General features: G+C 46.8%; 40 protein-coding genes, 1 tRNA gene, 1 other RNA gene and 2 pseudogenes (1 of these 44 only partly in view). 39 read left to right on the top strand and 5 right to left on the bottom strand.

Features of this window, described 5'->3' with window-relative positions; genetic code table 11:
* The 10 genes from gpmI to uvrA all read left to right on the top strand — a co-directional run.
* A protein-coding gene (gene gpmI / locus PPRES148_RS00480) for a 2,3-bisphosphoglycerate-independent phosphoglycerate mutase (protein WP_149454162.1) crosses the window boundary here: on the top strand, positions 1-1,133 show its 3' portion. It extends 445 nt beyond the left edge of the window; only the last 1,133 of its 1,578 coding nucleotides appear in the window; its start codon lies beyond the left edge, outside the window; it ends in the stop codon at positions 1,131-1,133.
* 13 nt (positions 1,134-1,146) lie between these two features.
* A complete protein-coding gene (gene eno / locus PPRES148_RS00475; RefSeq protein ID WP_246142866.1) occupies positions 1,147-2,472 on the top strand; it encodes a phosphopyruvate hydratase in 1,326 nt (441 codons plus the stop codon).
* A 935-nt stretch (positions 2,473-3,407) separates the two neighbouring features.
* Entirely contained in the window at positions 3,408-4,094 is a 687-nt protein-coding gene (gene ftsE, locus PPRES148_RS00470; protein WP_149454161.1) for a cell division ATP-binding protein FtsE, read from the top strand.
* On the top strand, positions 4,084-4,989 hold the full coding sequence (ftsX, locus tag PPRES148_RS00465; RefSeq protein ID WP_149452731.1) for a permease-like cell division protein FtsX: 906 nt from the start codon (positions 4,084-4,086) through the stop codon (positions 4,987-4,989). The genes ftsE and ftsX overlap by 11 nt, the downstream gene beginning before the upstream one ends.
* A 434-nt stretch (positions 4,990-5,423) precedes the next feature.
* Positions 5,424-6,431, top strand: a complete 1,008-nt coding sequence (locus PPRES148_RS00460; RefSeq protein ID WP_149452730.1) for a M23 family metallopeptidase — start codon at positions 5,424-5,426, stop codon at positions 6,429-6,431.
* Positions 6,432-6,533: 102 nt separating this feature from the next.
* Positions 6,534-7,652 carry a peptidoglycan DD-metalloendopeptidase family protein gene (locus tag PPRES148_RS00455; RefSeq protein ID WP_149452729.1) on the top strand — a complete coding sequence of 373 codons (1,119 nt, stop codon included), beginning with the start codon at positions 6,534-6,536 and terminating at the stop codon, positions 7,650-7,652.
* Positions 7,653-7,905: 253 nt separating this feature from the next.
* On the top strand, positions 7,906-9,363 hold the full coding sequence (locus PPRES148_RS00450) for a S41 family peptidase (protein WP_187820275.1): 1,458 nt from the start codon (positions 7,906-7,908) through the stop codon (positions 9,361-9,363).
* A gap of 238 nt (positions 9,364-9,601) precedes the next feature.
* Positions 9,602-9,832 carry a hypothetical protein gene (locus PPRES148_RS00445; protein WP_223127886.1) on the top strand — a complete coding sequence of 77 codons (231 nt, stop codon included), beginning with the start codon at positions 9,602-9,604 and terminating at the stop codon, positions 9,830-9,832.
* Positions 9,825-11,804 carry an excinuclease ABC subunit UvrB gene (uvrB, locus tag PPRES148_RS00440; RefSeq protein WP_149452726.1) on the top strand — a complete coding sequence of 660 codons (1,980 nt, stop codon included), beginning with the start codon at positions 9,825-9,827 and terminating at the stop codon, positions 11,802-11,804. Before PPRES148_RS00445 ends, uvrB begins: the two co-directional genes overlap by 8 nt.
* A complete protein-coding gene (gene uvrA, locus PPRES148_RS00435; protein WP_149452725.1) occupies positions 11,804-14,773 on the top strand; it encodes an excinuclease ABC subunit UvrA in 2,970 nt (989 codons plus the stop codon). Before uvrB ends, uvrA begins: the two co-directional genes overlap by 1 nt.
* A 1,408-nt stretch (positions 14,774-16,181) precedes the next feature.
* Here the strand turns inward: uvrA and PPRES148_RS00430 are convergent.
* Positions 16,182-16,421, bottom strand: a complete 240-nt coding sequence (locus tag PPRES148_RS00430) for a hypothetical protein (RefSeq protein WP_187820273.1) — start codon at positions 16,419-16,421, stop codon at positions 16,182-16,184.
* A 115-nt stretch (positions 16,422-16,536) separates the two neighbouring features.
* On the opposite strand from PPRES148_RS00430, the gene PPRES148_RS10230 reads away from it, so the two are divergent.
* From PPRES148_RS10230 to PPRES148_RS00405, 7 genes are all read left to right on the top strand, one after another.
* The gene (locus PPRES148_RS10230) at positions 16,537-16,674 is read left to right on the top strand and encodes a hypothetical protein (protein ID WP_187820272.1); all 138 of its coding nucleotides are present in this window, start codon (positions 16,537-16,539) and stop codon (positions 16,672-16,674) included.
* A gap of 2,472 nt (positions 16,675-19,146) precedes the next feature.
* Complete coding sequence (locus PPRES148_RS00425; protein ID WP_149452723.1) at positions 19,147-19,527, top strand: hypothetical protein; 381 nt, start codon at positions 19,147-19,149, stop codon at positions 19,525-19,527.
* A 281-nt stretch (positions 19,528-19,808) separates the two neighbouring features.
* On the top strand, positions 19,809-21,887 hold the full coding sequence (locus tag PPRES148_RS00420; protein ID WP_149452722.1) for an FtsX-like permease family protein: 2,079 nt from the start codon (positions 19,809-19,811) through the stop codon (positions 21,885-21,887).
* Positions 21,888-22,284: 397 nt separating this feature from the next.
* The gene (locus PPRES148_RS00415; protein WP_149452721.1) at positions 22,285-22,671 is read left to right on the top strand and encodes a hypothetical protein; all 387 of its coding nucleotides are present in this window, start codon (positions 22,285-22,287) and stop codon (positions 22,669-22,671) included.
* A 57-nt stretch (positions 22,672-22,728) separates the two neighbouring features.
* Complete coding sequence (locus PPRES148_RS10220; RefSeq protein WP_187820269.1) at positions 22,729-22,914, top strand: hypothetical protein; 186 nt, start codon at positions 22,729-22,731, stop codon at positions 22,912-22,914.
* A 1,104-nt stretch (positions 22,915-24,018) separates the two neighbouring features.
* Positions 24,019-26,424, top strand: a complete 2,406-nt coding sequence (locus tag PPRES148_RS00410) for a hypothetical protein (protein ID WP_149452720.1) — start codon at positions 24,019-24,021, stop codon at positions 26,422-26,424.
* A 746-nt stretch (positions 26,425-27,170) separates the two neighbouring features.
* Complete coding sequence (locus tag PPRES148_RS00405) at positions 27,171-27,515, top strand: hypothetical protein (RefSeq protein WP_149452719.1); 345 nt, start codon at positions 27,171-27,173, stop codon at positions 27,513-27,515.
* Between the two features lie 515 nt (positions 27,516-28,030).
* Here PPRES148_RS00405 and PPRES148_RS00400 read toward each other — a convergent pair.
* Together PPRES148_RS00400 and PPRES148_RS00395 are read right to left on the bottom strand one after the other, a co-directional pair.
* Positions 28,031-28,270 carry a hypothetical protein gene (locus PPRES148_RS00400; RefSeq protein WP_149452718.1) on the bottom strand — a complete coding sequence of 80 codons (240 nt, stop codon included), beginning with the start codon at positions 28,268-28,270 and terminating at the stop codon, positions 28,031-28,033.
* A gap of 111 nt (positions 28,271-28,381) precedes the next feature.
* A complete protein-coding gene (locus PPRES148_RS00395) occupies positions 28,382-28,561 on the bottom strand; it encodes a transposase (protein ID WP_187820267.1) in 180 nt (59 codons plus the stop codon).
* Between the two features lie 193 nt (positions 28,562-28,754).
* Here PPRES148_RS00395 and PPRES148_RS00390 point away from each other — a divergent pair, with 193 nt between their 5' ends.
* The 17 genes from PPRES148_RS00390 to PPRES148_RS00305 all read left to right on the top strand — a co-directional run bounded on the left by PPRES148_RS00390 (position 28,755) and on the right by PPRES148_RS00305 (position 46,732).
* Complete coding sequence (locus PPRES148_RS00390) at positions 28,755-30,692, top strand: hypothetical protein (RefSeq protein WP_149452716.1); 1,938 nt, start codon at positions 28,755-28,757, stop codon at positions 30,690-30,692.
* A gap of 120 nt (positions 30,693-30,812) precedes the next feature.
* Positions 30,813-31,331: a hypothetical protein gene (locus PPRES148_RS00385; RefSeq protein ID WP_149452715.1), complete on the top strand. Its 519-nt coding sequence runs from the start codon at positions 30,813-30,815 to the stop codon at positions 31,329-31,331.
* Between the two features lie 119 nt (positions 31,332-31,450).
* A complete protein-coding gene (locus PPRES148_RS00380) occupies positions 31,451-31,909 on the top strand; it encodes a transposase (protein ID WP_149452714.1) in 459 nt (152 codons plus the stop codon).
* Between the two features lie 636 nt (positions 31,910-32,545).
* Positions 32,546-32,812: a hypothetical protein gene (locus PPRES148_RS00375; RefSeq protein ID WP_149452713.1), complete on the top strand. Its 267-nt coding sequence runs from the start codon at positions 32,546-32,548 to the stop codon at positions 32,810-32,812.
* A gap of 150 nt (positions 32,813-32,962) precedes the next feature.
* A complete protein-coding gene (gene secG, locus PPRES148_RS00370) occupies positions 32,963-33,190 on the top strand; it encodes a preprotein translocase subunit SecG (RefSeq protein ID WP_149452712.1) in 228 nt (75 codons plus the stop codon).
* 93 nt (positions 33,191-33,283) lie between these two features.
* Positions 33,284-35,689 (top strand): ribonuclease R, encoded by a 2,406-nt coding sequence (rnr, locus tag PPRES148_RS00365; RefSeq protein WP_246142865.1) that lies wholly within the window; start codon positions 33,284-33,286, stop codon positions 35,687-35,689.
* 12 nt (positions 35,690-35,701) lie between these two features.
* Positions 35,702-36,178, top strand: coding sequence for an SsrA-binding protein SmpB (gene smpB / locus PPRES148_RS00360; RefSeq protein ID WP_149452711.1), 477 nt, complete (start codon positions 35,702-35,704; stop codon positions 36,176-36,178).
* 72 nt (positions 36,179-36,250) lie between these two features.
* Positions 36,251-36,643, top strand: a transfer-messenger RNA (tmRNA) gene (gene ssrA, locus PPRES148_RS00350).
* Between the two features lie 8 nt (positions 36,644-36,651).
* Positions 36,652-36,727, top strand: a tRNA-Thr gene (locus PPRES148_RS00345).
* 155 nt (positions 36,728-36,882) lie between these two features.
* Positions 36,883-38,259 (top strand): bifunctional UDP-N-acetylglucosamine diphosphorylase/glucosamine-1-phosphate N-acetyltransferase GlmU, encoded by a 1,377-nt coding sequence (gene glmU / locus PPRES148_RS00340; protein ID WP_246142938.1) that lies wholly within the window; start codon positions 36,883-36,885, stop codon positions 38,257-38,259.
* Positions 38,260-38,278: 19 nt separating this feature from the next.
* Complete coding sequence (locus PPRES148_RS00335) at positions 38,279-39,220, top strand: ribose-phosphate pyrophosphokinase (protein WP_149452710.1); 942 nt, start codon at positions 38,279-38,281, stop codon at positions 39,218-39,220.
* 74 nt (positions 39,221-39,294) lie between these two features.
* Complete coding sequence (locus PPRES148_RS00330) at positions 39,295-39,894, top strand: 50S ribosomal protein L25 (RefSeq protein WP_187820265.1); 600 nt, start codon at positions 39,295-39,297, stop codon at positions 39,892-39,894.
* Positions 39,891-40,478, top strand: a complete 588-nt coding sequence (pth, locus tag PPRES148_RS00325) for an aminoacyl-tRNA hydrolase (protein ID WP_149452708.1) — start codon at positions 39,891-39,893, stop codon at positions 40,476-40,478. Before PPRES148_RS00330 ends, pth begins: the two co-directional genes overlap by 4 nt.
* An 83-nt stretch (positions 40,479-40,561) precedes the next feature.
* Positions 40,562-40,795: an anti-sigma-F factor Fin gene (locus PPRES148_RS00320; RefSeq protein WP_149452707.1), complete on the top strand. Its 234-nt coding sequence runs from the start codon at positions 40,562-40,564 to the stop codon at positions 40,793-40,795.
* A gap of 90 nt (positions 40,796-40,885) precedes the next feature.
* A complete protein-coding gene (gene mfd, locus PPRES148_RS00315; RefSeq protein WP_246142864.1) occupies positions 40,886-44,644 on the top strand; it encodes a transcription-repair coupling factor in 3,759 nt (1,252 codons plus the stop codon).
* Positions 44,645-45,057: 413 nt separating this feature from the next.
* Positions 45,058-45,402, top strand: coding sequence for a hypothetical protein (locus tag PPRES148_RS00310; protein WP_149452706.1), 345 nt, complete (start codon positions 45,058-45,060; stop codon positions 45,400-45,402).
* Between the two features lie 673 nt (positions 45,403-46,075).
* A complete protein-coding gene (locus PPRES148_RS00305) occupies positions 46,076-46,732 on the top strand; it encodes a CPBP family intramembrane glutamic endopeptidase (RefSeq protein WP_187820263.1) in 657 nt (218 codons plus the stop codon).
* A gap of 220 nt (positions 46,733-46,952) precedes the next feature.
* Here PPRES148_RS00305 and PPRES148_RS00300 read toward each other — a convergent pair whose 3' ends face one another.
* A complete protein-coding gene (locus PPRES148_RS00300; RefSeq protein WP_149452704.1) occupies positions 46,953-47,903 on the bottom strand; it encodes a hypothetical protein in 951 nt (316 codons plus the stop codon).
* Positions 47,904-49,127: 1,224 nt separating this feature from the next.
* Between PPRES148_RS00300 and PPRES148_RS00295 the strand changes: the two genes are divergently transcribed.
* From PPRES148_RS00295 to PPRES148_RS00270, 5 genes and pseudogenes are all read left to right on the top strand, one after another.
* Positions 49,128-49,445 carry a hypothetical protein gene (locus PPRES148_RS00295; protein WP_149452703.1) on the top strand — a complete coding sequence of 106 codons (318 nt, stop codon included), beginning with the start codon at positions 49,128-49,130 and terminating at the stop codon, positions 49,443-49,445.
* Between the two features lie 334 nt (positions 49,446-49,779).
* Positions 49,780-50,702, top strand: a pseudogene (locus PPRES148_RS13155) (transposase); the annotation flags it as partial.
* Positions 50,703-51,044: 342 nt separating this feature from the next.
* Positions 51,045-51,863: pseudogene (locus PPRES148_RS12470) on the top strand (reverse transcriptase domain-containing protein).
* A gap of 191 nt (positions 51,864-52,054) precedes the next feature.
* Positions 52,055-54,157, top strand: coding sequence for an FtsX-like permease family protein (locus PPRES148_RS00275; protein ID WP_223127885.1), 2,103 nt, complete (start codon positions 52,055-52,057; stop codon positions 54,155-54,157).
* Positions 54,158-54,651: 494 nt separating this feature from the next.
* Positions 54,652-56,727: an IS256 family transposase gene (locus PPRES148_RS00270; protein WP_149452699.1), complete on the top strand. Its 2,076-nt coding sequence runs from the start codon at positions 54,652-54,654 to the stop codon at positions 56,725-56,727.
* Here PPRES148_RS00270 and PPRES148_RS00265 read toward each other — a convergent pair.
* On the bottom strand, positions 56,724-56,921 hold the full coding sequence (locus PPRES148_RS00265) for a hypothetical protein (RefSeq protein WP_149452698.1): 198 nt from the start codon (positions 56,919-56,921) through the stop codon (positions 56,724-56,726). The two genes, PPRES148_RS00270 and PPRES148_RS00265, sit on opposite strands and share 4 nt — an antisense overlap.
* Between the last annotated feature and the right edge of the window lie 750 nt (positions 56,922-57,671).

Here is a 57,671-nt window from a genome sequence, read left to right as displayed (position 1 = left end):
TTCTAGACGGGCGTGATGTTCCACCACAAAGTGCGGGGAAGTACTTGGAGCAATTAGGGAGAAAGTGCCAAAGCTGCGGAATGGGTACCTTGTCGACGATAATGGGCCGCATGTATGCAATGGATCGCGATCAGCGATGGGGGAGAACGGAGAAGGCCTATCGGGCTATGGTATACGGAGAGGGTCCTCCTTTCGCTCACCCGTCCCCGGATCCTTCGATGTGGAAGGATTTAGTGTTTGATAGGACGGATGAGTTTCTGATGCCGTTCATTTTGGACGGCCGTGAGGAGGCCCGTATTCGGACGGGAGATACGGTAATTTTCTGTAATTTTAGGAATGATCGAATACGCCAATTATCGAGGGCCTTGCTTTCTGGGGATTTTTCACATTTTGATCGGGGTTCTGGACATCCTCATTCCCTATATGGCGTAAGTTTGACGGAGTATGATGATCATTTTCCTGATCATGTTGCCTTTCCCCCTTTGCCCTTGGAGCGGACCTTGGGGGAGATCATCTCTCGGGCCGGTCTGCGTCAATTGCGTGTTGCAGAGACAGAGAAATATCCCCATGTAACCTGGTTTTTCAATGGGAGGAGGGAACAGGCCTTTACGGGGGAGGAGCGAATTTTGGTTCCTTCTCCGAAGGTGGCCACCTATGATTTGTGTCCTGAGATGTCGGCGGGGGAAATCACGGCGAGATTCATCGACCGATGGTCGCAGGGTGGGATTGGTTGGGCGGTGGTGAACTACGCAAATCCTGACATGGTAGGTCATTCAGGGAAGTTAGAGCCGACGGTGAGAGCGGTGGAGACGGTGGATACGTGTCTGGGTGAGTTGGTAGAGTCTGTCTTGGTACGTGATGGGGTTGTGTTGGTGACTGCAGATCATGGTAATGCGGAACGGATGTTGGATGATTTTGGCAAACCGCATACGGCTCATACGACATCGCTTGTTCCTTGTATTTTTGTGGGTCGTGGCTTCACCCATGGGGCTTGGCAGGTTCGTGAGGGTGGTTCCTTATGTGACATAGCCCCCACGATTCTTTCCTTGTTAGGATTGTCTGTTCCGAAGGAGATGACAGGGCGTTCCCTCTTGGATGAACCCGCCCATGGGGAAAAGGAAGATAGATCTTAAGGGAGGAAATCCATTGCGTATTCAATCAGTGAGTGCACGGGAGATATTGGATTCACGTGGGCAACCTACGGTAGAGGCAACGGTTCGGCTGGAGGGCGGGATTGTTGGTGCGGCCATGGTACCCTCGGGGGCTTCTACAGGGGCCCATGAGGCGGTTGAGTTGCGTGATGGGGACGAAAATCGTTATGGTGGTCGCGGTGTGTTACAAGCAGTGAGGCATGTCGAGGAGGTGCTAGGGCCCGCTGTGGCAGGTCTCTATGCTGTGGATCAGAGTAGGGTAGATGCGGCTCTATTGGCGGCAGACGGAACTCCCAACAAGGGTCGTTTGGGGGCTAATGCCTTGTTGGCCGTTTCCTTAGCTACCGCGAGGGCGGCTGCTTGTGCTCATCAATTGCCCTTGTGGCGGTATATGGGTGGTTTGGTTCCTGTTTCCCTGCCCGTTCCCATGTTGAATATTTTGAATGGGGGTGCTCATGCTGATAACAATGTAGATGTTCAAGAGTTTATGGTTGTTCCCTTGAAGGCTGATTCTTTCCGTGAGGCCTTGCGTATGGGTGTAGGGGTTCGGGATTCTCTGCGGGTATTGTTGCGCGAAAAGGGTTTGTCTACAGGGGTGGGGGACGAGGGGGGATTTGCCCCCAATCTGTCCAGCAATGAGATGGCCTTACAGTTGATTGTACAGGCTATTGAGAGGGCAGGATATCGGCCAGGTTTGGATGTGGTACTCGCCTTGGATGTAGCTGCTACGGAATGGTATCGTGAGGGTTTCTATCATGTAGCGAGTCAGGGGACGAAGTGCTCATCGTCTGATTTGATGGGTCTTTATACGGAATGGATAAAGAATTATCCTATTGTTTCTATTGAAGATGGTTTAGCGGAGGATGACTGGGAAGGTTGGGGGGTATTTACAAAGCATTTGGGTCGTGTGGTTCAGTTGGTGGGTGATGATCTTTTTGTTACGCAACGGGGGCGTTTGGAACGTGGGATTGCTATGGGAGTGGGGAATGCTTTGCTAGTGAAACCCAATCAGGTAGGAACCTTGACGGAAACGTGGCATTCGGTTCTGACGGCCCAGAGGGCCCGTTATGCAACGGTTTTTTCCCATCGTTCCGGGGAGACAGAGGATACCTTTTTGGCTGATTTGGTGATAGCCTGTGGTTCTCAACAAATCAAGACGGGTGCTCCTTGTCGGAGTGAGAGGGTAGCGAAGTATAACCGGCTGCTTCAGATTGAGGAGGAAGCCGGAACTCCTTGTTATGCGGGGGCAAAGGCTTTCCTCTTTAGGAAGGATAAAGCAAAGGATAAAGCAAAGGGTCAAAAGAAAAAGGGCCATCGTTGAGGATGGCCCTTTTTTGTGTTTCTTCTGGGGGTTCCCCTCAATGAATGGGGATTGTTCATGATGTAGATAAGTATTCCTATTATTTTTATACAACTTATAGGTGTGAACGTTTGAACAAGATTTTCAGGGGAAATTCCCCCATGGTTGCAATGAAGCACCACAATATGGGCCCTACTAGGCAACAGCCAAGCGTAATCAAAGCAAGGATAACTGAGACTTCGTACACGGAAAGTTGGGTCAGCCCATAGTGGCGATGGAACCCTTGAATGGGGGCGGGGTGAAGGGGCTTTCTCTTGACGAGGACAGTAAAACGACAACTTCAGTGGGAAAATCCATCTGTGGGGATCACTGGAACCTCAGAGTACGATCCTCATAATCGAGACCTAAAACAGTCTAAAGATTAGGATGGGATGAGGAGATGATCCGTATCATGGGGGACCATTAGGAACGTTTTTGTGAGCGGGGTGGTTGAGATGCCAGTCCCCTACCATTTTGTATCATGGGGATGTTCCGGAGAGGGTCCAGATTACGATTCACCCTCACCATGAAGGAATAGGGTTCGCTGTCCTCCGACTAACGGTGGGGCTTTGCGACCAAAACGCAACCGAAAGCAACGGGAAAAAGCCATACGAAGGGCGGATGGGGATTGATCCTGCTCCGTACCCCCGCAGGGTAGATGTTGAAATGGAGGACGGGGACTATGGTATGGCGGACTTCCAACCCAGGGTTGAACCCACACACGTCAGCTTCCCTCATGACTACGAAACAAATGACAAAAATTACATGAAAAAATAATGGAGGTTAGGTTCTTCCTATCCTCTACCTCTCGAAATTTGGAGATCCCTAGGCAGAACCAAGGGAGGTATGTTACGATGGGGGCGCTGTAGGTAGAATCGGTTATGACGGCATTGGAGGGGTAGGTGGGGGATGATCCAATGATCGAAATGCACGGGGTATGGAAGATTTACGGTAATGGGGTCGAGGCCCTACGTGATGTCGACGTTTGTATTCAGCAAGGGGAGTTTGTTTATGTGGTGGGTCCCAGTGGTGCGGGGAAGAGCTCCTTCGTTAAACTGATGTACCGGGAGGAGAAACCAACACACGGCGTGGTTCTCATCAATGGCGTCAACATCAAGCGTGTGCGGAACTGGAAGATTCCCCATATCCGTCGCCAAATAGGAATTGTATTTCAGGATTTCAAATTGTTGCCCGCGATGACAGTACGCGAGAATGTAGCTTTTGCCATGGAGGTAATTGAGGCGCCCCGTAGCCAAATCAAAGACAGGGTTGAGGAGGTATTATCTCTGGTAGGTTTGCAGGATCGGATGGATGAAAGACCTCCCCAGCTCTCCGGGGGGGAACAACAAAGGGTTGCCGTAGCGCGTGCGATTGTAAATCAGCCTAGTTTCATCATTGCTGATGAACCAACAGGCAACCTGGATGCTGAGAATACGTGGGATATCATGTATTTGTTCGAAGAGATCAATAAACGTGGGACAACCATCGTCATGGTGACGCACAACAGAGAGATTGTCAACCTGTTGCGTCAACGGGTCTTAGCGATGGAGGGCGGCGTAATCGTTCGCGACGAGCCAGGGGGAGAGTACGGTTATGACGATTGAGGGCTTTCGGCGTCATATGCGCGAGGCTGTGAGGGGAATCAAGAGTAACGCGTGGATGAGTTTTGCGGCTGTTAGTGCGGTTTCCATTACCCTCTTTACATTTGGAATCTTTTTTCTTATTGCCCGTAATTTGACTCATATTCTTGAACAGGTTCGGGAACAATTCACGGTTAAAGTCGAGCTCCGACCAGGAGTTTCTCCCGAGGATCGGGAAACTCTACAGGGGATGTTGAGCCAGCGTCCTGATGTGGGTAGGGTTACCTTCGAGTCACGGGAGATGGCGCTTAAAAAGACGATTTCAGCCCTTTCTTCTCAGGGGGAGAGGATTTCTTACTTAGACGATTTTAATCCTATGTATGATACCTTTCTCGTTCAGCCGTCTGATCCTCACAATATTTCTGGGTTGACACAATCCTTGCGGGACAATGCCCAGATAGAGCCATGGGTCAATGATGTGGCGGGTGTGAACGGAGGAGGGGTTATTGAAAATATTGATGAAACATCGAGGTATGTTTCCGTTGGTATTCTAGTTTTCTTTTTTGTCCTTGCCTTGTTGACGTGTGTTCTCATTTCCAATACCATTCGTTTAACTATTATGGCCCGCCGGAGAGAGATTGAAATCCAACGTCTCGTAGGGGCTAGCAATGGGTTCATTCGTTGGCCCTTTCTTCTGGAGGGTGCCATCTTGGGGTGCACAGGGGCCATTTTCCCCTCCACGATCGTGTTGGGGCTTTATTCCGCGTTGCTATGGTTGTCACAATCGTTGGCTCTTTTTTTTCAATGGGTTCCGGTAATGGAAATTGCTCCCTACCTTGTTGGCGTCCTCTTTGGGATAGGGGTTTTTGTTGGTATTCTGGGGAGTATGCTTTCTGTCCATCGTTTTTTGAGGATCTGATCCTTGGGTTCGTGATTATGGTTGGTGATCTGGTTCCGTTCAGATGATGGATGATGGTATGGTGGCAGTTATTATCCCTTGTGGGATGGATCGTATAGGAGGCTATGGTGTGTTTCTTGTGTAGGATGGTCCAATCTTTCCCCCCAGATAGATTTCCCCCAATCTGTTGACATGGTCTTGGAGGCTGAGATAGGTAGGGGATGAGTACAATAGGGTGGTAACAAGTGGAGGTGCGCCCTTTGTGGTCCCCCGGTTGTTGTTTGTCCCCCGTACGTTTTTTTCTTTCTCAGCTAGTTTCTGTGTTTCGTAACGAATTTTATTTTTTATTGTTGATTTTTTTTATGAACGTAAACGAATATATTTTTGGGTTTCCTGTTCTACATGATGGTCTGCACAGGGTCAGGGATTGATTTCGGGGAGGACGATGATCGGTTATGAGGTGGCTGAAAGGTTGGATCATGGCGGTCTCGTTTGTTAGTGCTAGTTGGGTAGTTGTGGGAGAATGTCGTGGTTTTTTCGGAGGAACGGAGCTGGACCCCGAGAGCGCTAAGCTTTTATTGGACATTGAGCAGGCCCGGAAGAGGGTAGTAGATACTAGTTTGTTGGTAGATGATCAAGGGCAACGTTTGGTTGAGATCGAAGAGGGGATTCTTAGAGTAACTCGTAGAATGGAGTTAGCCCATGGGGGTTTGGTGAAGATCATTGAATTCTGGCATAGGGGAAAGCCTGATGTGTTGCGTTCCTTGTTTTCTTCTTTGAGGGGGTTTTTATCACGGTGGATTGCGGTATCAGATTTAGTGGGGGACTATGAACGTCGCCTCGTTTCCTATGAGGGATTTAGGCATCAGTTGGAAGACTATCGGTCCCAGCAGGCCGAGGAATTGCGTGTCCAGGAACAGAGAAAACAAGAGGCTGACGAGGCCTATAATGAATTGACGCAATTGTTGGGGCCTAATGAGAGGAAATTGGAGATGATTCGCAGGGATCACATGGATATACCAGAAAATCATCCGGATAGGGATCAAAAAATAGAAGAGTACAAAGGGGAGAATTGGGATGGGAGGTTTTGTGCACCTGTAGTGGGAGCTCGTCTTTCCTCTGGTTTCGGTACGCGTGGTGGTGAGTTTCATCGTGGTGTGGACTTAGCTGCCCCCATGGGGACACCGATTTATGCGGCGGCGGCTGGGAAGGTTGTTGAATCGAGACCGAGTCAGGGGTATGGGCACCTCATCGTAATCGATCACGGCGGAGGTTGGACCACTCGCTATGCCCATATGTATCCCCAATACAATTTGGTGAGGGTGGGGGATCGTGTGGGTAGGAATGCAATGATTGCGAAGGTAGGTAGTAGCGGCGGATCTACGGGTCCGCATTTGCATTGGGAAGTGTATCGGCACGGTCAACCTGTCAATCCTGGAAATTTGAATCCTCTTCCTTGCTAGTAAAGTAATTCACTTGGGTTTCCGGAATGGAGGATATTGTGGGGGAGATAGGGATGGTTTGGGGGGGGTAATAGGGAAGTTAAAGTAGGTAGGGGTGTGTTTGTGATCGATGATAGAGGGGAACACAGTGGATTGAGTACCGGGTTACGGAGGATGGGGTTCGTGGGGATTACTCTGCTTCTTTGTGCGTGGACGGGGAGTATTATGCCCCCCTTCAGCGGCGATCGGTTTGTGAATGCGATTTCCCCACATGCATCTGCAGATGAGGATTTATCGACTTGCCGTGCAGCAGCGGAAAAGGGGCAAAGGGAACTGAACGAATTGCAAAATAGTCCGGAGTATCGGGCCTTGCTCAATGGGTTGGATGTGATGAGCGCACGGTTCGAGGATTCGAAGTACCGGATGGGTAATTTGCTGCGTGCTATGCATATGAAGGGATATTCAGAATTGTTGGCAAGTTTGTTTTCATCGGACAGTATCCCACAGTTTCTCCGCAGGGTACAGGCAGTACAGGGTTTTTTGGATGCACAAAAGAAAATATTACTTGTTGATGAGAAAAATTTCAGAAATCTTTTGAAACAAGTAAAGGCCTGGAGGGATATGCTGGATTCCAATCAGGAAAAGGTGGAAATTGTGAATCAAGCATGTGCCGTTCTGAAAAGGGGGGTCCTCTCCCAGCAACAGAGGGAAAGGATGGAGGATGAGGGTTTACTTGATCAGTTGTTGGATGATGTTCCTGAACCTGAAACAGGGATTACTCTGAAGGGATGGAAGGAGGGCAAGGCACGGTTTGGTTTTAAGTCCTTCACGATCAGACCTTCCCAGGGGCGCATTTCTTCTGCCTTTGGTTATCGGATGCATCCTATCAAAAAGAAGATGGCTCTTCATAGGGGGATTGATTTCTCTGGTCGTCTCCCCATCTATGCACCGGGCCCCGGTTTGGTGGTCGGTGCTCGGTCGGCGGTGGGATATGGTGTCCTTATAACGATTTATCATGGAAGATGGAAAGGGAGGAACATTTTTTCCCGTTATGGGCATTGTTTTCCCAAGGATGTACGCGTGCGTATTGGGCAGAGGGTTCAAACGGGTGATTTGATTGCCTATAGTGGTAACAATGGGGATAGTGCGGGTACGCACCTTCATTTCGAGGTATGTAAGAGTAAGGATGTTTGTTCCCGCTCGGATTTAGTTGATCCAGCTCTTTACTTACCCCCGGATTGATGGATGGTGTTTTGGCTCAAAGATTCGGTTGCTTTTTGCGTGTAGGATCCCAGTGTCTTTCATAGTTTCGTTCATCCTCAATTCATTTTTGCTGGGGATGAACCTGTATTTATTTTATTCGGTGCTGTGGTGGGTGGCAGAATACCCAAGAGGGTTTTTTGTTCCTATGATACGGATAGAAGGGTAGAGAATTTACCATGACTTTGCTACCATCGGCAAGAGGGTATAGGGATGGAAAATGGAGGGTGGCACCATGATGAGTGGGTCTGGATGGGGGGGAAGCATTCTCAGCGTACGTCGTTGGGTTCTTGTGGTTGTGTTGCTCCTATCGGTTATGGTAGGAGGGATTGGGACCCTACTGGGACAGGGTGTTTTTTTATACTATTTTGGCTGGAATTATTCTTTTATAAAATCTTTTAAGAGAACTTATGATTATTTATTGAATCATTCCCTATATAAAGTCGATGAAGGGGAACTTTGGAAGGGTGCATTGTCGGGAATGGTTGCAGCCACGAAGGATCCCTACGCGGTCTATTTGGATGCCAGGAAGTCAAAGAATCTCATGGATACATTTGAGGGTCGGATTGTGGGGATTGGTGTGGAAATGGTTTGCGGAGCGCCAAGTCAGAAAATGATCATTCGTAGGGTTCTACCGAATTCGCCCGCGCAACGGGCGGGGTTGCGTTTGGGGGACGAGGTTGTGTACGTGAATGATCAACCTATGGGGAGTGGGGATTGTGCGAGTGTTTTTTCTTCCATTTTGGGGGAGGAGGGTACAAAAATACGCCTAGGGGTTAGACGTTTGGGTGTTCCGGATATCGTCTCTTTGGATTTGGTACGGCAGCGGATATCTAGGGGAGGTTTTCGGTGGAAAAGGGAATCGGACGGTGTGGCGATTCTAACCCTACGCGATTTTTCCAATGATTCTGTACGGAGGTTCGTACAGGTGTTGCAGGCCTTGCGCTTACAGGGTGTCTGGGGTATCGTTATGGATGTGCGTGGTAACACCGGTGGATCCCTGTCAGAAGCAATAAAATTATCGGATGCTTTTGTGAGTGAGGGTCGTATAATTACAAAGATTGAGCACCCATCAGGGCAACGGGAGGTTATTACATCAAGGAATTCGGAGTCATTCGGCGGTTCTTGTGTTGTTTTGACAGATGAATATACGGCCAGTTCGGCAGAGATTGTGGCATCTGCATTGCATGACTCGGTAGGTTGTCGCTTAGTCGGAAAACCTAGCTATGGAAAAAATCAAATTTTACGCATTCTTCCCTTGCCTATACCGGGTAGTCATCTCTTGGTTAGTGTAGCTCGCTGGTTGACGCCGGAGGGAAAGCGCTTACAGCCTGGTGATTCGCTTGTCATGGATGAAGTTGTGGAGTCTCATCCCTTGCGTAGGTTGGGTTTCCCCTATTGTAGTCAGCAGTCTCGGCCGGGTGGGGAGGGTGTTGAGGTTAAGCAGTTGCAACAGATATTGGCGAGTCTTGGTTTCCCACCGGGTCGGGTGGATGGTTTTTGGGATAGGGCTACTACAGAGGCACTGCGTTCCTTCCAAAAACGGCAGGGGGATCTAAGGCCCACCGGTGCTTGTGATGATCCCACCATAGGCCGGTTACAACATGTGGTTGTCGCTGCGGATGATGATTCGGACCAAGATCCCCAATTGCAGGCAGCGTTGCGTTTCCTACGTTCTCGAGATCGATCGTAAGGTTTTTATTCATAATTCGTTATTGTTTTTGTGTGTTTTTTATAAGAAACAAAGGGGTTAGTGTACGTGTTTGTTGTTTTCTCATTCTCCATTTTGGAACCCCATCTGTTTTCCGTTCACAGAACTAAATTTATATTCCCCCCAAGGTGATCCTGGTTCCATTGGGATTGTGTCGCAAATTTTGAATTTACGTAACGTTGTATTCCCGGGGATTGTCCACTGGATCGGAGGAGGGTGTTTGGTTTCGGTTTACCTGTGCTTGGCTCTGGGCCGATTTCCCGCGTTTCGTTTTCGTCCTTTTAGTCGTTGGACAGCAACAGATGTTTGCTTCAGGAATGGACAAGTGGGATTGGTAGGATCCTACGATGTTGTGATGAGGAATACCACCGGTTTTCTTTCTGTGAGATCCGGTGTTGCAGTGTTGGACCCTCTCCAAACAGGGATTAGAGGTGAGCGAAGGTATGGATAAGGATCTTTTTCAGTTGGTGGCACCCTTCGGCCCCTGTGGGGATCAACCCAGGGCCATAGAGGAGCTTGTTGCGGGGGTGAAGGGAGGAAACCGTTATCAAACCCTGCTTGGTGCAACAGGTACAGGGAAAACTTTTACTATGGCTGCAACGGTTGCAAAGCTGAATAGGCCTACGTTGATCATTGCTCATAACAAGACACTGGCGGCGCAGCTGTGCGGTGAATTGAGGGCCTTTTTTCCTCATAATGCCGTAGAATATTTCGTTAGTTATTATGATTATTATCAGCCAGAGGCATATGTGCCTGCTACAGATACTTATATAGAAAAAGATTCTGCTATAAATGATGAAATCGATAAAATGAGACACTCAGCAACGAGTTCCCTTTTGGAGAGGAGAGATGTAATTGTAGTTTCTAGTGTTTCATGTATATATAATCTAGGTTCCCCCGATGCTTACAAGGATCACCTATTGAGTTTACGCGTGGGTATGGAGCGGGATCGAAGTTGTGTTTTGCGTCGTTTGATCAGTATGCAATACAGTCGTAATGAGATTGAATTCATGAGGGGATCCTTCCGTGTGAGGGGGGATGTGTTGGAGATTTTCCCTGTGGGTCGGAGTGAACACGCTGTTCGTGTAGAGTTTTTTGGTGATGTGATCGAGAGAATAAGGGAAATTGATATCACAACGGGGGAGGTTACGGCCGAACGCGATCATGTAGCTGTCTTTCCCGCTTCCCACTACGTAACCGGGGAGGATAGCCTGCGTGCTGCTACGATAACGATTCGTGAGGAGCTGCGAGAGCGTTTACGTATTTTGAGGGATCAGGAGCTTTTGGTGGAGGCACAGCGTTTGCAGGAGAGAACTTCCTATGATCTTGAAATGCTTATGCAGATGGGTTTTTGTAAGGGAATAGAGAACTACTCACGACACCTCGTGGGGTTTACGCCGGGCACGCCCCCGTACACTTTGTTGGATTATTTCCCGAACGATTATCTTGTTTTTATTGATGAATCCCATGTGACTGTGCCGCAAATCCGTGGGATGTTCCACGGTGATCAGATGCGCAAGGAAGTATTGGTGAAATATGGATTTCGTCTTCCCTCTGCCAAGGACAATAGGCCACTCAATTTTGATGAGTTTGAGGAGAGGTTCTCGCAGGTCATTTTTGTTTCGGCGACTCCAGGGTCCTATGAATTGGAAAAGTCACCGACGGTAGTGGAGCAGATCATTCGACCCACGGGTTTGTTGGATCCCTTGGTACATATCCAGCCCTCTGAGGGGCAAATGGATCATCTCCTGGCTGAAATTCGACGACGGGTGGGGAAGAAGGAGCGGGTCCTTGTGGCTACGCTGACCAAGCGTATGGCAGAGGATTTGACAGATTATTTTAAGGCGGCGGGTGTTATGGTCCGGTATATGCATGCTGATGTTAAAACCATTGATCGTATGCATATTCTAAGGGATTTACGCCTAGGCGTGTTCGATGTCCTTGTGGGTATCAACTTGCTTCGGGAGGGGTTGGATCTACCGGAGGTTTCCTTGGTGGCTATTCTTGATGCAGATCGGGAGGGTTTTTTGCGTACGGATAGAACCCTGATTCAGATGATCGGGCGGGCGGCTCGGAATGAGAATGGTGAAGTCATTCTGTATGCTGATAAGATTACATCTGCCATGAGAATTGCCATGGAGGAAACGCAACGGCGACGGGTCATACAAAATGAATACAACGTAAAACACAAAATTACACCCAAAACGGTTGAGAAGGCAGTGCCCCCCGTAGTGGAAGCAGCTAAGGCCCTGAGTGGCGCGAATCGTTTTACTAAGCGAACTCTGTTGAGTGCGGGGGAGAAGAAGGAGCAAATCGCTTCCCTGGAGAGGGAGATGCAAGAGGCTTCCAGGAAGCATGCCTTTGAGCGAGCTGCGGAACTTCGGGACTGTATTTTGGAGCTCAAGGCAGAGGGGAGTCAGTGATGCATAAATGGATTACTGTGCGCGGGGCTCGTGTTCATAATCTCAAAAATGTAACGGTAGCGTTTCCGCGTGGTCAATTGATTGTGGTAACGGGTCTCAGTGGCTCGGGAAAGTCCTCGTTGGCATTTGATACCTTGTATGCTGAGGGGCAGCGTCGCTATGTGGAATCCCTCTCCGCCTATGCGAGGCAGTTTCTGGGGCAGATGGATAAGCCTGATGTGGATAGTATTGAGGGCCTGTCCCCTTCTATTTCGATTGATCAGAAAACGACAACCCGTAACCCCCGTTCGACGGTGGGCACGGTGACTGAAATTTACGATCATTTACGGTTGTTGTTTGCCAGGGTGGGGGACCCCCATTGTCCGGAACATGCCCTTTTGATCACCGCGCAAACGGTTCAACAAATTGTGGATCGTGTGATGGCTCTACCCGTGGGATCACGGTCGTTGATTATGGCGCCTGTGGTAAGGAGTAAACGAGGAGGCCATAGGAAGCTTTTAGAGAGGGTTTTCAAGGAGGGTTTTGTGAGAGCCCGGGTTGACGGTGAAATTTATGAATTGGACAAGGTACCCGTCCTAGATAAGCAGCAACAACATACCATTGAGGTGATTGTGGATCGGGTTATTGTGAAGCCAGGGCTTCGTGATCGGATTACGGATTCCCTGGAAACGGCCCTTCGCCTGGCGGATGGGGAGGCTTTGGTGAGCGTATTGGATGGGGATACGCTCCACTTTAGTCAAAATTTTTCCTGCCCTATCTGTGGTTTTAGCTTAGGGGAGTTGAGTCCGCGGATTTTCTCCTTCAATAGTCCCATAGGTGCTTGTGAGCGCTGTGATGGTTTGGGTACCGAGGAGAACATCGACCCTGCCTTGGTTTTTGTGGAAAATCAACCCTTGACATCGGGGGGGATAAGGGGTTGGCCGGAAAAAGGGGTTGATGCGGAACGTTTGGCCCATTTTCTCTATGGGGTACTGAATATTGATTTCGATTATGCTGAGGATTTGGGGGAGAAACAGAGGGACTGGCTTTTGTATGGTTATCCTTTGCCTATGGATATAGAGAAACTCAATTTGCCGTCTTATAAGGATGTTGTTGTTCCGAAATCATACAAGGAAGGGGATCGTTTTGAGGGCGTTATTCACTACCTGGAGCAACGATATCGCGGTACGAAGTCACAACGGGTCCGCGAACAGATCAAGGCTTGTTTTGTGGAACGTGCCTGCCATGCATGTGAGGGTGCTCGATTGCGCAAGTCCTCTCTGGCGGTTAAGGTGGGTGGAAAGTCCATTCATGAGCTGGTACGTATGCCCTTATCTGATATCTATGCCTTCCTATCCGAATTGAAGTTACCTGCTCAGCATGAGGTGGTGGCTGGGGTAATTTGTAGGGAGTTAGAAACCCGCCTACGTTTCCTCCTTCGTGTGGGTTTGGATTATCTGACGCTTCACCGTTCTGCGGCTACTCTTTCGGGGGGGGAGGCACAGAGAATTCGTCTGGCTACCCAGGTGGGTTCCGGCCTAACAGGTGTTCTCTATGTTCTCGATGAACCTAGCATTGGTTTGCATCCGCGGGATAATGATCGTTTGTTAGGCACGTTACAAACGATGAAGGATCGTGGTAATACCCTGGTGGTTGTGGAACACGATGAGGATACTATGCGTAGGGCGGATTATTTGATTGATATAGGCCCTGGTGCAGGTCAATCAGGTGGGGAAGTTGTGGCCTTTGGATCCCCCAAAGAGGTTATGGCGAATAAGGATTCCTTGACAGGTGCTTATCTCTCCGGTCGTCGTTTTATTATGTTGCCGCAACATAGGCGTGTACCGAAGGACTGGTTGACCATTATGGGGGCTTGTGTACACAATCTCAAGGATATCGATGTTAGTTTTCCTTTGCGTGTTTTGACCTGTGTTACGGGGGTCTCAGGTTCAGGAAAGAGTACGTTGGTCAATCGGGTGCTTAGTCCCATCATGAATTATCACCTAAAAAAGGATCCTTATGGGGTTGGGTTCCCGAATTCGGAGAGGGTTACAAAGGGCACTTGTAAGGGAATCAGCGGATGGGAAGGTTTGAAGCGCTTGGTACGAATCGACCAAAATCCGATCGGTCGCACGCCGCGCAGTAACTTGGCTACCTATACAGGTATTTTTGATGACATTCGTACCTTGTTTGCGGAAACGCCTGATGCAAAGGTGCGCGGTTATCGAGCCTCGCGTTTTAGTTTCAATTTGGAGGGGGGACGGTGCGAGGTTTGTAAAGGGGATGGGATTCGCAAGATTGAGATGCACTTTTTGCCTGATGTGTATGTTACTTGTACGGAATGTGGGGGTAGTCGATACAATAAGGATACTCTTTCCGTTTGTTATCGTGGGAAGAGGATCTCGGACGTATTGGAAATGACAGTGGGTGAGGCCCTGACCTTTTTTGAAAACCATACCAAAATACGCGGTAGGATAGAGGCCTTGGCGGATGTGGGGTTGTCGTACATTAAGATAGGACAATCTGCTACTACTTTGTCAGGGGGCGAGGCGCAACGTTTGAAATTAGCGAGTGAATTGTTTCGTCGCACACAACAGGATGCCACTCTGTATGTGTTGGATGAACCGACGACGGGTTTGCATGATGAAGACGTGGCTCGTTTGATCTCTGTTTTGCATGAATTGGTTAAGTTAGGTGGGACAGTAGTTGTCATTGAGCATAATATGGATGTGATCAAGACGTCGGACTATATCATTGACCTAGGCCCGGAGGGTGGGGCACGAGGTGGGCAGTTGATTGCCAAAGGGACGCCTGAAGAGGTTATTACAGTGAGAAATTCCCATACAGGTAGATTTCTGAAACCCATTGTAGAGCAGACGCGGAAGCAGATGGAGGGGGGGCATAGGTTGGTTCCTAATGCCTCACGTTTTGTGGGAAGGGTTTCCTCCCCCGATGCTGTGGTGGCGGGACCTCTTCCCACAGGAAGATAGGATGGATCCGGGGAGCACCGTCGTTTGTTCTTTTATTTCCCTCTGGGGGGACCTACAGAGGAGAGGTATTCCTGGGAATCCTTGTTCGTTCTGGGGTGGAGTATTCTATTTCCGTTGGGAGGGGAGGGGATTCCCTCTCCTCCCCGGTTTTCTATATCCCATGCTTATTTCATCGAACGGGGTCTTTTCTATAGGGAGCTAGGGGGAGTCGTAGGGTAGACCATTGTGCAATCCGAAGTAAAGAGATGATCGTTGTTGGGTTGGATCCGATGGGTCTCTAACAAAGCGCACAATCTAGGGTAAGGGGAGGATCGTACGTTGGATCGGATGGGCTCAAATCCTATGGGACCCTGGGGGCCGTATAATGCGGGATGTGTGGTTTTTGTGAGAGGGTTGGATGAAGTGATCCCTACCCGATGATTGGAAGTGGCGAGTGGGAGGTAGGGTGGTTGTGTGTTTTCATTGGATAGGGGGAGGGAAGGGTTTTTCTGAGGGGTATTTTGTTTCCCCGTGATGGGAAGACATCGTTTCCATGGTCCTATTTCGCTTCCATACGTAATGGGGGCTTTGTCTCGAGGTTTTCCATAGAGGATCCTACCCCTTCCTGTTTTTCTGTGATTTAAACCGATAGGTTTAAAAATACGTTATGTATTTCGCCTATATCGGAACACTTTTTTATTTATTTTTTATGAGGGGCTGATCCTTAAAATTATGGAATTCTGTGTGGGGGGATTCATTTGTGTGTTTCTTCACCTTATTGATTCTGAATAGTGGGTAAATAGGGGGGAGGAGGGTTATTCGTGGCTAGGAATCCAGGCGTTAGGGTATCCTTGTTTCCATCTCATTCTGATGTTCAAGTGGCGGCGGAGCCACAGTTGGCTAGAATCTCTTTTATAATTAATTTTATAAGAATTACTCTTTGTAGTATAGAATTTAATTTGAGAATTTGAATGCGGGATGGATGGGGAAGGCAGATTTTGTTCGTGTGGGTAAACACTGTAATGTTTCCTGCTTCCTCAACGATTTCATAATCTGGCAGAGAAGGGATCCTTATTTTTGGAATGATAATGGAATTAGAGGAGCACCTCTGCGATTCATAGGTTTACCGATTGTTTATTTTATTTTTATATTTATTTTTTATGTATTATAATTAATCAAAAATAAAGTTATAGGAATAAAAATATTCTTTTATTTTATATCGGGTTTGGGTACTCCCTATGTTCCATGATCCACGGATGTGAAGGTCCTATATTTTTTTACAATGGGTAGGAGTGGTCCCCGTTCCGCTTCCTGTGATATGGAGGAAATTCCCCCCTTACGGGTACATAATGTGTGATAGGGTAGGGGATATTCCTAGGTGCGATGTTCTCAGGGATAGCTGACCGCATAGGCGGGGACTTATTTTTTTTCATTTTCCTCCTGTCTTTTCCCCTAATCGACTGATTTCCAACTCTTTACTGCCTAGAAGCCTTTTTATATCATCAATTCCTCCCTGTAGGGACCGAAGGGATGGCAAATCCACCGGTCCTTGGACGGAGAAAATGAAACAGCCGGCACGCCCTCTCTGTCCTCCCTTACTGTACGGACAGCACCGGTCACACTGTTTAGATATCTGGGGCTCTATGTTGTCCATTTTTGACTTGTTCAACCGCCTCTTGTTTGAATTCCAATGAGAATTTTTTTCGAGTCGTTTATCATGGTTACCTTTCATGGGAAAGTACCTTTACTGTACCGATCGGGGTTCACTAGGGGGTCAATAGCTGTTGTACTGTCTTCGTCAGGATGAGTCAGTTTCCCTTGCTTCGCCCTTAGTACAATTCATCAATTACTATAGGCGTTGCTCCGATCTTGTGCACGGGGCCAAGGTTCTCCTTGGCCTCTTTATCCATGTCTGGCGGTGAGCCGGGAAGGTTTTTTTCGTACGGATGTTTTCCGGGTTCCGTACCAGAGCCTACATGGGGTCCATCATCCTGCCTATATACCATATGCCATCGCGATTGTCCATAGGTTGTCGTCCTCCTCTCTGTTTATCCCGATGTGGTAGTGTACCGACATGGTTTTTTTGGCGTGGACTATGACTCCTGATGCGTTATCAATGGTTCGCTCCCGCTCTGATTTCCCCGATTCCCACCAGACGGGGTAAAGCCCCGTTTTTTCCTGTCTACTCACTACCAAGGTTTTTTACTCCAGCAGTACTAGACAGTTCAAAACCTGCTACTCATCATCTGGTTTTGGAGAGCCAAACAACCCTCATCCCTTATAGGATTTTTCAACACACATGCACGCGATCGGACGCAGTTCGAAATGGGAACCGGCCCCCATATTACCCCTTGATTTTGGATGTTCAAAGAACAACTGATGGTAGTAAAATTTTACTTACTATATTTTAAGAAAAAGGTAATAATCTACTATAACTCGTTGTGCTGACAGCATTTATATGGATTGTTTGTACTATTTTACAATCATTGAAAAATTTAAATAATAAGTTTTTTAATTTATTAAAATATGGAAAATTTTATATTAAGTTTGATATTATTCTGTACAGTAATACCGATTCTATTAAACTTGTTGTGGACCCCACCCTGTTATTGCACATTCTCTTTATCGAAAATTTATAAAAAATATTATTTATAAACTTTATAAAAACATTGTTGACAAACTTCTAGAACTTATGTAAATATGGGGATGCATCGCTGCTGTGGATGGAGTTGTTGCATCGTTATTGCATAGGGTCAACGATCTGGCCATATCACTTATGATATAAAAAAGGAGGCTTACTTCTAGAAAATATCAAAAAAGAGGATGTCCCTAAAACTGTTTTGGGGATTGGTACCCCTTGTTTTGGTAACAACCACCTTTTGCATCTGATGTTGAGGTTGCACCTATTCCTGGCATTGCAGAATCATCGACAGGGACGGTGAAGAAGGACGAGGGAGCTTTCCCGGAGGTTGGGCCACACGGGGAGGTAGAGCCATCGGAAACCGTAGTTTCGACATCCCCAGATGAAGGTGAATGAGCAGTGAAACCACGGGATCAACGATTTGTAAAGCCACTACCCGACGATTGCAGTATTGATATCGGAGTATCGAGTACCAATGGCAGTATGGCTGTCGAGTAGACCCGGCATTTCAGCCGAGTCTCTCACAGAACCGGACATGATACTCTCGCATCATCCGGCTCTTCTCATCTCATCCCAATCTTCAGACCCTTTAGGTCCTACTTCGATTATGAGGATGTTGCTCCGAGGTTCCAGTGACCTCCTCTAGTGGATCTCCCACTAAAGTTGTCGTTTGATCTCCTTCCGCGGATCCCCCACTAAAGTTCTCATCTAACTGTCCTTCGCAGGATGAGTCAGCCTCTTCGCTTCACTTCCATTACAGAAGCTTCCTCACTACTATGAGCTGATCCGACTTCGTGTACGGAACCTCGATTAGCCCTCAGTCTTTCCATCTGGCGACAGCCAGACGCCGTACGACGATCTCTCAAGTTCCGATCAAGAGCCTAAATCGGGTGTTCATCCCGCCCCTATACACCGCATGCCACCGGGGCAGAAGATAGGTCATCCTCCACGGTTCATTCCGACGTTAGCACTCCACCTCGGTTTTGACATGGACTACGCTTTTCGATGCGTCTTCGAACGGTTCGCTTTCGCTGATCTCCCCGATTCCCACCTGACAGGGTCATTGCCCTGCCTTTTCCTAGATCGCTCACAACCAGGGCATTTGACCCCAGCAGCACTAGGCGGCGGTTTGTAACCTGCTACCTACCAGCCGGTTACGAAGGGCCGAGCAACCTTCATCTCTTGAACGACTTCTTGACACACGGTGCCGTAGCTGGTGGTTCTCCGGGGGCACACTCACAGGATTGTATGGGGGTTTCACTGCGTCTGGTGTACGGTACGATGCATAATGAAACACACTTGAAGGTTAAGAATTTGTCTAATGGCAGCTATACGGATGGGTGCGCTCCCTCGGGGGAACCTCCTAATTTCTCTGGGCTTAGGGTTGAAAGTTTTCAGCAGGTTCGGCTGAAATGCTGGGTCTCCCCCGTCTCCTTGATTGTACTTTTTTCATAATAACAATGAATGTATGTATATTATACTCCTACATATTATTTCAAAATCGAAGAATAAATATAAAAAAATATATTTTTATAGTAATTTATAGCAATATTTATGGAGACGTATGATAGGAGAGGTTTGCATTTTTCCTAGTTTCCAAAAACTTATCCACAATGTTTTTGGAAATTAGGAAGCATCATTCATGCGGGATTGTGGTAGATGGGATGGAACAATGCATTCTGCTATGGTTGGTAACTCAGCAGCAGTAGTAAACATAACATTTCAATACAAGAAGAGGGGTTGACTATTTTTTATGAAGATGAAGATATCCAAAAAATTGTTCTGTGGACTAGCACCACTTTTTCTAGCAACCATTGTTTTTACATCGGGTCTGGGGGTTGAGGCTGCGCCTGTGTCTCATGCCATGGGGTCAACTACAGGGACGGCATCCGTGTCCCCCAACGGTGTGGACTTGGAAGGGGCAGTACCCACATTGTCGGATGAGGGTGGGTCAGGAATGGAGCTGCAGAGGAGCAAACGTGCTTGGAATGAAGATTGTGGTAGAAATATAATAGTCGGGGCGGCTGTGGGAGGTCTTTTTGGGTTACTTACTGGTCCCGTCACACCTCTTGTCGTACCGATTGGAATGCTCGGTGGCGCAACATCATCAGTAATTTCAACGTGTATGGACTAACAAATAAATCCTTCCGTAAAACAAAACAGGTATCCGGCTAGTGGAGAGGGAGTACGGTATTTGTGTTAGCTTTTCAATGCTATCTATTTTAGGAAACGTGTTTCCTGAATTATAGGGGGATTTATCGTTTCTTTCTCCCCTGGGGGTCAGAAACCCTCTTCAGGGGGAGTTTTTCGTTCCCACCTTGAAACCCCCAGGGTTATTTTTCATAGTCATCCATGGGTAGCTAGGAGTCTGGAACTATCATTTCCCACAATTTATGTTCTTGAGGGGGGCGAAAAATGGCATTTTTTTGGTGTGCTTGTCGTGCGATCAGGCGTCAACCTAGGGCCTATATGGGTCTACTGTGGAGTGAGGCTGCCGCACTGTCCATAGTTTTTTCTTATGCTACCTTGTTTTTTCACCCTCAGTTGCGGGTCGTCAAGGAGGGAGCAGAATCTATATTCAACTTCATATTTCTTGTTCCTGTAGCTTCTGTTTTTGTGCCTATCTATTATTCCCTGGTTACACTCTATAGAACCCGACAGAAGCAACTCGGTGTTTTTCTCCTTCTAGGTATGAATCCCCGTTATTTGTGGATTATGCTACTATTAGAAACTGTGATCGTAGGTTGTGGCGCTGTGGTTTTAGGTACACTAGTCGGTGGAATGCTAAGTCCAGGTTTGCTATTTTTCGCAGAGCAGGCTCTGGGGTTAGTAGAGCTCCCCTTTTACTTTTCATGGAAAGCCCTGGTATCCTCTGTAGCTGTTTCCTTTCTGCTCCTGGTATTGGCTTCCGTGCTCACACCCCTCCTTATACAACGTAAGAGGGTGATCCAGTTGCTTCAAAGTGAGAGGAGATTAGATAGTCTACCTAAGCCCCCGATCATAAATCTTTTGTATTCTGTGGCGGCTGTTTTTTCCCTTGGATCCCTAGTTTTCATCGGTTTTTTCCTACCCGCAGCCGTAATTTTTGATTGGGGTGTGTATGCTTACTATGCTATTGTTGCGCTCAGTGCATTGGGTGTTTACTCCTCTTATCGCCAAGGCAGCTTGGTTCTGTTCCGTCTTTGTCGGTGGAACAAAAATTTCTCCTGGAAAGGCACACGTTTACTATGGCTAGGGAATATGGCTCATCGTTTTCATGATAATGCACGATTTTTCTATAATTTGTCTATTCTTATAACGGGTGTTTTATTTTTTTCAATTATTTCCATTGCTCTCATACAATCACCCATAGGGGAAATAGTAAAAAACATAAAGGGAAGCAGTCAAAAAATTGGACCCGCACTGGTTTATCGTTTGGGGAAAGAGGGGGAAACCAATCCAGACGAGGAGGGAAGTTTGGAATCCATCAACCAGCAACTTTTAAACAATGGATTGGTTCGCGTGGATTCTCACCCTCTAATGATAGGAGATCTTGTAGAGAGTAAGAGTGAATACCTTTCCATACGGGATGAACAACGGTGGGCTTTGCAGGAAAATATCCAAGCTGAACTGACAAGGTATACGAGGGGATGGTTTCTCTCCCTCAAAGACTACAATGAGATGTTGAAAGCATTGGGAAAAACCGCCCTAACCCTTGATCCTAATGAAGCTGCGGTATTGTGTGAAAAGGAAAACTGTTCCGATGAGGAAATCCCCCTCAATCCTATCCCTGAGCAATTTGGCGTTAGGAAGGTACACTATTTGAGCCCGAGGGGGTTACTGGTTCCTCTCCAGAAGACACAGTATGCCCCCCAATGGATTTTAGGAAATCAAGTGTATGCGAGGGCTTTGCAATACCCCAATATGCAAAAGTTTTGGGATGTCAATTACTTGCTACCCCGCAATGAAATGAACCCTCGTATCTTCAAGGCACTGGTTGAGGCGGGATCGGTAGATCCAAAAAATCAGATCTGGGATCGAATCATGGCGGGTCGTGAGGTCCCCCCCTCCTTCATCTACAGTGAGATGGCCGATACTCATCAGATCACAGTATTTTTGATCTTCTATTTCTTTTCGCTTTTTCTCACTTGTCCTATTTCGCTCATCGGTATCATGAACATGTTGTTCCTTCGCATTTGTGATGATGTAGAGAACCAGCGGCGGCAATTTCAAAATCTACTACGAATTGGTGTTCCGATGCATCACCTGCAGAGATCCACTGGGATACAGGTGGCCCTACTTTTCTTCATCCCTGTGTTTGTATCTGGCGTGTTGGCCATTTATTGGGTCCATTGCGTGGCTAGAGTTTTAAGGAACCAGCTACCTGCCCAAATGGGGTTGGGGGATGCGTTGTTCTCTTCCACAGGATGGACTTTTCTCTTATTCCTAGTCCTTCAAGTTGCAGTGTTTGGGCCTACATGCTCATGGGTATTGCGCGCAATGAAAAAAGGATAGAGGTGGCTTCTAGCCAAAACCTTCGTTCGGAACATCGGATGGCTCTTGCTTGATTCTGGATTTCAAGGACTGGGTAGGGGCCTATCTTTTCTCTCATAACTAGTTTGTTTCTTCCGTTCATTGTTATACAGGTCCATGCCAGCAAGGATGCAGGGTCACAGAAGTGTCCTCAGCGAGGTTCTCCAATTCCTAGAGACTCATTCGGATTTTAAGTTGAGTATATGGGTTGGGTGTTTCCGCGGAAAATGATATCAAACTCATTATAATATTTAGGAAAAATTAAACAATATTTTATTAAAATTTTCACATTATTAATGAGTATAAAAAACAGTTTATGTAAACATGTATGGCATGAATAATTTGTAGTTGGCACTGCCTGGGAGAGTACATAGAGAAAATGGATTACCATCGATTGTTTTTTGTTGGACCCTCACAAAAATCAAGGGGGGTAGGGATCGTTGGTTTCTATTTTGCCTTTCTTGTGCATACCAAATCAATCGACATAGAGTTTAATTTTATTTCTTATGTAATTATTGAGACTTTTCCTTCCCCTCCCTGGTCCTTTTTTAGAGACGATGGACAACCTGGGGTCCATGATCGGCCGATTTCTTTGCCCATCCCTGCTTGTGCCACACTTATCCTACCGCGTCCCTCCCTCTTCCTTGGCGACCTGAAAACGATTCTTTATAAGGGGAGCAAACCCCTTCCACGCCCGCATCATGATTACCCTCTTCTTTGTAACCTTTGGTGCCTCTTTTGGTCCCGGTGTTTTACCGTTGAGTAGGACTCATCCGTGGGTACGCAGGATTTCTCTCCTTTCTCCAGGGGTGTTTCCTCTTCCTTGGCAAATTTACCTCCCTTGCAGGTCTTCTCATGGAAGTGGGCTATCCTTTTGCCTTTTGTTTGCCCTTGTTCCCAGGTTGGTATATGGGTGGGTCAGAGGTTCTTGTCACCCAGGGTGCCGATTGATTCCTCCATCCTCCTTCCTATCCGAATGAAGTGCCCCTTGGGTATTTACCGCGGGTGATCCTACTCAATTCCTTTTCCTCATCACGGGTTTCGACAAGGTTACCCCATATACCCTTGTCTTTCCAGGGTCTCCCACAATACACCGTTTGTTCGGAAGGAAACGAGCTCCTTCCTTAGGGAGGGTTGGTTCATAACGGAAATAGGGATATCGGCCAAAACAATGGGAAATTGGCGTTCCATAACTGTGGAATCAGGAAGAGAATAAGGGTTTTTATGGGTATCCAAGGTGCTCTTTCTATAGCCATTTCTGATGATTTTGCAGCGTTCCTCGTTGTTTCTCTGATAGCTTTTTCATCCCCGATATTCCTTTCCTTCCTAGCTAGCCAACCACGTCCAAGGCCTTTTCCATACCGGAATTTTCCCTATTTTTTATCGTCGTACAGGACTAGATACCCGGCAACGGGCTGCCGGGTTGATGCCCCTAATTTTTGTAACTGTCGGTAAACGCTTCAGGGGATCGTTCTCCATTTTTTTCCTGCCCATAGGAGCTGGTGGAATGGTACAGGGATCGTGGAGTATGAGTCTGTATCCTTCCCTATTTCATAAAATTTTTTATTTTTACGGAATAGTATAACAGAAGGATGAGCGAAATAAAGACAGGAATTTGTTGCCATTTTTGACAAATCGAGATAGGGTCGCTATAGTTAGTGAACATATAAAGGGGGGGAACGTAGGATCAGGGCCCAAGTGTACGTTTTCTATTTTAATAGAATAAAAATATTACATTATGAGTCCATAAAGGAACCTTCAAAGATAGGAAGGGAATTCTACTGAAAAACTTTGTTCAGGAACTCATACCCCCAATGAGATGCTGCCCCTGCAACGCAAAGTAAGATAGGATCGTTTGGTTCTGCACAAGATGAACGGTAGGGTTACTTTGCCATGGTGGGATTTAAGATAGGGATCCGTTGACTCAACCTCTTTAGAAAATCTCCGATAGGGATGGCGCCCATCCTCTCAGCGGGTGTCGAGTCCAAAGTGTGGGGAATGCGGACCAACTATCTTGGCACACTCTCTTTTTATCTAAGATTTTATTTAAACATGCATGTCCATATTAACAATCGGGATCATTTTCTCTTTAAGGGGGAGGATTTGGAATATCATGGATCATATTGACAAAGAAAGATCAGTTCGATCCTTTCTTTTTAAGAATTATACCTTTTTTTCTTGCTCCCTATGTGTGGTATTGTCGTTTTCATTCCCTTGTGTTTCATTAGGAGAGACGTCCAATTCTGGAGGACAGGGAGGCTCATCCCCGTCGGTGGATCCCTCAGTGGGAGGAAAGAGGGGTGGTGGGGTGAATGGAAGGGTTGTGCACCCTGTTGAGGGGGGACAACCTACGCCGCCCACATCAGAGGGGGAAAATCGGAACCAGGATGGTTTTTTTCCGGGGATGAGGGATGGAGGATCACCGCTCGTTCCCTTGGGGGGACCGTTGGACTCTGGTGGGGAACAGGGTTTATCTTCATTGGGTCTCCCAGAGGGGGGAAGGGAGGATGGGGCCAATGATGCGTACTCTAGAAGAGAACCATCCGCGTCAGAAAAGGAAAATCAGAACCAGGGTGGTCTTTCCCCGGGGATAGGGGATGAGGGCTTATTGTCCCAGGAACCAGAGAATCGGGGTAGTTTTCCATCGGGGGTCGAGGGTGAAAGAGTACCGCCTGTCTCCTTGAGGGGACCGTTGAACCTTGGTGAGGGACAGGTCCTATCCCCGTTGGGTTCCCCAGGGATAGGAAAGGATGTTGGGACAGGTGGGGGGACTGTGCTTTCTGAAGGGGAACTATCTGCTTTAGAAAGGAAAAATAGGAACCAGGGTGGTTTTCCACCAGGGATAGGGGGGGGTAAGGATTCATCATCCCAGGAACCAGAGAAAGAAAAAGGGGGGTTTGTCGGGGGGGTATTTGCCAAAGTGGTTTCGCCCGGATCGGGGTATGAAAACCCAATACGAACCGGCCCATCGGTAGTGGGAAATGATATGGACCGATGGTTGTCCGATGGGAATAGTGGGTCAAGTACAGAATTTTTGGGGGGAATACGGGGGTATAATCCTAGTGGGAAGGGGGAAGCCGTGGATCGAACGTTTCCGGATCGGAATCGGGTGAAGAGAGCTGCCCCCGTCTTGGTGGGGTTAGCTTCCAAAGCATGGACAGCTTCTGTAGCTACTTATATAGGGGTTACATCGGCCGCAGATCTTATGGACATGAGGGACCAGCTGATTGGGTCGTTGGATAAGACTGAGGATACTGATAAGAGATTTTCAAATATTGACAGGGAGATCAGGTATGCGAGGACTTTGGTGGAGATCCAGAAGGAAATAATTGGGAGGAGAATACATGATTTTGGGGAGTTTCATTGGAAGGTGTCCGCTGACAGGCATCAATTGTGGAAATATGAGGCTGTTTTAGATGATAGTATAAAATTTAAAATAGAGTATCCCAATTCTTCCTTTATAAGGGAGCTTACGGGGGATAAAAGTTCCGCTTTTTGGAGTAAGATCAATGGGACGATGGGGATCCTTATGAGGAAAAATAAGGAGCTTATGAGGGAGGGCAGTGCACGATATGATGAGGCGTTTGAGCATCTCTTTCAATGGGAATGGCGATCGGACGATCTGGTGCGCAGGACGAAGGGACTGATAAGGGAGGCCGAAGAGGAGGTAGAGAGAGCGGAGGAAGGTGCGTATCCATGGAGTCCAAGATATGTGGGAATAGGGCAGTTGGATGGTGCCAGAAAAAAGTTGGAGAGAGTGTGGGGGTTGTCGAAGCTTGCATCCAAATTCCAGTGGGAGATACAGAGGTCTCTGCAAAACCTCAACCATCCCCTTATGAGGTGGCACTTGGAGAAAGAGGATCTTATGGGTCTAAAGAAAATGTTGGTTACCAGGGGTAGGCGTTTGTGGTCTGAGATCATTCATCCGCATCGAGAAAGTGATGGGGATCGTGGTACGGAGGATTTTGATTCTTTTGAGAGGGAAGTGAGGGAGGATGAGGAACGGGTATGGAGACGGGGAGGGGGTGCTTTTGATGATCATGGGAGCGGGGAATGGAAGCGGTGGTTGGTAACTCAACCCCCATGGATGGCGAGGCGAGCACCACTGTTTGGAAATGGTGATTTTGAGTTTGATTGGGATAGAATGCGGACTTTCCAACTGCGGGATTGGTATGTATCCAGCGAGCGTCAGCTTATTGAGTGGCGATCGGAATGGATACGTATATATCAGAATAGTAGCTGGGTTGATATTCCTAAGGATCTTAGAGACAGTTTGGGAAACATGATGTGGAAAATACATGAGGGGTATGCGGGTGTAAAGGGTTTGGGGGGTCTGATGGCTGAGGATGAGAGAAGGAGGGTAGATGATCTCATCATGGAGTCCGAGAAGTTAAAGGCAAGGTTGATTGCTGCTGAGCCTAGATTGGTGCAGGCTGATGTACATGGGTATGACAATGATAGTAACAATGATACTTTGGGGGTACTATCATTACAACCTCCTCGTGGGGTATGGATGTAGGGGACGATTCAGTTGTTCTGTACGGAGTTTTAAAAAAAAGATCGCTATTTCGGAGGCATTCTTTTTTCAAATGAATTGTTGGTTGTTTGAATTCAGATGCTTCTGCACTTTTTTGGGTCTTCAGATCCTAATGGTTACGAGACCAGGGGAGATTTAGGGGTGGGGGTATATTGTTTTTTTCGATTGTAATCCCACCCCCGGTTCATTTTTGGGGGACTTTCTCTCCTAAAAAATTGTATTGTCGCAGTAAATTGTAAATATTAATATACATAATTGGATATAAAATTACAAAGTAATTCAAATATTATAACATTACTCCCCAATCATTATTCCCCAATCCCGTTTCTGACGCATCAGTAATTTTTCCGTGAATTCAATTTTTGGGGATTCTGATCTTCCTTAGCAGACCGGGGAAATCCTAAAAAAACTGGTTCTGTATCCAAGCCCGTACCACCCGGAAAAACTAGTGGGTCATTTACAACACGGTGGACTAAAAAAAGGGGGGGGTTGCTCCGACTACTCTGGGTATAGTATCCTTAGGATAGGTAATGTTACTATTGGAGATGGTATACTGGAAGTATGGGTTTAATTTTCAAGTGGAATCGAAACTAGATGATAGTTTGGATTACTAAGAACCATCGCAAAGTGGCCAACGTGACTACTCCATCTGTAGCATTACACGGGTTATGAGTCTTTATAACGTTATTTGGATGAAAAGTTTAGATTCGGGAGGGAGTATTCTACGTATGAAATTGTTTGGACGGAGTGGGAGAGCAGCAAAAGTTGTCACGTATTTGATGTTATCAGGTGCTGTTGTTACTTCATCTTTCGGGCAAGTGTCTGCGGATGTGGCCGAACCTGTGCGTGTTTTTAATCGAGAGGGGAAGGAACTGAAATATCACACATGCAATTGGATCTATGGTAAAGTACTCTGCGAGAGGCATCAGAATCCCGATTGGGCCTCAGGTGAAACAGATTGGGGGTTCCCAGATGAGGAGGACGGAGGCTGGGCTTTTAAGAAGAAGTACAGGGACCCGAACAAAAGAGTCTCCAAGAAGTACAGGAACCGACACGACTGGATTTTCGAGTAACGTATGGTTGTGGGTGCTACCGCAGAAAGAACCGTTTCGACAATTTCCTTCCAGAACTTCGTTCCCATAGATTGCTTCTCTCCTCGACGTCAAGTAGGGATGGCATCTCAGCCAACCCTCTCACAGAACCACACGTAATACTCTCGCATTATGCGGCTCTTATTGTCCCATCTTATATGGAGCATTATAGCAGAAGAGGGGCTAATGACCTAATTTTTGGTCATATCCCACTTTCCGCTGTAAGATTCAAGAGCGGGTAGTTTGTGGTCCCTAAGAATCCTCTATTTGTGCCCTTTCGATGGACAATTATTTTTATATTGTTAATAAATGTATAGAAATTTATGATTAAATCGGATTGTAAATAGCACAAAATGCTTTATAGGGGTGCTTTTTCACGGAATCGTGGTTAGATACTATTTTAATAATAATTTAATTTTAATCAGGGGATTCCCTTGGGAGGAATCCATAGGTCAGCAAAACATCCCTCCTACACGAAACGGGAATCTCAGTAGAACCTAAGCTCTCCTTTTCCCTGTTTTTGGTCCCTGTTTTTTGCCTTTAGTCCCTTGATCTTTTGTTTTGATTCCCTTGTGTTTTTGTTCTTTTCCCCCTGCCCCCTGGCCTAGGCCAGGGGGTTTTTGCGCCCCTACCCTTCTTCCTCCCCAACTCATCGCTGTTGTTTGTGTTGGCCCGGCCCATTGTGTAATGGCGCCTGGCTTCCCCATCGTGGGGGTTCCAGAATGGCGCCGCTGCATGGCTTTCCTTTATCTCTCCTTGTGTGGGGGAGGTTGTATGCTATTACTGTTGTTGCCCTTATTTAGCCCTATGCGACCCTATCCTTCTCACTTTTACATACGCAATTCCGATTACCCTTCGAGGAGGAGAATGAGCCGGCTAACACGCCCTCTCTGGTCCTCCTTTATCCAACGGTTAATCGTGCTAACAGCAAGGTTGTGCTGTCTAGATACCTGAACAACATGTTGCCTACCCCTGACCTGTTCAATTGCCCTCTGCTTGAATTCCAACGAAAATTTTCTCCGTGCCATTTCCATGTTCACCCTTTACGGGGAACCAGCTTCCATTATACCCATCTGGACCCAGTTATAACAGGGGGCCTAATAGTTTGCATATATACCATGGGCATGCTAGCATAGAATTGTTTGTTGTTGGTGGAAGTTTGGTATTTGGTATATATAAAAAAATTATTTTATTAATAACTTAGAGGAGGTTTTTTATAGCATGTTCGATGCAGGAATGAATAAAGAATCCTTGGGTGTTGGATCAAAAATATGGATAATAATGGCTGGTTATCTAGATTCGTTTACCCAACGATTGCGTCGCGTGTCCTATTCCATCATATATATTTTTTGTTTATATACAGTACTTTTTGTACTTCCCTCCCCTGTTTTTGCTTCGGATGAGATAACGTCAGGACAGCAACAACAGCAGCAGCCACAGCAGCAAGAGGATGAGTGGAAATTGAATAAAGTAGAGGGGTCACACGAAGCGAAGAAGCGACCACAAGAGCCGCTGCAGCTACAACAATCGACGAGGGAAATACCGCTCGAAGGTCAGGGTGATCAGCCGAGCTCGGATCCAAGGAAGTGGAAATTGAATAAAGTAGAGGGGTCACACGAAGCGAAGAAGCGACCACAAGAGCCGCTGCAGCTACAACAATCGACGAGGGAAATACCGCTCGAAGGTCAGGGTGATCAGTCGAGCTCGGATCCGAGGCCGGAAGGAAAATTACGTGAGCAGAAGAGGCAATATGAGGAGAATCAGGAGAAGCTGAAACCGATGTATGAGGCGCAGAAACGGTTTAAGCAGGAATTGGGACGGCAGAATGATAATGGCGTGGAACAGCCACAACGACAGCCCACTTCGTCAGGGGCACAAAAGAACCAGCAGCAACAACAACCGCTGCAACAGCAGTTGTTCCAACTGCAGCAACAGCACGATGAGGAGTTGCGACAACTGCAGCAACAGCCCACTTCGTCGGGGGCACAAAAGAACCAGCAGCAAAAACAACTGCTGCAACAGCAGTTGGAAAGACTGAAGGTGAAGGGACAAGAATGGTTCGGAAAGCGGGAAGAACTGCCGGAACAGCAAAAACAACTGCTGCAACAACAGAATTCAGCGGATCATGGTAATCAGGTGGAAGTGGATTCGAATCCATCCACTTCGTTGGGGGCACAACGACGGACTAAATATGCTAAGGAAACGAAGGAAAAGAAAGAAGAACTTGTAAATAAGTACCTCAATGCCCGAAAAAATGGCGACAAGATCAGTGTGTCTGAGTTTGCTATCGAAAATGGCATACCTGTTCGTACTTTCTACTATTGGTTGGAGAAACGACAACTACAATTGGATCCGAATTCATCCGCTTTGTCGGGGGCACAACAGCCACATCAGAACCAGCAGCTACAACAGCAGCAATCGGGACCAACACGGCAGGAACTGGGGCAAGAGTGGGATCAACTTTGTGGTTCCGGAAAAAGATCGCGTAGAGATCTAGGTTGCCAACTGACGAAGGAGCAATGGATGGACGGGAAGCTAAAAGAGAAACAGAATAGTAAGGTAGTGCCGAACAGTAGTACCGGTGATAGGGTCGATGCAAAAAGGGGGGGTGAAGAATCCGATCCGATCCATAAGGACAATGGAAGTAAAAAATCTAGCACGAGGTTTAAATCCAATATTGGATCCACAGCGAAGGGGGAAGTATTCAACACCGCTGAAGGTATGCAGGCAGAAGATGCTGCTGCCATGTCGGGTTCGGAACTGGGAGAGTATTTGGAAGAGAAATTTCCCCAATTGTCTTCCCTACCTGATTGGCTAAAGAGTTTTTCCGATCGGGTTGGGCCATTCATAGAAGATGCCCTTGGACTGAATACCTTTGGGACAGGTAGCGGACCTTACAGGGATATTTCGTCCAGGGAGCTTCGTGCCCGGATTAAGAGTGCTGAATCTAATCTGGAGTCAATAAAGAAGGAATCACTTATTTTTGGGTCCAAAAGGGAGGAAGACGAGAAGGAGGAGGAGATAAGTACGAGAGAGAAGACATTAAAGGAAATGAAGAGGGAAATGGATGATCGGAACTCGGGAAACATCTATAGGGAGGGTCTTCTTCAGCGTGGTCCACGTCCTAGGGATTCGCAGTCCTTTGACAAAGCTTCCTAGGGTATCGTGTTAAAAGTATGGACGGCACTGGTTTTGGGGGACCGTGCAGTTTCTTGTGGGGAGTGCCCCATCTACAAATCTAGTCTCACCTTTTGGTGAAGCAATTGATAACATTTTATTATGACACTGTTCCTGTTTTGTATCTTCGTGGGTATGGATCCCAGTATTTATCGGATGGATTCAACCCTTATCGACAGCTGTATCAGGAGACTGAGCCGCAATATGTTGATTTTCTTGGTGATTAGGATTTCGGTTCGTACGATGGCCAAACTTGCCCTACCTCTTCCTTCCGAATGGGAGATCTTCTTGCGACCAGATTGTGGTATGGCCGATGTGAACGAAGCCCAGGCCCATTCTTATAGGTCCCTCCTCCTTCTACCAGCGGATCACCTAACGGACAAGGTGAAATGGAGGGCAACACTGCTAGAGATTTGCCTAGTCCTCGAACACTTTGGGAACCAGTACAAGGAGTTCCAATCCACCCCAGTCCATATGCTGTTGCAAAGGGTGATAGGAGAGCAAACAGAGAGGGTTGAACAGGAAGGGCAAAAGAAACTCATGGTGCGTTCCACCTTACCATCAGGCAGTCTGCAAAGCCGCCCCTTCGATCCAGACGCCCAATGTCGTGTCCAAGGGTAAGCAATTGTGTAGAGGATATGTTTGTAACCTTGTCGAGGCCCGTGATGAGGAGAAGAAATTGAGTATAATCTCCCATGTAAATACCCAAGGAGCACTTCATTCCGATAAGGATTTCGGAGTTGACTATACATCCAACCGATATGTTGGGGAGAAAGGAAAATCCCAGTAAAAAAAGGGTAAGCGGGTTCAAGAGAGGAAAGGATGGAACGATCCATCGATGCCCTGGTGGCAAGACCCCCGACTCATCCACGTACCAACCCGGAGAGAATGGCAAGGGTAAGATGGTGGCCCGCTTCCATGAGGGGACCTGCGGGGGATGTAAATTTGCCGAGCACTGTGCCGCCAAACCTCTGAAGAGGGGGGGAGGGTCCTGCGCACCACGGATCAGTCCTATTCAACGGCGGGAACAACGGGACAAAATGGAGCACCCGGGATACAAAGAGAAGGGTAATCGTCGTGCGGCTGTGGAGAGGGTTTGTTCTTCTATGAAGAATCGTTTTCAGGCGGCCAAAATGAAGGTGCGTGGTAAGACGAGGGTGGCACGGGCCATGATGGCAAAAGGATCTGCTCATCATTGATCCCAGGCCGTTCGTTATCCTCAAAAGAAGATCAGGAAGATAAGGATAAGATCACCAATAACTACATAGGGTTTAATATATAATACTATTTAAATAAAAAATAAAATTCGACTTCATGTCGGTTTCTTTGGTATGCGCAAAAGGGGCGAGATAGGAACCGGTTCCTATGATCCCACGGTGATTTCGGTGGTTCAACAAAAGATAACCGATCGCACGAAATTTTCAGGTGCAATTCCCCAGAAAGGGGTACCTTTCCACTCCAAAGAACTTACGCTGTAAATACTCAAACAGACTGTTTTATACTCATTAACAATACAAACATTTCCATAACACATCATTTAATCTACAAAAATATTTTAATAAGTTTGATACCTTTTTTCGCGGTAGCACCAGGAAGAAGAACCCTGGGATGAACTGGATAACTCCAATGAGCATCGATTTCCAATTATATTGACGATTGTGCCAGGAAGGCACCTTGATTTTAGATTGTTATGTTCATCTTAATAAACTATATGTATATTTTATTTCTATAAATATTATTACACGATATCGATATCAATAAACATATTTTGGGGTAGTAATACTTATAGACGCAAATGGGGGAGGGCTGTTCGCGCCCCTCCCTATGGAAAAACATTGGATGTTGCTGAAAAGACAGCAGTAAGCGATAACACAGTAGTAAAAATTATTTTTGTATTCTTTCCCACTCCAAATCTTCCCCTTACTCCTTTTGGAACGATTGCAAGCGGATCCTCGTTGGGAATGACCGTGGTTCTATGGGTTGCCAAGGAGGATCATGGGCTGCTCTCTAGATTCTATCGACAACCACCTATTGCGCCTCATAGTACCACTTCTGCAACTGTGATGCTATGGATTGGAGATTTTAAATTTGGGGTTGCTTGATCCTCCTTTCCAAAATATGTCTTACCGATGTGCAGGGTTGCATTGTGTGCCCTTCTTTTCAGGAAATCACCTTGCCCTGTGCTATAATGAAAGGGATAATCCATGGGGGGAAGTCTGAGCAACTAGCCATGCCTGAAGGGGGGGTGGAGAATGCGTTCGGTTCTAGGGGTTGCCCTGTTGATTGTGGGTTTGTTGATGCTCTTAGTTATCCTCTTGCAACCGGGAAGTTCAGGGGGGTTGGCTGGTTTCATTACCGGCGGATCAGAGAACACGGGCAAGGCGAAGGCACGTGGGATGGATGCCCTCCTGCATCGATCAACCATTGTTTTTGCAGTAATTTTTGCAGTGATCCTGATTCTTTTTAATTTTTGGGGGTAGGGAAATCCGTCATTGTGGACGAGTCCCTGGCCATTTGGGTACCCCGCTTTGGAATGGAGGTGCCGAGCTGGAGAGGGGAGAAGGTTTATCAACGTGATTACGGAACAGGATTTGCAGGAGTTTATGAGTCAACCTAACTATCGGTCTCTTACCAAGAAGGGTTTGATGAAGAAGTTAGGGATTTCTCCCACTGCAGAGGGGGAATTCGGGGATTTATTGAGGACTATGAGCGACAGAGGCATGCTGGTGGAGACACGCGGGCGACGTTACGGTTTACCCGAACATTTTCAGTTTGTTCGTGGGGTTTTGCAGGGCAATTCGCGGGGTTTCGGTTTTGTTGTCCCGGGGGATATGCCAGGCGAGGATATTCATATTCGTCGCAATGATCTCAATGGGGCTATGGATCGGGATGTCGTTTGGGTTCGTATTCACCGCAGAGTGAATCGATATGGCAGTGGTGACCGTCCAGAAGGTAGAGTTGTCCGTGTTCTTCGGCGGGGGCGTAGTCGGTTGGTAGGTACCTTTATCGACTTACGTGAGCATCTGCGGGTAAAGGCATATTCCCCCGAGCCCTGTTGGGCGGTTGTGCCGGACGAGAAGAAGATACTATTGGATTTTGTCATGATACCGGATCATTGGCGGGGGGCGGTTACCCCTGGGTCTAAAGTGGTAGTTGCTTTACATCCGGATGATGAGAATCAGGGAGTCCTTGGGGAAATCATCCAGATTTTAGGTCATAGTAGTGACCCAGGCGTGGATATACTGACTATCATTTGCAAATACGACTTGCCATTGGAGTTTCCTGAAGAGGTTTTACAGGAGGCGAGAGGGGTTTCCTCTTCCCCTCCCGTGGAGGACGATCCCGTGGAGCGCCGGGATCTTCGCCAACGGAGAATGGTTACCATTGATGGTGAGGATGCCAAGGATTTGGATGATGCCGTTTCGATCGAGTCTCTCGGGGATCACAGGGTCCGATTGGGTGTCCATATAGCCGATGTTTCCCATTATGTCAGGGCGGGGACGGCTTTGGACAAGGAGGCGGCGCGGCGCGGTTGTAGCGTTTACCTAGTAGATCGTGTGCTACCTATGCTTCCCCCTGAGCTTTCCAATGGGGTGTGTAGTCTGTACCCCCGTCAGGATCGACTCACCATAACATGTGATATGGAAATCGATGTACGGAGCGGGAAGCAAATTTCCTATGAGATATATCCGAGTCTCATTTCTACCCAGGATCGAATGACGTACACACAGGTTCGTTGCCTCTTGAGCGAAGGGGAGGAGGTAGGGTACCAGGCGCTGGCGGCCCGTTACGCCACCCTCCTAGATGATTTCCAACAGATGAAACGTTTGGCTTTGCTGCTACGGGGTCTCCGGTTGCAGCGTGGTGCTATTGATTTTGACGTGCCTGAATCTATCGTTCGTTTGGACGAGCAAGGGAAACCGGTGGGTGTTTTCCGTCGTCCCTCCTCCATCGCTGAGCAGCTGATCGAGGAATTTATGCTAGCCGCTAATGAGACAGTGGCGGGGCATCTGCGTCGGGCCAGGATACCTTCCCTCCATCGCGTTCATGAGCAACCCGATGGGGAGAAGTTGCAAGCCTTTTATGAATTCATTGCCCGAATGGGGTACCATGTGCGTGGGCGTTCAGAGCAGGTCCAGCCTCGGAATTTGCAGCGTTTGCTTATGAAGGTAAAGGGGACCCCCGGTGAATATGTGATTAGTACTATGTTGCTCCGCTCCATGAAGCAGGCGAAATATGCGCCAGAGTGTCTAGGCCATTTTGGTTTAGCGGCGGAATGTTATACCCATTTTACCTCCCCCATTCGGAGGTATCCTGACCTCATCATCCACCGTATTCTTCGTCAGACGTGGGGATCCCTGCGCCGTTGGTCAGCGGAGGAAATAGAAGTGGAGAACGAAAATCTGGGGGAAATTGCCCAGAACTCCTCTCTCCGGGAACGAATAGCGATCGATGCAGAGCGTGAAGTATTGGATTGCAAGAAAACGGAATTCATGGCTGATAAAATTGGGGAAGAGTATGAGGGGATCATTAGTGGTGTTACCTCTTTTGGGATCTTTGTCTCCCTTCCTAGTACGATTGAGGGACTTGTTCATATCAGTTCCTTATGGGATGATTACTACGTATTTCATGTCCAAAATCAAATACTGGTGGGCGAAACTACAACAAGAACATTTCGTATTGGTGATTTCGTTCGTGTCATTGTGCACGCTGTCAATTGTAATGAGCAGCAGATTGACTTTCGCCTACTGACCCATAAAGGGGGGGAGTTTCCACGCCAACCGGATAGGGTGCGACGAGGTAAGGCCTACGCGGGGGTGCATTCACAGTCAGGATTCCCACGAACTGGGAGAACAGCTAGGGGAAAGGACAAGAGTGCGTCTGCCGTTGTGCATCGTAGTCGGAAGAAAACGAGGGTTAAGTCCGATACGCGTTTCCGACGCGGTGGTGTGAAGACAAATCGGAGCCGTAACGGTTGATGAGGGGGGCCCATGGGTAAGGATAAGGATTCTGGAATCAAAGTACTAGTTCGCAATCGTAAGGCGCGTTTCCATTATGAAATTATTGAAACCCTGGAAGCGGGTATTGTTTTGACGGGCACGGAGATTAAATCCCTTCGTCAGTGCAAGGCGCACGTGGAGGAGGCCTATGCCCGTATCCTGAATGGCGAGTTGGTAATTTTGGGCATGCATATCAGTCCCTTTGAACCCGGGAATCGTTACAACGTGGATCCCCTGCGAACGCGAAAATTATTGCTCCACCGTCGTCAGATCGATCGTCTGGTGGGGAGAATTAAGAGAGAGGGCTTGACCATTGTGCCTCTTTCCATCTACCTACGCCGCGGTTGGGCCAAGATGGAGATTGCCGTGGCCCGGGGTAAGAAGCGCCATGATAAGAGGGCGGTCCTCGCGGAGCGTGATGCCAAACGCTCTATGGATAGGGCTCGTAAGCTGGCCCATCGAATCTAATTTCCTGGTTTGTACTTTCAACATCTTCCATTTGCGTCCTGTAAACTTTGTATGCTACAATGAAGGCCACCCGGGGGCGTACTTGGTCTCGACGGGGATTGGTCGAGCGTCTGTAGCGAGCCGGCGGGTTGCGTCGTCGTTACCAACGCAGAAGATAAATATAACTGGCAAAGCTAAAAGAGGTTTCCAAAACTTCGAATCCCCAATGGCGATGGCTGCCTAAGGCAGTTCTCTCTTTTGGGCGGCCGGGCGTGCCTCGCCTATGGGCGTGTCCGTGCCTCATCTAAAGTAGGCTAGTGATTCAGGTCCGCCGCGGGCCGAATTCACGAGGCAGGGCAGCGGCTAGTCTTTCCACTCCGGTGGCCCTGTTCGGGTGGGAAGGCGAAAGAGAAACGGTGGCTGCGCTCGGAGAAGCAGACGTGGCGAGATCTTCGGACAGCGGTTCGATTCCGCTCGCCTCCATTGAAGTATGTGCTGATGTAGCTCAGTTGGTAGAGCACTTCACTCGTAATGAAGGGGTCGCGGGTTCGATTCCTGCCATCAGCACCAGGAAATTGTATCTTTTCGTCTTCTGGGGACCGCGCCAAGGGCATTTGTGCCGTTGGCTTGTTTCAGGTTCCGAGGTAGGGAATTTTTTGTTCTTTTGTGTCTGAATCGAGTGGCAGTTTCTATCACGAGGGGGAGTTCTCATTAATCCTTTGTACGTGATCGTGTTGGCTGCGGGTCTTGGCAAACGGATGCGATCCTCGTTGCCTAAGGTTCTTCATCCTGTTTGTGGTCAGGCAATGTTGGATCATGTGATTCAGCGGGCGCAGGCTATGAGACCGGTGCGGATGTTTGTGGTTGTGGGAAATCAGGGAGCAAGGATTCGTGAGTCGAGGGAGGGGAGTTCATCTTCCCTGTTGCAGTTCGTGGTACAGACGCAACAGCGCGGAACGGGCCATGCTGTTGCACAGGTGGTTCCCTATTTGCAGGGGGTGCAGGGGGATGTGTTGGTGCTCAATGGCGATCATCCCTTGATTCTGCAAGAAACCCTTGTGCAATTGAGAAATGAACACCAGGAGAGCGGCGCCTGTATGACTGTGTTGTCCGCCGTGTTGGATGAGCCTAGGGGGTATGGACGTATTGTGCGTGGTGGGTCCGGGGACGTAGTAGCTATCAGGGAGGATCGTGATGCCAATACATCGGAAAAATTGATTGATGAGGTGAATACAGGTACCTACATTTTCTCCGTGGAACCCTTGTTGGCTGCCCTACCGCAGTTGGATGATTGCAATGCGCAGGGGGAGTATTATTTGCCTGACGTATTGCATTATTTCCGTCAACAGAACCAGAGGATTGCTGTGGTTCGGGTTGCACAGGCTACGGAAGCCCTGGGGGTGAACGATCGGCGCCAGTTGGCGGTGGCTGAACAGGTGATGCGTCACCGTATTCTAGGGGTTCATTGGGATAATGGGGTGACCATTGTAGATCCTGTCCGTACGTACATAGAGGCCGGCGTACAAATGGGCCGCGATACGGTGGTGCATCCTGATACCTTTCTTCGGGGTGGGACCGTGGTTGGTGAGCATTGTTCCCTCGGTCCGGGACTCGATGCTATGGATATGGTATGTGGTCGGGATGTAGTCATTCGGCATGCGGTGGTAGAGGGGGTTCGTTTGGCGGATGGGGTTCATGTGGGTCCTTATGCCCACCTCCGACCTGGGGTGGAACTGGAGGAGGGGGTTAAGATTGGTTCCTTTGTAGACATGAAAAAGTCCCACTTGGGTGCGCACAGTAAGGTTCCCCATCTGGCGTACGTGGGGGACGCTGAGGTGGGGAAGGGGGTCAATATAGGTTGCGGTGCTATCACTGTCAACTATGACGGACAGAACAAGCACACGACCCATATCGAAGATCGGGCTTTTATAGGTTGCAATGTCAGCTTGGTTGCCCCCGTACGGATAGGGAAGGCGGCCCTTGTTGCAGCGGGATCCACGGTGACGGAGGATGTTCCTGGGGATTCTCTGGCTATTGCACGAGGACGTCAGGTCATCAAATCTGACTATGCGAGACGTTGGTTGAAGGAAGGGCCGAAATGACGCAGAGGGGCAGGGTGCCATGTCACATTTCCGCTTACAAATTTTTAGCTGTAACTCAAATGTGGTTTTAGCCAAGCGGATTTGCGAGCACATTGGCATACCGCTGGGGGATGCCCACGTGGGTAGCTTCAGCGATGGTGAAATTTGTGTTAAGCTCAATGAAAGCGTACGCGGCTCTGATGTTTATGTGGTTCAATCTACCTGTGCCCCTGTGAATCATCATCTGATGGAGCTACTAGTCATGGTGGATGCCCTGCGGCGCGCTTCCGCTGGGACCATCAATGTCGTGATGCCGTACTATGGCTATGCTCGACAGGACCGAAAAACGCGTGCTCGTGACCCCATCACCGCCAAACTGGTGGCAAACTTGATTGAGACGGCGGGGGCGGATCGGTTGATCTCGATGGATTTGCATGCAACACAGATCCAAGGTTTTTTTAACATTCCGGTAGATCATTTGGTAGGCGTGTCGATCCTGGCGGAATATTTTCTTGATAAGGGTTTGCGTGACCCCGTGGTGGTTTCACCCGATCACGGGGGTGTTATTCGTGCACGCCGATTGGCGGAGCACCTTTCCGCGCCCATCGCCATCATTGACAAACGGCGCCCGGAGGCTAATGTGGCTGAGGCGATGAACATCATTGGTGATGTTGGGGATCGAACGGTAGTTATTGTGGACGATATTATTGATACGGCGGGGACTATCATAACGGCCATGGATGCGTTATTACAACGGGGGGCTCGCGGTGTGTATGTTTGTTGCACGCATGCGGTTCTCTCTGGACCGGCTATCACGCGGTTGAAGTCCTCTAAAATAGCGGAGTTGGTGGTTACAGATACGATCCCCCTGGATGAGGGTAAGAGGCTGTCTATTATGCGTGTGCGTTCGGTGGCTTCCCTTATGGGGGAGGCGATCATTCGTGTCCATAATGAGCAATCGGTGAGCAAGTTATTTCACTAGATGTGTTTCATTTTCACACATGAGTTGGGGAAGTTCGTAGAGTAGGAAACGGAGTAAAGAGAGGGTGGCTGATCGTGATCGTGTTGGAAGCAGAGCCCCGTTCTTCGGAGGGGCCCAAGCGTGCTCTGAATCGTTTGCGGAAAAATGGTCGTGTTCCAGGTGTTGTTTATGGCGGAGGTAATCTGGTGGGTTCGGTTCATGTGGACCAGGCCACTTTCTCTAAGGAGGTGCTGGGATCAAAACATTCCTTTTTCACTCTGCGGTTCAAAGGGGAGGATTACCTCGTTTTGGTGCGTTCGGTGCAAAGGGATCCTGTGTGGGGAAAGTTACTACATATTGATTTCTTGACAGTTCAGCCTGATCGCAGGTTAGAGGTGGAGGTTCCCATTCGTTTGATGGGCTCGGCTCGCGGTGTCAAGGAGGGGGGAATTTTACAAACCGGGGTTCGGTCCCTGTTGGTGCGTTGTTTGCCCCATCAAATGCCCTCTGATCTTACGGTGGATGTGACTCCCCTATCGGTAGGACAGACGTTGACATCATCTCACGTTTCTTTACCGGAAGGCGTTCAGCTGATTTCGGAGTCGGATGTCATTGTGGTTTCGGTTGTTCAGAAGCAGCGCAGTGGTGACGGAAGGGCCATTACACCAAAGGGGGATGGGGCTGCCGCTTTATGAAGGTGGTGGTTGGTCTGGGTAACCCCGGCAGGAGGTATGCGTCCACTCGGCATAATATGGGTTTTTGGGTGGTGGATCAGTTTGTCCAACAGGTTCGGGCTGTCTGGAAGCTACAGGGGGCTATCCAGATAGCTGACACGATGATTAAGGGTGAGGGGTTCGTGCAGAAGATCGTTCTGCTCAAACCCCTCACCTATATGAATTTGTCAGGCCGGGCTGTTTGTGAGTGGCTGTCCTCTCAACAACCCTTGGTATACGACAGGATGTGTGTGGTTCATGATGATGTTTCCCTGCCGTTGGGTCGATTACGGTTGCGGTATCGTGGTAGTTCCGGTGGTCACAATGGTTTGTCTTCCATCCTTGAGTCCCTGGGTACCCAGGATATACCACGGCTCCGTATTGGGGTAGGTTCGCCTGCAGAGGGTGTTTCGTTGACAGATCATGTATTGGGTGGGTTCTCCCCTTCAGAACAGGAATTGGCTCTGGCTGTTGTTAGTAGGTCCGTACAGGCTGTTTCGATGTGGGGGTTGGCGCCCACGGCGGAGCGGGCCATGCAGGAGATCAACCGGCCAGTGGGGGAATGATTCCTTTTCTCCTGCCCCTGGCATGTTTTTTTTTCCTGCGGTGATACTAGAAGCAGGGTCGTCACCGCGGGGGTGGAGAGAAATTGACGCAATGGGAGTATATATGCCGGCATTGCAAGCGCCGATTGGGGACATTGGTGGGAAATATCTTTTCGGACGAACAGCTGGGTTTGGATCGATTGACCGCTGAGGAGCGGATCGATATAATAACGGAGAGTGCGATGGGTGGTTGCCAAGTACGTGTTGTGTGTGAGGATTGCCAACAGGCGTTGGAAAGCAATCCGGAGTTGTCGTTGACTCCTTATTTGTTCCATTAGGATAGAGGGAGGGTTCTCTGTGTCCCATAGGGACCCCTAGCCTCCGTTTCCCCTGTTTGGGATTTGTAGATAGGTTGGTCTTGGCTGCTTGTGCCGAGGCTTCTTTTCCGTTTGGTGGCAGATCTATCCAACGGTGGGAATGCCTCCACGCGGCTCATCGGAAGGTTCTTCGTCCTATGTGTAAAGGCAAAGGGGAAGCAATGCGAATTTGTTGTCAATGGCAGAGGAGGAGCCCGTTTGGAATCATTACTCCGTTTCGTTTTCCGTGATCGGGACTTCATCACGGTGACAACGAATCTGAAGAAGGGAATGTCCGAGCAACTAGTCACCGGGTTGGCGGGCGCAGCGCGTTTTCTTTATGTAGCGGCTTGGTATCGTATCCTGGAACGGCCCGTGGTTGTTGTGGCCCATAATGCCTCCGCGGCCCAAAAGGCCTATGAGGATTTGTGTGAGCTTTTGCCTGCTCAAGAGGTATTGCTCTATCCATCACATGCCTGGACAACGGCGCGGACTGCTGAGCTTACGCAGGAGGAAGCGACAACGTTAGGTGATCGTATTAAGGTTCTCTCCTGCTTGGCAGGGGGATTTTCTGGTGTGCTCGTTCTTCCACTCCCTTTATTGCGAAAATTCTTTTTATCAAGACAAGCTTTTTCGGCAGCACATCAACATTTGCATGTAGGGATGGACGCTGGGTTAGGATCTGTACAGGAGGCCCTGTTGTCGGTGGGGTATAGGCGTGTAAATCGGGTTGAGCAATCAGGTGATATGAGTGTCCGCGGCGGTATTTTGGATCTTTATCCCCCCACCTTTGCTCACCCGTTGCGTGTTGAGTGGGGCGAGGATGCGATTGCTTCGTTACGGGATTTTGATGTTATTGGTCAACGCTCCATTTCCGCGCGGAAGAAGGTCAGGATACCTCCAGCAAGGGAGTACTTTGCCTCTCCAGAGCAGTGCAAAAGGGCAGGTGTTCAGTTGGAACGCATGTTGCAGGAACATTTGTCGACATTGCGGGAAACAGCACTCCGTGCGGCTTATCAGGAGGGTGTTGGCAGAGATGTGGTGCAGTTGCAGTCAGGTAGATGTTCCGCGTCTATCATGTATAAGTATCTTCGTTTGATTCATCCTGATGCGGAGAGTTTACTTACTTATATCCCTGATCACGCGCTTTTTGTATTGGATGAGCCGGCACGCATTTATGAAAACAATAAACAGGTAGAAAAAGAGGAGGCAGAATGGCAGGTTTCTTCCTATAGCCAGGGGGAGATGTTGCCTTCCCTCCCCATTGTAAACCGACTGGATGAGCAATGGAATCTGGGAAAGAGGCAGCGTGTTCATCTGTCTCTGTTTTTGCGCCAGGTTCCGGGTGTGCACTCCCAACAGGCGGTGCAGGTTTTGTGTCGGAGTATGCAGCAGTTCCACGGTCAGATTCAGGTACTAAAGACGGAGTGGGAAAGATGGCGAAAGGCGAACTATCGGATCGTGGTCGTTGCCAGTACACAGGAGAGAATGCAACGTCTGATGCGTATGCTTATGGATTATCACATGGTTGCTCAGGTCCCCTCTGAGAGGGATCAACCCTCCTGTTTCGCGGGGGATGTGCCCCTGACACATATAGGTTCTCTATCCGGTGGTTTTGAACTCAGTTCGTTACGGTTGGCTGTATTGACGGAGAGTGAGATTTTTACGCAGCGTCAGCGTCGTGTGCGGCGGCATGCAACTAGCGATCATGCAGAGAAGATCAAGGATTACCAGGAGCTAAAACCCGGTGATTATGTTGTTCACATCAATCATGGAATTGGTTGTTACCAGGGAATTGAAACCCTTAAAGTGGGGGGGGTGCATAAGGATTATTTGCATGTTCAATACTCGGGGAACGATAAGTTATATGTACCCGTAGAACAGATTGATCAGGTACAAAAATACACTGGGGGGGAAGAGAAGAAGCCCAAGATCTATAGCCTGGGAAGTGCAGAGTGGGGACGGGTTAAGAATAAGGTTCAGTCATCAGTACAGGACATTGCCAAGGATCTTATCCATTTGTATTCCAAACGGCAACAGGCAAGGGGCTATGCCTTTTCGCAGGATACATCCTTACAGGCTGAATTTGAAGCGATGTTTCCCTACCAAGAGACTCCTGACCAGCTACGTTCTATCGAGGAGATCAAACGCGATATGGAGAAACTTCAGCCTATGGATCGGTTGCTTTGCGGTGATGTGGGTTATGGAAAAACGGAGGTTGCCATTCGGGCCGCTTTCAAGGCGGTCATGGATCGTAAGCAAGTTGCTGTTTTGGTGCCTACGACTATTTTGGCGCAACAGCATTATGAAACGTTCCGCGAGAGATTTTCGGGTTACCCAATTCATATAAGGGTCTTGAGTCGTTTTACCTCCCACAGGGAACAAAGGGAAATCATCCATGATTTGGCTATGGGTAGAATTCATATCGTAATTGGTACACATCGTCTCTTATCAAAGGATATAGCCTATGCCGATCTGGGTTTGTTGATTATCGATGAGGAGCAGCGTTTTGGTGTCAAGCATAAAGAGAAAATTAAGCAGGTTCAATCTTCCATTGACGTACTAACATTGTCAGCCACACCAATTCCGCGTACGCTCCATATGGCGATGATGGGGGCACGGGATTTGTCGGTGATCGAGACTCCACCAGAGAATCGTTTTCCTGTTCAGACTTATGTGCTGGAATATTCGGAAGTACTAGTACGGGAGGCATTGGATCGCGAACTTTCCCGCGGTGGACAAGTTTATTTTCTCTACAATCGTGTGGAAACGATTGATCAAATAGCGGAGCAATTACGATTCCTCGCCCCCAATGCTCGTATTTGTGTGGCCCATGGGCAGATGGCGGGTATGGAGTTGGAACAGACGATGTTCGATTTTTTGGATGGCAATTATGATGTTTTGGTGAGTACATCGATTATTGAAACGGGGGTGGACATTCCCAATGTGAATACACTCATCATTCATAGTGCGGAGCGTATGGGATTGTCACAGTTGTACCAATTGCGGGGGCGGGTGGGTCGTTCCAATCGGATTGCTTACGCCTACTTTACCTATCAGCGTGATAAGGTGCTTACAGAGGTAGCAGAGAAGCGTTTGCAGGCGATTAAGGAGTTTACCGATTTGGGTTCTGGTTTCAAAATTGCGATGCGTGATCTATCGATCCGTGGGGCAGGAAACATATTGGGTGCTGAGCAGCATGGTCATATTACAGCCGTGGGTTTTGATTTGTATACCAAGATGTTGAGGGATGCTGTGGCCGATCTGAAGAGTCAAGGGGATGGGCAGGAACGGAGATTGTCTGTGGCGACAACGAGGATAGAGATACAGTTGGATGTGAATGCCTATTTGCCTCTGACCTATATTAATAATGAGAACCAGAAGATCGAATGCTATCAACGCATACGTGCGGCGTCTACAGTACAGGAGATTGATGATGTAGCCGAAGAGTGGAAGGATCGCTTTGGTCCCTTCCCGGTCCCGGTTCGTGCCCTGATTCGGATGGCTATTTTGCGTACATACGCTATTCAGAATGGTGTACAGTCCATAGAACAGAAAGGTGAAGAGGTAACGATGAAGCTGGTTGCTTCCTGGGAGGAGGGTCGGGACAAGAACAAGTTGCTGAGTGTCGTTCATTCCTTTCGTGGGATGGTTCGTATTACTCCTCCCCGCCAGTTTACAGTGGTATTTCGAGGGGCTCTGGAGCCTTTGGCTTGGTTGGATCATCTGGAGGCATTTTTAGTGCAATTAGGGGGAAATAGGGCCAATCAACAACAGAGGGGGTCTCTCTCTCATGGATTTGCTCGGTCCACCAGGGGAGGAGAGGGGTAGATAGGTTATCCTTGATATGAGTATTCATTTTTGGGTTCACCCAGGGACGGTTCTGTTGAATTTTTGTTGACAACAGAGCGGTGTTCTCTGGGTATTTGCCGTGTTCCTATTTGCGATGCTGGGTTTGTTTACTTTGCCGAGTGGGGCTGTCCTTCTTGCATCATATAATATAATTAAATGTTGAATGAGAACAATAGTGAACCCAATCTATTTTCCCCCTGGGTTGCCAATATATAGGACTATATATTATGATCCTTCTTGTACCTGTTTTTTACACAGTTTAGGTGTAACATTTAGGTATAGTAAGTAGTGAGGGGGATATTCCACCACGATATGTAGCATTATACGAACTGCGATCCTTTTAACATTGAATGAAAAAATTAAACTCTAGTCTAGAGTGAGGGGTCTACATTATGAAATTGTTTGGGCAGAATAAAGGAATAATAAAAGCTGTTACATGTGTGATGCTGTCAGGTGCTGTTCTTACCTACTCCCTCGGACCGGTGTCAGCGGAGGAATTGGGTAAGATTTCTTCAACTCAAAATAGCATGGCCACGATGGGAAGTATCCCGTCTGTGGGAGACCTATCCTTGCCTATTACTGCTGTTGTTGGGGATGAGAGAGAAGTTCACCAGCGTTCTAAGCGGGTCGTTCCACTTGTTCCAATTGCCGTTGCTGCAATTGCAGCAGGAATAAGTATTGGTGTTACTGGTTGCGATCAAAGCAAACACGAACACCACCACCATTACCACAATTAGGATTGTTGGTTGATCCATGCTATAACCTTCCAAGGATGGGCAGTGTGGGATTTGGGTGCATAGTTTTTGGTGATGCGGTGGCGTCCGCTCTATCCGCAAAAATTTCCTTCCAGTGAACGATGATTCTCTATTTAGAGGGGGGTCTTCACTTGGTGGGGTTGGGGTGCATAGTTTTTGGGGTGATGCGGTGGCATCCGCGCAAACCGGTATTGAGAGTTGAAGGGGGTCCGACGTTCCTTACTCTCTCTTTCTAGTTTACAGAAAATTATCCATATCATATCATAGCATAATATCGCGAATACATAAATAACTGAATTTAATTTTACAAAGAAAGAGGGTAGTTGCGGTGTCAATAAACTCGTTTTTATTTGCGTTCCTACTGATTGTTTCCACATGGGCTTTGGCAAGATTTGATCGTGCCTACTATCAACACACAGTAGCCTCGGAACATAGTCTCCTTTGCAGGCGGTTCCAGAATTGGGGTAAAGAGGTTGATGTTTTGTTCTTATTCGTATTTTTTATATATTATTATATATTTTTTCACCCCATAATTATGAATAAATATGCGATTTCCGGCTTATCTATTTTTGAAAAATTATTTTTTTTAGGATTCATCTTCTTTTGCATGTTATTAGGTATATTATCCTTATGGCCGGCGTTTCAATCTTATTTTATGTTGAAGCTAGGTTTGAATCCCAAGCGGTACGTTCACCGTGCTACAACTTGTGCAATGTTTGGATTTTTTGTTTATGGTACATTCAATTTTTCATTTAAAAATTATCATCCTAGTATTCCTCATTGGACAGTGTTGTTATTCTATCTTTGCATAGGCACCATAACCCCCTTGTTGGCTTTGGGATGGGGCATCAAGCGTAATGGGAGGGAAATATGGGATCGTTTGGGGCTCAGCAGAAAGCCGACATGGGGGGGCTTTTTTCTTGCCTGTTTGCTTCTCTTCGCATTCATAAGCATGGAGAAAATAGTCTCATCTCTCATCCATAGTATAGAAAGTATGTGGAATATTAAAATGATCAATGAGGAACACAAGCCTCTATTGAACTGGTTCACTATTTTACTCACAGGAATATCACCTGGAATATGGGAAGAATTGGTATTTCGGGGTGCTCTCCAACCACGCGTAGGAATTTGGGTTTCCAGTATTATGTTCACCCTATTGCATAGGCAATATGTTTATATTGAAATCTTATTTGTTTTACTGATATCCTTACTTTTGGGATGGTTAGCACGTCGATATTCGTTGTGGTTGTCTATATGGGTTCATGCACTCAATAATATCATTGTCTATAGTATGCCATGGGTTTTCACTTAGTTATAGGCACGCGCTATGAATGAGGTACTTTGTACGCAACCTCCTGGGGGGATTTAGCCCCTCAGAGGGTGCTTTTTTATGGATTTCTTGTGGGGAATGCCCCCCAAAAACCCTGTTCATAAATTTACATCCCTAACGGGATGTTATCCCCCATGGTAAATACCCACTCAATTCCAAATTAAGATCGGGTCTTTATTGAATTATGAACGCCAGGAATCCATCAGATCCAATATTTCTTTATAAGGGCAAGTATTGCTAACATAACAATAAGAATTAGTAGTATAACAATCAAAAAAACGAAGTCACGACCTAAGTATTTATAAAGTAACCCCTTCCTCTTCTTCTGTACACCCTCAATATCGCCCATGCCCATAATGTCATCATAAAACATCGAGGCATTAGAAAACCATCCCTGGTCATCCTCTCCACTGTTGCCTTTTGAGAGGGAAGATTTCAAGAGAAATGGGCGCTTGCCAAAAAGAAAATGTGCCCAAGTGGGGAACACACGGAGAAAATAATACATGATCGCAACACTTAAAATTTTAAATGATGTTACATAGTTTACTAAATATATGTATATTAACAAATAAAATGTGCTAAATAAAGTAAAAGAATAAAAATCAACCCTCTCTTCTATATGCCCCCGCAACCAACGTCGCTCACGAAGAATTTGCCAATGAAAACTACCCCACCAACTCATAATACCTATAGTCAAGACAATATGCGTTTCCGATACCCAAATGGAGAGAATCATAGACCCCAAGAAGGCGGCAAAACCCAACCAGGGTAGGGCATGCCATTTCCACCTTGTGACCCCTCCTTGCTTTGCTATCCGAAAACACTGCAAACGGTGCCAACGTATGAAACAAATTCTATTGTATATATAGTGAAGATAAACAGTAAATCTTCCGTAAAATACAAAGAATTGAAAAATAAATACAACAGAAAAATAACCTAAATTATGTTCCAATACCCAACCATGAGGTAGAGAAGGAAACAAAGATGCTTCAAATAATTTATCGAAATATAAATTAATATGAAATGAAATGAGGGTGTTAAATAAAAAAGACAAAAATAAAAAATATAAAAAATTACGATACAATACGATTTTTCTTACTGTTGCAACCTCACTTTTTATACCCTTAGGCGCAAAAGAGCGACAATCCCCCATTTCACCACCCCCTCACCAATTGAGAAAGCTACAAACAACATCACGTTATTTCCAAGTCCAGGTTCTAAAAACAGTTTACATATTTACAAAAAAAATAAAAATTCATACACTCAATTAAAATTACAATGAGAAAAATGATCATCGCAAATAAATATGAACATTTGGAATTATGATATGGATACCCTGTTGGTAAACCCCCGCGCCTTCTCAAAATCAAAAAAAACATCCGTGCCAAAGACCCCTATCATGCAACAGCCCATTAGAGTTATTTTATATGAATATGCGGGTGCGACCCATCCTAATACAAAATCAAACCCAAAGATACCTTGATTATCCCCCCGTCAATAAAATCCCCACAAGAGGATCCCACGAACACCAGGAATCCGCCATTCATCTATGTATTCATGAATGGCGAAAATCCAGTCAATTCATCCTAAATCCAATCATCCCATAGTGGTTCCCCATTATCACAAGCCGTTTGTGCTGCCATACCAGCCTGAGAACCATATTCCCAACAATATTTTATACTTGAAAGCCCTTTTCTACTTTGTTTACATTTCCGTTATACTGAGCAAAACATTGCAATATGGGTATGCTGATTCAGTTCTTTCCGTTGTTTTTTTATTATGAACCATAAAAAAATAGGACCATCCTAGGCCCTCCTGGTTCCGTAACCATTAAAGTACGGAGACCCCCTTTTCTTAGATCGATCACAACCAGGACATTTTACCTTAGCAGAATTAGGCGGTTTGTAACCTGCTACCTATCAGCCGGTTACGAAGGGCCGAGCAACCTTCATTCCCTGAACGACTTATTGACACACGTACCAGGTGCCTGAGTTCTCTTTTCTTACCGTCCTAATAGGTTCCGTTGGGCCTCTGTTATTAGGGCCTTCTTGCACCATATGAAAAAAATTTTTAGAAATGATTAATTTATTATTATATATAAAAATATTTTATTTATATAAAAAGCTATAATTATATAATATAAATAAATGTCTAATGAGAACAATAGTAAATCCAATCCTTTTTTTCTTAGGTTGCCATACGTTGGACTATATATTACGATCTTGCTTGTATCTGTTTTTTACGTTGTTTAGGTCTAACATTTAGGTCTAGTAGGTGGTGTGGGGGATAGTTCACCACGATCTGTAGCATTATATGGACTACGATCTCTTTAACATTGACTGATAAAATTAAACTTTTAGAAGGTATGGTCTACATTATGAAATTGTCTGGACAGAATAGGGGATTAGTAAAAGTCGTTGCATGTGTGATGCTGTCAGGTGTCGTTCTTGCTAACTCTCTCAGACCGGTGTCGGCGGAGGAATTGGGTGAGGTTTCTTCAACTCAAAATAGCATAGCCGCTAGGGGAAGTACCCCGTCTGTGGGGGACCTATCCTTGCCTACTACTGCTAAGGATGGGGAAGGGACCATCCGTTCTAAGAGATGCTTTAGGTGGTGTTCGGGCGTGATAGTGTTGCCGAGTGGACAAGTTATAAGCGACTGTTCGTGTTTTGGTTTTACACACGATCATGACTGATGAGGTGCATAGGAGATTTATGCCAGGTACCCACACGGGCAGCATCCCGCTGGGGGTGTGAATTTCTGAACTGGGTTTTTGGGGGGATTTCCCCCCATTCGGGGTGCTTTTCCCATGGATTAATATAGTAAAATACATTTTTTATATTAAAATGTAAAACGTATATTTTTGTTTTCTAGCTCTATCCTCCCTTTTTTACCCAGTTCACTATAGTACTTATCCCATTCTTACTCGTTAAAATATGGTAATAAATTTCTATTTCTTTGTTTTTTCTTCTGTTATACTGTATCCATAAAAATTGGAAATTTTATAGAATGGGGGGGATATAGAATTGATGGACCATAATACTTGTACCGCTCTACCGGCTCCTATTTGTGGTAAAAAAGTGGAGAACGATCTCCTAGAGTGGGTACAATATTTACAAAAATAAGAATTATCATACGAGCAAGCCGTTCGAACTGTCGGGCATTCCGTTCTGCATGATAAAAAACTGGGGAAATTCCACCGTTGGAAAGGCTTGGACATGGTTGGCCAACTATGAGGGGGATCAATATCTGGGGCGAAATGGATTATAGAAAACGTGTTTTAGATACTCACAGGGGTCCCATTACTTTTTTCATTCCACGATTACGAGACACCAAGTTCCAGTCCGTTCTAGCCAATCCCTAATTCCGTTATGCTTCCTACTTGTTGGAAAAGCTCGTTTCCCCTCGAACCAGCGGTATATCTCTGGAGGTCATCGCGGGGTAAACAGAGTAGATCCTCGGCAAGAGGACTCCCCGGTCCACCCTTCTTAGGATCCGTGGAGGCAAAGGGAAAAAAATAGCCATTTACATAGTAATGGGACGCAGATGGGACGGTGTATGGGAAATTCTTTATGTTGGATACGGTCCACCTGAAACGTTAGACACCTGGAACCAGGTTTTCGAAAATCTTCGCTCACGGGGTTTATCATTGGTTCCTTTAATCGTGACCGACGCTCACCCCGGCCTTAGAACAGCTGTTCGTGTTTATTATCCTACATCGGATTGGCAACGATGTATTGCCCATTTCTTTAGGAATCTGCGGGATGCCGCTGAGGGGGACTCTTTTCCGTCAGAGATACTCTTTGAGAGGATGCACAAAGAGGTTCTGGAATCCCCGGATCGTGAAACGGCCTATGCAGTTGGCATGAGGATCTGCAAGGATTATAAAGACGTGGCCCCGAAAACGGTAAAAATATTGCGAAAGGGTCTGCTCGATATCACCACCCACCTTAACGCATTGAAAGAGGCAGTTCATGCCAAAACCGAGGTATGTTCCGTTACGTCGTGAGAAGTCACGGAAGAGGACCTACTTACTATCCGGGCGGGTATGCGGTGTTATGTTATAGACGGGAGGAATCTAATCTAGGCGCTTATACGGAACTTGAGAGGTCGTCGCACGGACGCCTAGCCGTCGCCAGGCGTAATAATAGCCGATGATAACTGAGGCCTCCGTGCACGAAGTCGGATGGATCAGCCCATAGTAACTAGGAAGTCTTTGTAATGAAGATGGAGTGAAGGAGCTGAATTGTCGTGCCCGAAACAAGGATGGGAACTGTTAAAAGGAGACTCAAACATGGATAAGGCAATATCAGATCAGAACTCTGCTAAGCACAATATACAGCAAACAGAAGTACGGCTAGCATGGCGCCAGGTAAAAAAGAAGGGCGGAGGTCCAGGGATCGATGGACAAACGATTGCAGAATTCGAAAGCAATCTGAACAACAATCTGTATGTCATTTGGAATCAAATGTGTGCAGCAGGTTCCTACTTCCCATCCGAAGTCAAACAAGTGGATATTCCGAAGCCTGACGGCAGCGAAAGACCGCTCGGGATTCCCACTGTGGCGAACAGAGTTGCCCAGACAGTCATCAAGAACAGACTAGAACCTTATCTGGAGCCCCATTTCCAGGCCTCATCTTATGGATGTCGCTCGGGAAAGTCAGCTATTCAGGCCGTACAGTCCTGTCGAAGAAACTGTTGGACTCATGACCGGGGGGTAGATCTTGATATCAAAGGGTACTTTGACCACATTTCGCATGAGTTAATGATGCAGGCTCCCCGCCTTTTTACTGGGGGGGACAAAGTAACATTGCTCTATTGCGAAAGATGGCTAAAAGCGTTTGTTCAAATGCCAGATGGAACCAGCCAACAAGTGACAAAGGGCACACCGTAGGGCGGGGTCGTCAGTCCACTGTTGGCAAATCTATTCTTGCATTGTGTAAACGACTGGTGGATGAAAAACCATCACCCCTCCATTCCATTCGGGAGATACATGGACGGTATAATATATCATTGTAAGAACAAGCATCAGGCTGAGTATCTTCTTGATGAAATTAAGAAGAGAATGTCCCGATGTCATCTGGAATTACGCCCATTGGCACTTGTTAGATAGTAAGATGGGGCAAATAAGAGAGCCGTATAACGAGAGAGTGTTACGTACAGTTCTGTAGTAGGCTCGGCTGAGAGATGCCGCCAAGTCTACTTGACTATCAGGGGTTAGAGGATCTGATTTATGGTAGAAAGGGTTGTGATACAATATGTAACCATAAGTAAAATTTTTACATGGTGAGGAGACATAAAATAATGACATTTTTTCAATCCATAGTTCGTATGATCAGGCGACGGCCACAAGCCTACATAGGGTTGATGTTGAATACGGTGATCACCTCAGCGGTTACGTTTGCTTATGCAACATTTGTGTTTCATCCTCAGTTACAGATGGTTCTGCATGAGGCAAAAATACTATTTATGATTATGTTCAGTATGCTGATATTTTGTTCCTTTTTTTCCCTGTTTTATTCTTTGCTCGTCCTTTATAAGGAGAGACAAGAACAATTTGGGATTTTTTTACTTTTGGGTATGAAATCCCAATACTTGCGGGTCATGCTGGTCTCGGAAACCATGCTCATCGGTTGTTGTTCCATTGGGATGGGAATTTTGTTGGGTATGGGTTTGAATACGATTTTAGTATACTTCATTGATACTACTATCAGATATTTAGAATTAAAATACCATTTCTCCCTGAAGGCTTTGGGGGTCACGGCGATTTCTTCCTTGCTGTTGTTTCTGTTAGCGGCTGTGGTGATGCCATCCCGTATCCAGGGTCGTAATATCATTCGGTTCATTCAAGGTGGGAGGGGGGGTGCAGGTTATAAATCAAATCCTTCTATAAGTGCTTTCCGTGCTGTGATATCCTTTCTTTCCCTAGGGTCCATGGCTGCTATTTGCGTTTTCTTGCCCCTTAATATTTTTGGTAATCCTCCGGGTTCGGTTGTGTTCACGTTTTCCATCTGCCTATTCCTGACCTTAATAGGTAGTTATCTGTTTTATCGTGAGGGTAGTGTATCATTGGCAAGTTTTTTTAGATGGAATAGAAATTTTTCTTGGAAGGGGGTTCGTTTGCTGTGGATAGGTAATACGGTCTATCGATTACGTGATAATGCCCGTTTCTTTTTTCTCGTTTCCATGTTGTTTATGTTTGTATTCACTTCAGCTAGTGCGGTTTCCTTCATCAAACGGGGAGTGGATAAGATACAAGATAGCGGCTCCGTCCCTGACTTGAAAATCATGCCTGAGTTGGTTTATTCTATAAGTGATAGGAAGAAAATCGCCCCTCACGAGTGGCATGAATTTGGAACATTGGATCAACTTCTTCGAAGCGGTGGCTTATTGCGTGTCAATTCGAACCTGTTGATACTTACCAGGGACAAAAATCCCTATCCTGGTCTTCCCTTATCGGGAGGGACGGAGGAACATCGATCCATAGAAGACGGGGAGGACAAGGCTCCCAATTTCAGGAATCAAACTAAACTTAGGGAGCTCACGGGGGGCCTTTTCTTAAAAGCCAGTGATTATAACGCAATGGCACAAAAATCTGGGAAGCCTACTCTATCTCTTGGTTCTCATACAGCAGCTCTGTTATGTAATGATCCAGGTTGCGCGAGGGACAAAAGGATAGCCTCCAATCTGCTACCCGAATATTTTAGGGTCCAAGAAAGAAAATACTTATCCAATGCCAGTCTCGTGTTACCCTGGTATTCTATCCCCCAGTGGGTTCTAGGGGACAAAATGTTCGATGAAGTTTCCCGATGCCCCGGAATTCATAAATTACAGAATGCCAACTATGTGGTGCCACAGGGGAAAATGAGCGCTCGAATGCTCGAGGCCCTTATGAAGGCTGAGTGGATGGGTCGTGATGGACACCGTCCTTGGTCTGGGATGGGTGTTGTGCACAATAGGGTTTCAACACTTGAAGGTATATGGCATGTGGTCTTTGTCTTCATTTCAGTTCTGATTGTAGCTCTTGTTTTTGCCATCGTTGCAGCCAATTTTTTATTGCTCCGTATTTATACGGATATGGAGGGTATGCAAAGGCAATTCATCAACCTATTACGGATTGGTTTTTCTAGCATTGATTTGAGGAAATCTATCACAAAGCAAATCTCCTTGATCTTCTTTTTGCCCTTGTCCTTTGCTACCACCTTGACAGTTTTTGCACTCTGTTACGGAGTTCGATTTCTGGACTTTATAACATTTGGAAAAGCTGGAGATCAAATTTTTCTGATAGCCCTAACTGCTTCGTCGGAGACTTTAGCTATGTTTCTTGGTATACAAGTTATCATGTTTTTCCTAGTACGTGCATGGATATTCAATAAATTTAATAATATGAATAAACAATGGTTGTAGTTTCTGAGTTAAGAATGTTGGGAAGCCAGTCTGTCCTTTGGGACCGTGCAGTTTCTTGTGGGGAATGCCCTATCTATGAATCTAGTCTCACCTTTTCGTAAAGCAATTGAGTGACATAATAACATTTTGTTATGACACTGTTCCTGTTTTGGTATCCCAGGGGTATTTATCTTATTTCATATGAATTTTTATAAAATTTTTACTAGGTCCTTGCGCGGAAGACGAACATTGTGTTGTAGTAAGATCCATCCTGTTTATGGTACGTACAAAAACAACAAAAAATCCGTAATGTTGACAACATTACGGATAAGATGGAACAAGGTTCCATTACCATTACCATGGACAAAGCGATCTGATCAACAAATAGGGCACGATCGCACGATCTGCAGTGAAAAAGAATGAAGCGTTATTATGTAAAAAGGGGATGACTCATGCCCCCTACCTCTGATAGAATATTGATCATCAACAAACAATAAACTCAGAGGAGGGAAAACATGAGCATCCACACCCATAATACAACATTATCAGGAAAAATCAATATCCAAAAAGAAGAGTCATGGATAGCTAGAAATTCGATGAAGATAGGCGACCGATCCATTGACTCCCCGTATTGTGGAAAAACACTGAAAAGTACGTGTCCCTTCTGTCATAGCCATAATGTCTTAATAGATGAGAAACTGATTCTAACCGATAGGACCATAATGGCAATAGCAAACGAGAAGCTGGCCCTAGCCAACGAGACAATGGCAATGGCAAACGAGAAGCTGGCCCTAGCCAACGAGACAATGGCAATGGCAAACGAGAAGCTGGCCCTAGCCAACAAGGCAACGGCAATGGAAGCAGGGAATAAGGACACAAAATGGTCTGCGGTAGCCGGTGAGATTGGGAAATTACATAGTACGAATCCGTCCCCTGCCCCCCAAGAAACGGAACCCAACCCACTGATCGAGGATTCTCCATCCATAACTTTGCGTGACGGAAAAGATAAAGGTCCGGGGAATGCACGATCCGAAGGGGATGGATATCATCAATTGCACGATCCAAAAACTCGGGATCGATTCTTACGTGCTCAACGTTTTTTCGATGATCTCAAGGAGGGAATTACCTCATGGGGTCCCAAGGAGTGGGAGGAATCTAGGCATCTGATTGAGAAACTGCTATTATTGTGTTGTCCATCGAACCACAAGGAAAAGACGAAGGATTCCCTTCCCCTGGACGATATTACTAGCCTCATGTTCCATCACGACGGTGGTAGTATTTTGGTGCGGGCGCTGATTGGATTGTTAAAAAACGCATGGATCCCAGAGATAGACCCTCTAACCGACCCAAAGAATTGGAAACCCGTTGTCGAGGACCTATGTAACTTACGCATGCGTGTAGATCGAACCCTCCATTGTCTGAAATATCCCCAGGATGAGGGGAATGGGGTCTATCATCGCGGATATAGCACACTGTTTGGGGAACTAGATCTAGAGGTTCCTAGGACAAGATGGGAATTTTCACCGTACTCGTTACCACGTTATCAGAGTGCAAAGAATACCCTCAAAGATTTCGTTTATCGTCTTTATCTTCCGGGCCTCTCCTTGCGAAAAATTAGTAAACTATTGGAGGAAGGATTCAACCTTCGGACGCCCCCGGAAACGCTTTCGCAGTGGTTGCAACCTTATTACAACGATGCTATACAATATTTCGAAAGGGATCTGAGCACGACAGTATATACAGCCATAGGTATGGATACCCTCTTTGTTCCCATTCGGGAGGAGGGTCGTTATGTTTCGAAGGCGATCGCAGTCAGCACGGGTATCACGGCGGAGGGGAGGCGGGATATAATAGGGATCACCCCCTCGCCTGATGAGAATGTTGAATCCTATGATCAGCATATAGGGAAACTAAAGGAACGGGGCCTGAATGTCAACGATATACGTATCGTTACCACAGATGGGCATAGGGCTTTTCCCTTAGTTGTACGCAAGCATTTTCCTCACCATACGGTTCACCAACGATGTTACGTTCACGCGATTCGTAACATCATGAATGCAGCTCCTAAAAGTATGAAGAAGGAAATGGCTAAGGACGCTTCTTACGTCTTACGGTCTGGGGATATGAGACAGGCACTAGAACGGTGGTCTGAGTGTGCAGGGAAGTATCGGTTTGGAAATAAGGCGACGTGCGAAGCATGGGAAAGGCTCAGTCCTAAAAAAATCTCCCTGAGCTTACAAGCGGCATCCATAACCCAAAACCCCATACTTCTGCCCTATATACTGTCCACGAACTACACGGAATCGCTGAATGCTTTGTTTCGTGAGAGAACGAATAGCAAAAAAGGTGGATTCGTTGGTCTTGAGGTAGCGATGAAGGAATTGATGCTTACCGCTTTCTATTGGGTGGGGAAACAAAAAGAAAACCCCAACCCATTGCCTGTCGAGGATCTTCTTTCGATCCCTGCTGACTACGAGTCCGAAATTTCGAACGGAGAACCTCTCCCCACCACGGCTTATGACTTTCATCCCCTCTTATACACGGAACAAGGGCAGGGTTGTATGGACGATGTCCATACCCTTGATTTCTAGCTAGCACCTTTCGGGGAAAATCCGTCTAAGGCGCCACGACGGTTTTTCCCCGGGAAACTCCCTCCATCCGACGAGTTCTTCCACGGAACGGAGGTACCATATTCCTTCTCAAGAATCCCACCGCCTAGTTCTGGGGGTAACCTATGTGGTACAATCCTTCCAGCATCAGACTGGGTATCCGCCGCCCATCTCAATATCCATTATACCCCTAAATCTCGCAACGGTCTGTCCAGCCCGTCATTTTCTGAATTTACAATAAATTCGTGATTAAAGGAAACACCTTATAAATATAAGATAAATACCCCTGGGATACCAAAACAGGAACAGTGTCATAACAAAATGTTATTATGTCACTCAATTGCTTTACGAAAAGGTGAGACTAGATTCATAGATAGGGCATTCCCCACAAGAAACTGCACGGTCCCGTCCTTTAGTCCCCTTGTATTTTTATCCATAATAAGGAAGATTATACAGCAAGGACAGATGGCTTCTCCATTATCTCTTAACCATGTTTTTAAACCTAATAATCTAATAATATATAATTACCATGAGTTTATGTATAATAATATAAATAAACTGTTTATATATGAAATTTATTATGAAATATCGTGCTGATCTATTTCCTGGGGGGCACTGAATGAAAGAGCGGTTACTATTAAATAATGTTTATTAAATTTTATTATAGGTTATAGGTTGGGGGAGAACTAAATTTCGGGAACGTATGTTTTGGGCGGGTAATTGTTTGGATTGTTCCTTTCCGCTTATTATGTAAAGAATGTTGTCTCCTCCGGTTCCGTGGTTAGCGTAAGCGAATATCGAAGATGGTACCAAGGAAGTACCCTGGTTTCGGACTTGTTTATGATTATCTTACGTGAAACATTATATTTTGTTTATATAAATATTATTATGTAATATCAATATCAATAAACAGAATTTGGGGGTAG

Source organism: Pasteuria penetrans (genome assembly GCF_900538055.1).
Classification (GTDB): Bacteria; Bacillota; Bacilli; order Thermoactinomycetales; family Thermoactinomycetaceae; genus Pasteuria; species Pasteuria penetrans.
The sequence above is the reverse complement of the archived record's forward strand: the minus strand, read 5'-3'. Positions and strand labels throughout refer to the sequence as shown.

Excerpts from the sequence above, each read along its gene's own strand:
- ftsE (WP_149454161.1), top strand. The coding sequence starts at position 3,408 with ATGATCGAAATGCACGGGGTATGGAAGATTTACGGTAATGGGGTCGAG.
- ftsX (WP_149452731.1), top strand. The coding sequence starts at position 4,084 with ATGACGATTGAGGGCTTTCGGCGTCATATGCGCGAGGCTGTGAGGGGA.
- PPRES148_RS00460 (WP_149452730.1), top strand. The coding sequence starts at position 5,424 with ATGAGGTGGCTGAAAGGTTGGATCATGGCGGTCTCGTTTGTTAGTGCT.
- PPRES148_RS00450 (WP_187820275.1), top strand. The coding sequence starts at position 7,906 with ATGATGAGTGGGTCTGGATGGGGGGGAAGCATTCTCAGCGTACGTCGT.
- uvrB (WP_149452726.1), top strand. The coding sequence starts at position 9,825 with ATGGATAAGGATCTTTTTCAGTTGGTGGCACCCTTCGGCCCCTGTGGG.
- uvrA (WP_149452725.1), top strand. The coding sequence starts at position 11,804 with ATGCATAAATGGATTACTGTGCGCGGGGCTCGTGTTCATAATCTCAAA.
- PPRES148_RS00425 (WP_149452723.1), top strand. The coding sequence starts at position 19,147 with ATGAAGATGAAGATATCCAAAAAATTGTTCTGTGGACTAGCACCACTT.
- PPRES148_RS00420 (WP_149452722.1), top strand. The coding sequence starts at position 19,809 with ATGGCATTTTTTTGGTGTGCTTGTCGTGCGATCAGGCGTCAACCTAGG.
- PPRES148_RS00415 (WP_149452721.1), top strand. The coding sequence starts at position 22,285 with ATGGATTACCATCGATTGTTTTTTGTTGGACCCTCACAAAAATCAAGG.
- PPRES148_RS00410 (WP_149452720.1), top strand. The coding sequence starts at position 24,019 with ATGGATCATATTGACAAAGAAAGATCAGTTCGATCCTTTCTTTTTAAG.
- PPRES148_RS00405 (WP_149452719.1), top strand. The coding sequence starts at position 27,171 with ATGAAATTGTTTGGACGGAGTGGGAGAGCAGCAAAAGTTGTCACGTAT.
- PPRES148_RS00400 (WP_149452718.1), bottom strand. The coding sequence starts at position 28,270 with ATGCAGCGGCGCCATTCTGGAACCCCCACGATGGGGAAGCCAGGCGCC.
- PPRES148_RS00395 (WP_187820267.1), bottom strand. The coding sequence starts at position 28,561 with ATGGCACGGAGAAAATTTTCGTTGGAATTCAAGCAGAGGGCAATTGAA.
- PPRES148_RS00390 (WP_149452716.1), top strand. The coding sequence starts at position 28,755 with ATGTTCGATGCAGGAATGAATAAAGAATCCTTGGGTGTTGGATCAAAA.
- PPRES148_RS00385 (WP_149452715.1), top strand. The coding sequence starts at position 30,813 with ATGACACTGTTCCTGTTTTGTATCTTCGTGGGTATGGATCCCAGTATT.
- secG (WP_149452712.1), top strand. The coding sequence starts at position 32,963 with ATGCGTTCGGTTCTAGGGGTTGCCCTGTTGATTGTGGGTTTGTTGATG.
- smpB (WP_149452711.1), top strand. The coding sequence starts at position 35,702 with ATGGGTAAGGATAAGGATTCTGGAATCAAAGTACTAGTTCGCAATCGT.
- PPRES148_RS00335 (WP_149452710.1), top strand. The coding sequence starts at position 38,279 with ATGTCACATTTCCGCTTACAAATTTTTAGCTGTAACTCAAATGTGGTT.
- pth (WP_149452708.1), top strand. The coding sequence starts at position 39,891 with ATGAAGGTGGTGGTTGGTCTGGGTAACCCCGGCAGGAGGTATGCGTCC.
- PPRES148_RS00310 (WP_149452706.1), top strand. The coding sequence starts at position 45,058 with ATGAAATTGTTTGGGCAGAATAAAGGAATAATAAAAGCTGTTACATGT.
- PPRES148_RS00305 (WP_187820263.1), top strand. The coding sequence starts at position 46,076 with ATGTTGAAGCTAGGTTTGAATCCCAAGCGGTACGTTCACCGTGCTACA.
- PPRES148_RS00300 (WP_149452704.1), bottom strand. The coding sequence starts at position 47,903 with ATGGGGGATTGTCGCTCTTTTGCGCCTAAGGGTATAAAAAGTGAGGTT.
- PPRES148_RS00295 (WP_149452703.1), top strand. The coding sequence starts at position 49,128 with ATGAAATTGTCTGGACAGAATAGGGGATTAGTAAAAGTCGTTGCATGT.
- PPRES148_RS00275 (WP_223127885.1), top strand. The coding sequence starts at position 52,055 with ATGACATTTTTTCAATCCATAGTTCGTATGATCAGGCGACGGCCACAA.
- PPRES148_RS00270 (WP_149452699.1), top strand. The coding sequence starts at position 54,652 with ATGAGCATCCACACCCATAATACAACATTATCAGGAAAAATCAATATC.